Raw genomic sequence first — 54,839 nt, forward strand, 5'->3', positions numbered from 1 at the left:
GGTCGCCGCGCTGCGCGGCCGCCTGCACAACGCCACGACGTGGCTCGGCCGGGTGTGGTCGGCGCACGCGCGCGGCGGGCCCGCGGTGCGGCGGTGGTTGACCGACGAGCCGCTGGGCTCCCCGGTCCCGCCGACGAACCAGCGGCTGTCGCTGCGCAAGCAGTTCCGCGTTGCGCTGGCCACGGCGTTCCTCGGCGCGTCGGTGGCGGCCGGTGCGTACGTGCTGACCGCGCCGCTGGCGGACCCGTTCTTCGGGCTGATCCCGCCGGACATCTTCAGCAGGCTGCCCCCGTACTCCGAGCAGCCGCTCGACGGCGGTCCGGACGGCGAGTTCACGCCGCAGGTCGGGACGGCACCGGGCGCTCCGGTCATCGCGAGGCTGCCGGTGCCGCCCGCACCCGAGCCGACACCAGCACCGGATGCGGGGTCGAGCGACCCGGTGGCGCGGTCGGGCCCGCAGAGCGGTGAACCGGGTGGCACCTCGCCGCACCCGCCCGCGCTGGCCCCGGAGCCCCCGACGGCCCTGCCGCCCGGCCCGGGCACCCCACCGCCGGGAACCCCACCGCCAGGCACCGCGCCGACGACGACCGCGGTCCCACCAACGACGACCGCGGAACCACCAACGACGGACCCACCGACCACCACGGTCCCGCCGACCACGACCACCACGGTCCCCCCGACGACCACGCAACCGCCCACGACGACGGAGCCGGCACCGACCACCACGGAGCCGACCGGGACCACTCCGACGACCCCACCGTCGACCCAACCCACCACGACGGTCCCACCGACCGCGACTTCCTAGCCGCGCGGCGAGCGGTCGGGGCTGGAGCGCAAGCTCGCCGACCTGGGTCGAGTGATCAGGCCAGGTTGTCCGCGCAGGCGCTCAGCAGCGCCGCCAGCTCCTGCGCCTTCTCAGGCGCGAGGCTGGAGGTCATGCGGGCGTCGACGTCGAGCACGATGCCGTCCGCCTCGTCGAGCAGGGCCCGACCGCGGTCGGTGAGGGTGACGGGCTTGGCGCGACCGGCGGTCGGGTGGTCCGCGACGCTGGCCAGACCGGCCGCTTGGAGGCCGTTCAGCACGTCGCGCAGGGATTGGCGCGTGACGAAGGTGCGGCGGGCGAGCTCGGCAGCCGGGGCCCCGGGCGCGTCGGCCAGGGCGCGCAGCACCGCGTACTGGGACATCGACAGGCCGAGCGGGCGGAGGCGCTCCTCGCAGGCCCGGTGGAATGACTGCTGCACCTGCTTGACCAGGTAGCCGACCCGCTGGCGGACGTCCTCTTGACTCATGACAGGAACCTTACACATAATCGGCTTTGTAAGGAACCTGACAAAGGAGTTCGCCGTGGCCACCATCTCGACCGACGCCCCGATCGCGACGCTGATCAACGTCTTCACCGTCCAGCCCGATCGCCAGCGCGCCCTCGCCGACCTGCTCGCGCGCGCCACCGAGGAGGTCATGCAGCACCTGCCCGGCTTCGTCTCGGCCAACATCCACGCCAGCACCGACGGCGGCAAGGTGGTCAACTACGCGCAGTGGCGCTCCGTGGACGACTTCCACGCCATGCTCGACAACCCCGAAGCCCAGGTGCACATGCGGCAGGCGGCCGAACTCGCCGAGCGGTACGAACCGCACCTGTACGCAGTGGAGTCAACCCACCAGCGGTGAGCTCAGTACTGGACCTGCGTCGCGGACACCGCGCACGGGTCGCACCAGAACCCGAAGAGGAGCGGCTCGAACCCCATGGCGCCGAACGGGGTCGGGCCGCTGTCGATCGCGACCAGGAACGGCATTGAGTTGCCACAGCCCGGGCAGATCGGGTGCAACTCCGGCGACGGCCACTGCGGCAGCCCGCCCACCTGGTGCCGGGACCTCCCGGCGACCGCCGGCAGGCTTGGACCGAACTGGTTCGGCTGCGCTTCGAGCACCAGCGAGCACTCACCGGGGATGATGCGGCGGTCACCACCACCCGGCCCCTGCGGTCCGAAGTAGACCTCGACGCCGGTCGGGGAGGAACGGCGCCATCGGCGAAGCAGCACCACGGCCCGGCGAGGCGTCGCGAAGGCACTCCTGCAGCACCTCCTCGCCCTGCCCCAGCACCGCGAGTACCTGCTGGAGGTGGTGGCCGACACCAACGAACCCACCCTGCGGCTGTACGAGAAGCTCGGATTCCGCGAGTACCAGCGCAAGGAGGTGCGCCACACCCGCTGGATCAACCACTACGTCTCGCTGCGGCTCGCGCAGAGCTGAGCGCTCAGATCAGGAGCGGGAGCAGCGCGTGGCGGCGGCGGACCACCGCGCCGTAGCGGGAGTCCAGGCGCAGCCACGCGTCGGTGGCGCTGACCCGGACGACCTCGGACTCCTGCGGCCTGGAGACCAGGAAACCCATGCCGGACAGCACGAACAGGCAGCGCAGCGGCACCTTCACCTCGAAGCCCGCACCGGAGACCGTGAAGACCTCCTGGTCCAGCAGCGACGCGGGCGGGGTGCCCTTCGGGCCCACGTTCTCCTTGGCCACGTCGATGCCGCGCTCGGCCACCTCGCCGACGACCTTCGCCGGGAGGTCGTCCACCCGCTGCCACCCCGAGGTCGGCGGCAGCTCCGAACGCCACAGCAGGTCGCGCGGCGGGCCCGGGTCCATCACCGGGCCACCCGCCACCGTCAACGTCGCCAGCAGCTCGCTGCCGGACACCGTCAGGTCCGCCGGATCCACCTCTGCCGCAACGGACCTGGTGCACAGCGCGTCGAACGGCGTCGCCGCCCAGACGTCCACCCGCCCGGTGCCCGCGCGGTTGCGCAACCGCACCAGCACCTGCCCGTCCAGGCGCACCGCTCGGGCCACGAACGCGCCCAAGTCCTCGCGTTCGACGGCATCGGGCATCCGCAGCTCAGGCACGGGCGTTCTCCGGCTTCACCGAGTCCAGCTGCCACTCGGACAGGAAGCTGCGCTCCTCCGCGGTCAACCGCCGCGGCCGCCCGGCCCGCAGGTCGTAGGGCACCATCAGGGTTTCCGCGGTGGCCACCGCTTCCTGCGCGTAGGCGGTGTAGTCGACGATGAACGACGCCGCCTTCAGCTCCCGCACAGACATCTGCACCTGCAGCGACTTCGATGCGTAGACCAGCGGGCTGTGGTAGTCGATCACGACCCGCGCCACCACCATGCCCTCGGCCATGCCGAGCAGGCCCTGCCGCTCGGCCTCGGTGAACAGCAGCTCGGCGCGCGCCTCCTCCAGCAGCGTGATCGTCCGGGCGTGGTTGACGTGCCCGAACGCGTCCATGTCGGACCAGCGCAGGGCCACCTCTGCTACGAACGCGCCCACTGGGGGAGCTCCCTTCCTGGCGTTCGGGTGGCCCGCGCCGCACGCGCGGGCCACCCGGCAACTCATCGGACCATGCTGCGCAGCTGACGCGCGGCCACCGAAAGCGTGGCCAGGTCGAGTCGACCCGAGCTCTTGATCTGCTCGAGCGCCGAATTGGCCCGCGCCAGCCGCGACTCGTTGGCCGACTCCCAGTGCGCGATCTTCTGCTCCGAGTCGTCCTCCGGGTCGCTGATCCGCAGCACGTCGATGGTGATCGCGCGCAGCGATGCGTAGAGATCATCCCGCAACGCCAACCGGGCCAGCGAGTGCCACCGGTTCCCGCGCTCCAACTCGTTGACCGCCAGCAGCATCCGCTCCACGTCGAGGTGCTCGGCGAGCGTGTAGTACAGGTCCGCGCTCTCCCGCGGACTACGCTCGGCGCTCACCCCGGCATCGCGCTCGGCCAGCTCGGCGACCTCCCGGATGTCCAGCAGCGCGAAGGAGTCCAGCAGGGTGCCGACGCGCTCGGCCAGTTCCACCGGCACCCCGGCCGCCGTCCACCGGTCGATCATCTCGGTGGCGCCCTCGGCCGCCCGGCCGCGCAGCAGCCCGCGCACCGACCCGGACAGCTCCTCGACCACCGGCCGGAACCGGGCGATCTCGGCGCCGATGGCCAACGGCTGCGGCCGGTTGTTCAGCATCCAGCGCGCCGCCCGGTCCAGCAGGCGGCGGCTCTCGAGCACCAGCTCGTCGGCCACCGAACTGGGCACCGAACCACCCAGGTCGTCGATCTGCTGCCACAGCGAGTGCAGGTCGTAGACGTTGGTGACCACCGCGAACGCCCGCACCGCGTCGGTGGTCGAGGCGCTGATCTCCTCGGCCAGCCGGTAGGCGAAGGAGATCCCGCCGCCGTCGACCATCTCGTTGACCAGCAGGGTCGTGATGATCTCGCGGCGCAGCGGGTGCGCGGCGATCGCGTCGCCGTAGCTCTCCTGCAGCGGCTTCGGGAAGTACTCCGGCAACCGGCTGCTGAACGCCTCGGTGTCCGGTAGCCCGCTGGCCAGCACGTCCCGCTTCAGCGACAGCTTGACGTGCGCCATCAGCGTGGCCAGCTCCGGCGAGCTGAGGCCCTCGCCGTTCTTCTCCCGCTCGCGGAACTCCTTGGCGGTGGGCAGCGCCTCCAGCTTGCGGTCCAGCCCGGCGTTCTTCTCCAGCGCGGTCACCTGGCGGGCGTGCACCGACACCATCGGCCCGGCGTGCGCCCGCGAGATGCCCAGCACCGCGTTCTGCCGGTGGTTGTCGGTGAGCACCAGCTCGCCGACCTCGTCGGTCATGTCCGCCAGCAGCTCGTTGCGCTGCTCGCCGGTCAACCTGCCGTCGACCACCAGGTGGTCCAGCAGGATCTTGATGTTGACCTCGTGGTCGGAGCAGTCCACCCCGGCGGAGTTGTCCAGCGCGTCGGTGTTGACCTTGCCGCCCGCGCGGGCGAACTCGATCCGGCCCAGCTGGGTCAGGCCCAGGTTGCCGCCCTCGCCGACGACCTTGACCCGCAGGTCCGCGCCGTTGACCCGGACCGCGTCGTTGGCCTTGTCCCCGACGTCGGCGTGCGACTCGCTGCTGGCCTTGACGTAGGTGCCGATGCCGCCGTTCCACAGCAGGTCGGCCGGGGCCAGCAGGACCTTCTTGATCAGCTCGGCCGGGGCCAGCTGCTGCACCGACTCGTCGATGCCCAGCGCCTGCCGGATCTGCGGGTTCAGCGGGATCGACTTCAGCGAGCGCGACCACACACCGCCGCCCGCGCTGATCTTGCTGCGGTCGTAGTCGTCCCAGGTCGACCGCGGCAGCTCGAACAACCGGCGGCGCTCGGCGAAGGACACCGCGGGGTCCGGGTCGGGGTCGATGAACACGTGCATGTGGTTGAACGCGGCGACCAGCTTGATGTGCTCGGACAGCAGCATCCCGTTGCCGAACACGTCACCGGCCATGTCGCCGATGCCGACCACGGTGAAGTCCTGGTTCTGGGTGTCCACGTCCAGCTCGCGGAAGTGCCGCTTGACGCTCTCCCACGCGCCCCGCGCGGTGATGCCCATCGCCTTGTGGTCGTAGCCGACCGAACCGCCCGAGGCGAACGCGTCGCCCAGCCAGAAGCCGTAGGACTTGGCCACGTCGTTGGCGATGTCGGAGAACGTCGCGGTGCCCTTGTCCGCGGCCACCACCAGGTAGGTGTCGTCGCCGTCGTGACGCACCACGTCGCGCGGCGGGGCAACCTCGCCGCCGACCAGGTTGTCGGTCAGGTCCAGCAGGCCGGAAATGAACATCCGGTAGCAGGCGACGCCCTCGTCCAGGGACGCCTTGCGGTCGGCGGCCGGGTCCCCGGTGGGCGTCGGCGGCCGCTTGACCACGAAGCCGCCCTTCGCGCCGACCGGCACGATCACCGCGTTCTTCACCGCCTGCGCCTTGACCAGGCCCAGGATCTCGGTGCGGAAGTCCTCCCGGCGGTCCGACCAGCGCAGCCCGCCGCGGGCCACCGAGCCGTACCGCAGGTGCACGCCCTCCACCCACGGCGAGTACACGAAGATCTCGAACTGCGGGCGCGGCTCGGGCAGCCCCGGGATCTCCTTGGGTTCCAGCTTGAACGCCAGGTAGGGGCGTTCCCAGCCGGGGTCGGCGGCGAAGTAGTTGGTGCGCAGCGTGGCCCGGATCAGACTCAGGTAGTTGCGCAGGATCCGGTCCGCGTCGAGGCTGGTCACCTCGTCGATCAGCTTGGTGACCTCGTCCACCAGGTCCGCCTCGCGGGCTTGGCGGTCCGCGTCGTCCAGCGCCGGGTCGAAGCGCGCCTCGAACAGCCGGACCAGCGTCGTCGTGGTGGTGCGGTGCGCCAGGATCGCGTCCTCGATGTAGTCCTGGCTGTAGGCGATGCCGACCTGCCGCAGGTACTTGGCGTAGGCGCGCAGCACCGACGCCTGGCGCCAGTTCAGCCCGGCGCGCAGCACCAGCGCGTTGAACCGGTCCACCTCGGCGGCCCCGAGCCAGGCCGCGCGGAAGGCGTCCTCGAAGCGCTCGCGCAGCGTGTCCAGCAGCCGGGTGTCGACCGAGTCCAGCACCTCCGAGTCCAGCCGCAGGCCGAAGTCGTAGATCCAGTGCGGCTGGTCGGCGCCGTCCAGCGAGATCTCGTACGGGCGCTCGTCGACGACCTCGACGCCCATGCTCTGCAGCACCGGCAGCACCCGGGACAGGGTCACCCGGCCGCCCACGTAGATCTTGAACCGGCGCTGCCCGCCACTGGCGTCGCGCGGCGCGTAGAACGACATCTGCAGGTCGTTCGGACCGGACAGGGACTCCAGTCGCCGCAGGTCAGCAAGGCCCTCGGCGGCGGTGAAGTCCTCCTTGTAGGCCTCCGGGAAGCTGTTCGCGTAGCGGTGGCCCAGCTGGCTCATGGCCTCCGACAGGCTGCGGGTCGCCAACCCGTCGCGGCTGCGGCCGGACTGCTCGGCGTCGACCTCCTCCACCATCCGGTCGTCCCAGGTGTGGATGGCCTCCTCCAGGCGCCGCTGGATGCGGCCCAGGTCCGGCTCGACCTGGTTCTCCGGGTCGGTGTGCACCACGAAGGCGACCCGCGCCAGGGCCGACTCGCCGACCCGCGTGCTGTACTCCAGGCCAGTGCCGCCCAGCTCGGCCAGCAGCACCTCCTGCATGGCCAGCCGCGAGCTCGTCGTGTAGCGGTCCCGCGGCAGGTACACCAGCACCGAGTAGAAGCGGCCGTAGGGGTCGCGGCGCAGGAACGGCTTGAGCTTGCGGCGCTCGGCCAGCGCCAGCACGCCGGTGATGGTTTCCTGCAGCGTGTCCGAGTCGGTGGAGAACAGCTCGGTGCGCGGGTAGTTCTGGATCTCCTCCAGCATCCGCTGACCGGAGTAGGACTCCATCGGGAACCCGGCGTGGTGGATGACCTCGCGCACCCGGCGTTCGATGAACGGGATGTCCAGCACGTCCTCGTGCAGCGCCGTGGTGGTGAACAGGCCCAGGAAGCGGTGCTCACCGGTCACCGCGCCGGACTCGTCGAAGGTCTTGACGCCGACGTAGAACGGGTGCACCGGTCGGTGCACTGTGGACGGTTCACTGGCCTGGGTGAGCACCAGCAGCTCCGGCGACAGCGCGCTGGCGCGGCCGTCCGGCCAGGTGGCGAGGCTGCGGGCCGCGACGCTGTCGCCGCGCAGCACGCCGAGACCGGAGGCCAGCACGGCCTGCAGCGCCGGGTCGGCGCCGTCCTCGGCGACCAGCTCGTAGTGCCGGTACCCGAGGAAGGTGAAGTGCCCGTCGGCCAACCAGCGCAGCAGGCCGGCGCCGTCGTGGACGTCGGCGGCGGGCAGCGGCGGCGGGTTCTGCTCCAGCTCGTCGGCCAGCGCGCGGGCGGTGGCGTGCATCCGCTCGGTGTCCTCGACGACCTCGCGAACGTCGTTGAGGACCCCGGTCAGGCCGTGCTCAAGGACCTCCAGCCGCTCCGCGTCGGCGACCCGGTCGACCTCGACGTACATCCAGCTCTCGGCCAGCGAGTCGGCGGGCGGCGCGGCCGGGTCGGCGCCGGGCAGCACCTCCAGCAGCTCACCGGCGACGTCGCGGCGCACCGCGATGATCGGGTGGATGATGCGCTGCACCTCGGCACCGTCGCGGCCGAGTTCGGCGATCACCGAGTCGACCAGGTACGGCGAGTCGTCGGTGACGATCTGCACCACGGTGGCCGGGCTCTCCCAGCCGTGGTCGTCGCGGGTTGGGTTGAAGACCTGCACCAGGGGTCGACCGGCGACCCGCGTCGCGGCCAGCCGGTGGTGCGACCGCAGGGCGCCGATCAGGTCGGCCGGGTCGTCGGCGACGAGCTCCTCAGCGGGGACGTGCCGGTAGTAGGCGCGCAGCAGCTCGGCGAGTTCGGGTGCGTTCTCCGCCGCCCGGTCCAGCAGGCGGCTCTTGACGAGTTCGGGGTTCTCGGATCGCTCCCCAGCCGAATCCTCCCCATCGGTCTGCGGTCGTCCGGTCTTCAACTGTCCGGGATTCGAGGTCATCTTCAGGCAGCTCCACGCTTGACGGCACCTCTTTGTGCCCACAGGTTCCACCATAAGACTGCCACTCCCGGCGACGGCCGGAGGGCGGTCCGGTGGTCAGCTGCGTGAAGAACCGCACAATGATCGATTACCTGCACGTTTCAGAACAGCGGATCCGTCGCCGCAGCATCGAAACCCGGGCGCCGGTGCCGCGCCACCGCACCGGGCCCGCGATCGTCCGATGTGGACGAGGTGGCGCGCTGGGGACGGCGCGGCGGCTCGGTGATTCCGGACACATGCGCCTCGCTGTGCCGACCGGGGCGGGTCGTCCCGGCCTCCACCTCACCGCGGCGACCGGTCTCGTAGGCCAGCAGCGCCTCGGTGAGCAGTTCAGCGAGGCCCACCTTCTCCGGCACCTCCGGGTCAGTGACCGGCGCGGGATCCGGAACCGGGAGGTTCGGTTGGGTGTCCTGGTCGGGGAGTTCCACCTGCGGTGGGTCCGGGGTCGGCGGGGTGGCCGCCGCGGTCTGGTCCGGCTGACGGTGCCGGGCGACCGCCTCCGCCGCTTCGGACTCCGGCTCGGGCTCGTCCGGGTCGGCGCGGCGGCGGGCCCGGCGGCGACCGCTGCGGGGCTGCTCGGGCAGCCGGAGGCTCGCCTGGATCTCGGCCAGCGACCGGCCGCGCGACCGCCGACCGCCGATCTCCTCCTCGGCCTGGGCCGCGGCGCTGCTCCCGGTCGGTTCACCGCGCTGGTGGTCCGGGGCTTCGGTGCTGTCCGGACCCGGTGCGCCGTGCCGCGGCGCGGGGCGCTCCTCGGAGCTCCGCGTCTCCGGCTCGATCACCGGCAGGATCGTGGTGGCGTCCGCTTCGACCGGCGGGGCCGGGAGGCCCAGCGGTTCCGGGTCGGCCGCGCTGTCCAGCTCCGATCCGGCCTCCCAGCCGAGCAGCGGATCCGACGCGGCGGGCAGGTCGGGGAGGGTGTCCGCTTCGCCAGGCGGCTGGTCCCGGAGCTCCGGGGGCCACCAGTCGGACCGGTCGGTGCGCTCCCCCGCCGGTTCCGGATCGACGAGGTCCGCCACCGCACCGGACACCTGGTGCGTGCTGGTCAGCAGGCCGTCCAGCAGCGCGGAGTCGAACACCACCGTCGGCTCGTCCGGCGTTTGCGAGTTCCTCGCGGCCTCCCGCTGGCGGCGCTCTTCGCGCAGCTCAGCCGCCCGGCTGGTGAGCGACTCCATCAGCCGGCGCGCCGCGTCGGCCGCTTCGTCCGACTCCGGCCGGGGCTTGGGCAGCTCCGGCTCCGAGGCGGCGGTGTCCGGCTCGACCACGCTCGGCGCACCCGCATCCCCAGCCCCGCTGACCTCGGGGAAGTCGAACTCGGGGAACTGCACCCCGGCCGACTCGGCTTCGGGCACCTGGTCCACGGCGGGCTGGATGTCGGATAAGTGAGCTTCGGGGGGCTGGATGTCGTGACGTGCGTCCACGGAGCGGACGTCGGGAGAGCCAGCCTCCGCAGGCCGGGCTTCAGCTTCCGCGGAGGGGGCTTCGGAAGGGCCAGCCGCTGAGGGGTGGACTTCAGAGCGGGTCTCGGGGGAGGGGGCTTCGGGCGAGCCAGCCCCTGCGTGCTGGAATTCGAGGGCGCGACCACCGTCCCCCCGGGCATCAGCGGTAGCGCTCTCGTCGAACCACCGACCCCCTTGGCCTTCGCCGTCGGAATTCGCGGACTGGGCCTCGGAGCTCCCCCTTCGCCGCTTCCCCACCCCGGACTCACCGGGGGGCTGAGCGTCTACCCCAGCAAACTCAACCGGCCCATAGCTTGGAAATCCAGCTTCAACCCGCTCAGCACTGGGGAACGGGTTCTGGGCCTCGCCAGCCGCAACTGGCATGACAATCGAAGACCGGCCTTCACCCTCGCCAGCCACAACCCGCTCGGCACCCGCGGAGCGCTCCTCGGCCCCGCTGGCCTCAGCCGCCCGGGCCTCGGAGTACTGGGCTCGTCGCCGCCGGGTCCCCCCAGGTCGTTGGTGCTCGCCCACGGCGTCTGGCACCCGGTGCGCGGGCTGCGGGCCGGGCGGAGGGACGTCCGGCGAGCCCAAGTCGGGCGTCGCCGACTGCGCCCCCCGCGACTGCCGGGGGACGTGCACGCACTCCGTGCGCGCCGGGTAGTCGGCCAACAGCCGGACCCGCGCCTGGTGCACGGCGGCGCGCCACCGCCGGTCGGCCGCGTACGCGCCGCGCAGGGAGCGCAGGGCCTCGGCGAACTCCGACCCGCGTTCGTGCACCTGGGACAGGGTGTTGAGCGCTTCGGCCAGCAGGCCGTCGAGCTTGTGCCGCTCGGAGATGGCGGCCGTGTCTCCCAGCACCCGCAGCGCCGCCGAGTGGTCACCGTTGGGCAGGTGCACCCGCGTGGCCAGCGCCAGCCCCAACCAGCCGACCGGTCCCGCCGCGGCAGCTCGCACCGGCTCGGCCAGCACCCGCTCAGCGGCCTCGACGGCCTGGGGTCGGTGACCGAGCTCCAGCAGCGACTGCACCCGCTCCAGCACCAGCCGGGTCCGGACCTCACCGCTGTCGGCCGCCGGATCACCGAGCTCGCGGAGCAGCTCCAGCCCCGCGTCGGCGACCGCCGTCGCCTCGGCGAACTCGCCCAGCCGACGGTGGTGCCCGGCGCGAGCAGCGCAGACGCGGGCCCGGAGCATCCGGGCGGTGTCCCGGTTGCCCTCCCCCGCGTCGTACAGCCGCTCCGCCTCGTCCAACGCCTCGGTCCGCGCACCGTCCTGCTCGCGCACCGGCATCGAGGCCGCCAGCGCCAGCAGCGCGTGCGCCCGCAACGACGGGTCGATCCGCTCCTGCTCCAGCACCGACCGCAGAATACGGGCGGCGACCTCCGGGCTGCCTGCGGCGCAGGCGCACCACGCCAGCTCGACCCGCAGCTCGGCGGTCACCTCATCATCGCCCGCCGACTCCGCGTCGCGGACCGCGGCGAGGGCCCGGCCGGTGGCCGGGACACCTCGCCCCAACCGGTTCGAGGCGAACAGGGCGAGCGCTTCCGCGCGCAGCCGTGCCGCCTGGTCACCGGCGCTCCTGGCGAGCGCGACAGCGCGATCACTGAGCACCAACGCGAGCTCGGGGACCCTCCACCGCATCTGGTGCGCGGGTTCGAGGAGCCCTTGTGCCGAGCCTGGGTGTGGTGGTCCGGACACGCTCGCCAAGGCGCCTCCGTTCAGCCCCGGGTCAGTTTGCGGTGCGTCACTCGGTGCGGACGGGCCGCCTCCGCGCCCAGCCTATCGATTTTGTTCTGCTCGTAACCCTCGAAGTTGCCCTCGAACCAGAACCACTTCGCCGGGTTCTCGTCGTCGCCCTCCCAGGCGAGGATGTGGGTGGCGACGCGGTCCAGGAACCAGCGGTCGTGGGAGATGACCACGGCGCAGCCGGGGAACTGCTCGAGGGCGTTCTCCAGCGAGCTGAGGGTCTCCACGTCCAGGTCGTTGGTCGGCTCGTCCAGCAGGATCAGGTTGCCGCCCTTCTTGAGCGTCAACGCCAGGTTGAGCCGGTTGCGCTCACCACCGGAGAGCACGCCCGCCGGCTTCTGCTGGTCCGGGCCCTTGAAGCCGAACGCGCTCACGTACGCGCGCGACGGCATCTCGACCTGGCCGACCTGGATGTAGTCCAGCCCGTCGGAGACCACCTGCCACACGGTCTTCTCCGGGTCGATGTTCGCCCGGTTCTGGTCGACGTAGGACAGCTTGACCGTGTCGCCGATCTTGACCGTGCCCGAGTCCGGCTCCTCCAGACCCACGATGGTCTTGAACAGCGTCGTCTTACCGACACCGTTCGGACCGATCACGCCCACGATGCCGTTGCGCGGCAGGGTGAACGACAGGTCGTCGATGAGCAGCTCGTCGAAGCCCTTCTTGAGGTTCTCCACCTCGACCACGACGTTGCCCAGCCGCGGGCCCGGCGGGATCTGGATCTCCTCGAAGTCGAGCTTGCGGGTCTTCTCCGCCTCGGTGGCCATCTCCTCGTAGCGGTTCAACCGGGACCGCGACTTGGTCTGGCGGGCCTTGGCGTTGGACCGGACCCAGTCCAGCTCGTCCTTGAGGCGCTTCTGCAGCTTGGCGTCCCGCTTGCCCTGGACCGCCAGCCGCTCGGCCTTCTTCTCCAGGTACGTCGAGTAGTTGCCCTCGTACGGGAAGGTCCGACCGCGGTCCAGCTCCAGGATCCAACCGGCGACGTTGTCCAGGAAGTACCGGTCGTGGGTCACGGCGAGCACGGCGCCCTGGTAGTTGGCGAGGAACTGCTCCAGCCACAGCACGCTCTCGGCGTCCAGGTGGTTGGTCGGCTCGTCGAGCAGCAGCAGGTCCGGCTTGCTCAGCAGCAGCTTGCACAGGGCGACCCGGCGACGCTCACCACCGGAGAGGTTCGTGACCTCCGCGTCCGGCGGCGGGCACCGCAGCGCGTCCATCGCCTGCTCCAGCTGGGAGTCCAGTTCCCACGCGTCGGCGTGGTCCAGGTCCTCCTGGAGCCTGCCCATCTCCTCCATCAGCTCGTCGGAGTAGTCGGTCGCGAGCTGCTCGGCGATCTCGTTGAAGCGGTTGAGCTTCTGCTTGATCTCCCCGACGCCCTCCTCGACGTTGCCGAGGACCGTCTTCTCCTCGTTGAGCGGAGGTTCCTGCTGCATGATGCCGACCGTGTAGCCCGGCGACAGGAACGCTTCGCCGTTGTTCGGCTGGTCGAGTCCCGCCATGATGCGCAGCACGGTCGACTTGCCAGCCCCGTTCGGCCCCACGACGCCGATCTTGGCGCCCGGGTAGAACTGGATCGTCGCGTTGTCGAGGATGACCTTGTCACCATGCGTCTTGCGCACGTTTTTCATGGTGTAAATGAACTCGGCCATACCCCGAATCGTAGTTGCGCCCCGTGTCGGCCCGCGCACGCGGTCCCCAAGCGGTCCCAGGTCGATCTCCCCGCCCGCCGCAGCGGCGGGCACCACCTCCTCCCGGTTGGCGTTCGTCCTGGCCAGTGACGGTCAGCCGCCGCGTGGCGGCGCGCCGACAGGTTCCAGCGACGGGCGCAGCGCCCGCACGTCAGCCCGAGGTGGTGGCTCCGCGCGCGCCAAGTCCAGGCCGACCGCGCTCGCCTCCAGCTCGACGGCGGTGCGCCACTGCCCACCCGACTCGTACTCGCGGGTGCGCAACCGACCGGTGGCCACCACCGGATCGCCCTTGGCCAGCGCCTCGACCATCCCGTCGGCGAGCCGCCGCCAGCAGTTCACCGTGGTCAGGAAGCGGTCGCCGTCGACCCACTGGGCGGCCGCCTGGTCGAACCGGCGCGAGGTGGCGGCCAGCCGGAAGCTGGCCACCTGGTTGCCGCCCGTGGTCTCGCGCACCACCGGTTCGGTCATGAGGTTGCCGACCACGGTCACGTGGGTCTCGTACATCTCCGCCGCCCTCCGTTCCGCGCAGCGCTCGGCGCTGCCGCCTCGGAAATCCGCGGCCGGTCTTCCGGCCACCTCTCGAAGGTTGCCCGAAGATCGCCACGCAGCGCGACCGAATTACCACCCTCCGTGCCGGAAATGGCCGATCGGCCAGGTCAGCTGCTCCGCTGGTCGTCCTTCTCGGCGAGGCGCTTGAGCATTTCGTTGTAGGCGTTCAGCTCCGCGTCGCCGTCCGCATCGGCCTTCCGGTCAATCCTGCGCGCAGCGCGGTTGTCCGCCCGCGACCACTGGACCAGCAGCGCGAGCATCACCACCACCAGCGGGACCTCGCCGGACGCCCAGGCCAGCCCGCCGCCGAGCCGCTGGTCGGCGAGCAGGTCGGTCATCCACCCCAGGTCGAGCCCGCGGTAGAAGTCCCCGCCGATCACGGTGGAGGACATCATCAGCGCGATCCCGAAGAAGGCGTGGAACGGCATGGAGGCGAAGACCAGCCCGACCTTGCCCATCGGTGGCAGCGCCCGCGGCGCCGGGTCCACGCCGATCACCGGCCAGTAGAAGATGTAGCCGACCAGCAGGAAGTGCGCGTTCATCGCCAGGTGCGCCCAGTGCTGCGTCAGCGCGACGTCGAACAGGCCGGTGAAGTACAGGGCGTAGAAGGAGCCCACGAACAGCACCAGCGCGACGATCGGGTTGGTCAGCACCCGCGTGACCGGCGAGTGCACGAAGGCCAGCAGCCACTCCCGCGGCCCCGGCGGCTGACCCTTGCCCGCGGGCTTGAACACGCGCAGCGCCAGCGACGTCGGACCGGCCAGCACCAGGAACACCGGCGCCAGCATGGACAGCAGCATGTGCTGGCCCATGTGCACGCTGAACACCGCGGGCGCGTACTTGCCGATGCCGGACGAGGTCGCCACCAGCAGCGTCGCGCAGCCGCACAACCAGGCGATGGTCCGCCCGACCGGCCAGCTGTCGCCGCGCTTGCGCAACCGGCGCACGCCCACCAGGTACAGCGCGGCCAGGGCCAGCGCGAGCGTGCCGTAGACCAGGTCGAACCGGCCGTCGAACAGCAGTCGGAACGCGGTCGGCGGCTCCGGCAACGGGTAGCCGATCAGCAGCTCAGCCCGGTCGGGGATGTCGCGGGACACCCCGTCCGGCGGCGGGGTGCGCCCGAGCGCGACGGCGATGCCGATCGTGGCGAACATGACCAGCGCCTCGACCGCGCCGAAGCGCAGCAGCGCGGCCACCCCGGTGCGCTCCTCGATGCGCTGCACCGCGCTGCGCCGCTGGACGAAGCCGAACACGCCGAGCACCACCAGCGCGCCGATCTTGAGCAGCATCAGCAGGCCGTAGGTGGTGGTGAACAGCTGTGCCGGAGTCATTCGCACGAACGCGTTGATCACCCCGGACAGCGCCATCGCCACCCAGGCCACCAGCGCGATCAGCGAGAACCGCCGCGCGACCAGCGGCAGGTGCGCGCCCCGGCGGGCGGCGTGCGCCACCAGCGCTACCAGGCCGCCGACCCACAGGGCCGCACCGAAGAGGTGGAACAGCAGGCTGTTGGTGGCGACGTCGTGCGCACCACCGGTGGCCGAGTGGCCGGTGGCGACCACCGGGAACAGGGCCAGCAGGCCCAGGCCGAAGGTGACCACCGTCCAGCCCCACGACAGCACGGCCCGGCAGGCCAGCACGACCACGAACGCGACGACTGCGGTGATCAGCCACGCCTTGGCCTGCTCCAGCGCGTCCACCAGCCCGAACAGGACCTGGGTGTCGAGCACGTCGCTCACCGGCCGCCCGGTGGCGTCCGCGGCGAGGAACGGCACCACCAGGACCGCGCCCACGCACCAGACGGCGGCCGCCCAGCCAGCCGTGCGGACCGCGGCGTAGCCGTCCGCGGCCAGCGCTCCCGAGCGCTGCGCGGGGATGCAGAACGCGGCGAACAGCAGCGACCCGATGCACACGACCGCACCGGACTCGGCGATCACCCGCACCACCGGCAACCCGTACTGGGTGAGCGGCCCCGGATCAGGCAGGCCCAGCAGCGCGTAAGAAGCTCCCGCGGAGAGTGCGGTGAGCGCTGCGGCGACGATGGCCGCCAGCACTGCGGCGGTGACGATCAGCACGCCCACCGAGCTGGACGGGCCGCGCCGTTCCGGTTCGGGTTCCACGGCGGTTTCGGATGGCACAAACCGAGCGTAACCGCCGAATTGAATCGTTCCGCCGCAGGATGCCGGGTCGACCGGTGATCTCACAGCGGCCCGAGCGCTACGGTTACGCCGTGACCGCTGTCCGTGGCTATGCGCTCATACCGCCGGTGCTGCTCCTGTGCGCCACCACCGCCTGTGCCCCGCCGGTGCCCGGCGAGCCGGTTCCGGCCGCCGGTTTCCGCGACGAACCGACGACGAGCGCCACCAGGCCGGGCGACCTCACCTCCCCGCTCCCCACCTCGTCCAGCGGCACGGACCCGTGCACCCTGCTCGCCGCTGAGGACCTGGCAGCGCTCGGTGGTTCCACGGGCACGCCCCACCCGAACCAGCCGATGCCGGGCGTGTGCACCCACCCGCTGACCAGCGGCCCGGAGAACGCCGCGGCGGCGGGCTACTACGACCCGCTCCGGGCGGTCACCGAGCGCCAGCCGGGCGGGGTGGCGGTCGAGGTGGAGGGCCGGTCGGCGTGGCTGTACTGCGAGCTGGTCGACGCGCACCAGACGTGCACGGCGGCCACCGAGCTGGGGCCGGACCGCACCCTGCTGACCATGCTGACCCTGCGGGACGCCTCCGCGGCGGACACCACCGACCACTTGTTCGGCTTGACCACCGCGGCGTTGCGCCACCTCCCACCGCCCTGACCTGCGGTGATGTCCGCCGTTACGGTTCCGGTTGTCGATCAGCTTGCCGTTCGGTACCGGCTCGGCAACGGTGCGGCGTCGATGCCACGGGGCCGACCGCCTACCGCTACCCTGCATGCTTGCAGCTCAGCGGTGCATGCCCCCATAGCTCAGCCGGATAGAGCAAAGGACTTCTAATCCTTAGGTCGCAGGTTCGAGTCCTGCTGGGGGCGCGAGCAGGCAAAACGAAGGGATTCAGTCCGGTACAGCGAGTGGAGGCCAAGGGATTCGACGCGTAGCGTCGCCCCTTGTGTCTCCTTCTGCTGCCTCCAAACGTGTCACCGTCCCCGAACTCGACGACCTGCGGGAGCTGCTGCCGGACTGGCGTCGGCACCTCCGGTCCATCAACAGGGCGTCGAGCACCATCACGTCGTACCTGACCGTCGGCGAAGAGTTCGTTGACTTCCTGGTCACGCAGGGCATGCCGACATCAGCCAGCGTGATCACGCGCGAGCACGTCGAGCACTACATCGTGCACCTCCAGGAGCGCCCGAACAGGCGCACCGGCAAGCCCTTATCCGCAGCCCAAGTTGCAAAGCACTACCGCAGCTTGCAGCAGCTGTTCCGGTGGCTCGACGAGATCGAAGGCGAGATCACCGTCAACCCGTTCACCAAGATGAAGGCACCGCATGTGCCTGAACAGCCGGTGCCAGTGCTCACCGACGACGAGCTGCGGGCCCTGTTGGGGACGTGCAAGGGCCGCAGCTTCGAAGACCGACGAGACACCGCGCTCATCCGGTTCCTCACGGACTCCGGGCCTCGTGTCGGGGAAATCGCCCCGCTGGAACTTGGGAACCTTGACTTCGACACCGACGTGGCTGACGTGCTCGGCAAGGGGGGCCGGTGGCGAGCCATCCCGTTCGGCAACAAGACCGGGGAAGCAATGCGCCGCTACATTCGCGCCCGCGCACGGCATCCGAAGGCCAGCACGACCGACCGGGTTTGGATCGGGAGGTCTGGCGCGCTGACGGAATCCGGCATCGCGCAGATCATCCGGCGCCGCGGCGAACAGGCCGGGATCATGGGCCTGCACCCGCACATGTTCCGGCACACCTTCGCTCACGTGTTCCTCGCCGACGGCGGCCAGGAGCAAGACCTCATGCGGCTTGCGGGCTGGCGCTCCCGCGAAATGGTCGGCCGATACGGGGCGTCTGCGGCAGATCAGCGGGCACGGGAAGCACACCGCAGAGCTGCGCTGGGTGATCGCGTGTAGACGGATACGGACACGGCTGCGAACAGACAGGACGCGAGCTATCTTGCGCGCCGCGATGGAATACAGCGCCGAACACCGGCGGCCCGTCTCTGCGGGCCGCCGTTCCGTCGGCCGTGACAGAACAGGCGCGAATGATGCCCGAAACTCACCAGCAACGCGCCTTGCGCGCTCGCATCGCAGCTCATCGATCATGGGCGAACACCGCCGATCGTTCGGCGCGGACCGCCGCGGCGCGCAAGGCCGCGCACGACAGGTTCGAGCGTGAGGTTGATCCAGATGGTGCCCTATCGGACTCTGAGCGTGCCCGCCGGGCAGAGCATGCCCGCAAGGCGTATTTCCTTGAGCTCTCCCGGAAAGCCGCTGCGGCGCGGTCAGCCGCCGCAGGAAAGCGTCGATCGGCTGCCGCGGATAGCTGATGGATGACTGCTAGTTCGCGGTGGCAACGTCAAGAGCCTTGGCCAGTGCTCCGATGCAGGCGAGCGCGGCCGACGGCGTGAGCTCGAACGGGTCCCCTGCCCCCTCGCGGGTGATCGTGATGGTGCGGTGCCCCCCGATGCTTTCGACGGCGAATTGCAGAGTGTCGCCGCTCTCCCCCGACACGACTGCGATGCTGTGGCGATCCCAGGTGTTGCGTGACAACGCGTACTCCATCCGCTGTCGGCGATGTGTCCCCCTTGCGCAGTTAGCATCGTTCGCAGCTCGCAGTTTCGCTACTGTGTTCGACAGATTTCCTGTAGACGGTTCACCTTTACCGATTCAGACGGTCGGCCCTGCTCGTTCTTTCGAGTGATCCGGCGCGCGCCTACGTGACATCACTCCGGACTGCCACTACTCCGCTTGACGCGCCTGGCCATTTCCGCAATCAGCTCGTCATCACTGAGCTCGGTTGGGCTCGGGTGGAGCTCCACCCCGGCACCGGCCTCTTCTGGGGTGATCACGCCGGACTCGGCCAGTAGCTCAAGCAGCGGAACCCGGAGCGCCGCGGCTGCGGCGCGGGCGTTCTTGATGTTCGGCGGGTAGCCCTTCTTCCACCGGAAGATGACCGACTGAGACAGGCCAGCCGCGGCGGCTAGGTCTTTCACCTCCCAGCCCCGCTGGCCAAGTTGTCGGTCGATGTAGAGGGGCCATCCTGCGGGCGTCTCTTCCATGCATCGCAGTCTAGTCGCATGCATGAGACTGAAGGTCACGCGTTGAGCAAGATCGGCGGAACGGCGTAACGCGCCACCTGGACCCACCTCCGAGTAGGCCAAAAGCAACTCGTGCCACTGTTGCAACGCGTTGGACTGATGGGCTAGATTCGCATCCATGCAAGCAACTCCAACGAATTGGACGACCGCGTGACCCCCCAGCCCACCGCCAGAGGCGCAGCCATCCGGAACCGGGCCGCCGCGCACGGCATTGACATCAGCCACCGCGACGGCGCCGACCAGCTCGCCGCACGCCTCGGCGTGCACACCGCCACCGTGTACCGGGCCCTCAACGGCACCACCATGCCGGGCGGGCGGTTCGCCGCCGGGTACGCCGCAGCGTTCGGGGCCGACGCGCTCGCCGACCTCTACCCCGCTGCCGAGCGTGCGGCATGACCCGCGCCGAGTGCATCGCCACCGCCGGGCGCGTCTTCCGTGAAGCGCTCGCCGAGATGGCCGCGTTGCCGCCCCGGCAGGCCGCCGAGCTCGCCTACTACCCCGGCAGCCCGTCCGTCGACGAACTCGAACGGCGCATCACCGACCTGCGCCGGGCCCCGTTGCAGCAGGCCGCGTGAACGACGAAACCCCCGCCGCGCCAAGGCGCAACGGGGGCTCTCGCAGGACGAACAAACCCACCACAGGAGTGAACGTGCCGGAAGAGTACAGCGGCATCACCGAATTCGCTTCGCGGTACGCGGCTACCCGAGTCGCGACCACGCGGGATGTCCCGAATGGACAGTGCGAATGGTGCCAGATGCACGGCGCGGTGTGCGCCGTGCTGATCACGTGGTGCCCGCGCCCCGACGTGCTCTCGGACGGCGTGGCCGAGTGCTGCGCCGCGTGCGCCGAATCGCGCATCCAGCGGGCGGTCGATGACGCGATCGACGGATCGCTGGTGCAGGTCGAGCTCTACGACGGCGCCGCCGCATGACCGTGATCGCGTTCGTGCCTTCCCGAACCTGCCAGCTGTGCGGCGGGCACCAGGAGCTCGACGTGCAGCCGCTCGACGGCCGCGCCTCGGCCCGGACGCCCTGCCCGCTGTGCACCTCCCCTGCCCCGCTTCACCACTTCCTCACACCGCGAAAGGACGTTCGAGCATGAGCAAGCCCAGCCCCCGCAAGGGCATCGTGCGGGTGGACTACCCGAACTACCACCGCTACCGGATCGACGGCCGGTGGGCCGTCGGCGTCACCACCGCTCTGAAGGGCATCCCGAAGGACGACGCGTTGAAACGCTGGTCCGCCCGAGTGGTCGCCGAGCACGCGGTGGCGAACATCTACGACCTCAAGCGGATGATCGACAGGGACGGCAACGGCCCCGCGATCAGCTATCTGAAGGAGCTGCCGAACCAGCGCCGCGACGAAGCCAAGGTGCGCGGCACCGAGGTTCACGCGCTGGCCGAGCGCTACATCAAGGGCGACGAGATCCAGGTGCCCGAACACCTCGAACCGTACGTGCGCGGGTACGCCGCCTACATCGAGGACTGGAACCCGACAACCGTCCACGAAGAGCTGACCGTGGCCAGCCGGACGCACCTCTACGCGGGCACGCTCGACTCGATCCAGGACATTCCTGGTCTCGGCCGCGTGCTGGTGGACTACAAGACCAGCGGCGGGGTCTACGGCGAGTACGCGTTGCAGTGCGCCGCCTACCGCCACGCCGAGGTCTACCTCGACGCCGACGGCGACGAACAGCCGATGATCCCGGTCGACGCGGTGTTCATCCTGCACATCCAGCCCGACGACTACGCGCTGATCCCCGTGCAGGCCGACGACGCGGCGTTCGCCGCCTACCTCACCGCGCAGGCCAACTACGTCACCAACGTGCAGTCCCGCAAGCTCGAAAAGCTGCTCGGCGCCCCGCTGGCGCGGCCGGTGGGTGATGCGGCGTGAACGTCCACGAAGCCATCACCGCCGTCATGGAAGACGTACGCGCCATCGAGAAGGGCGACCGCAACGACTTCCACAACTTCGCCTTCCGGGGCATCGACCGCGTGCTGAACCGGGTCGGTCCGGCGCTGCGCGTCCACGGCCTGGTGGTGACTCCGGAACTGCGGTCGCTGGACTCCCGCGACATCACCACCTCGAAGGGCAAGAAAGAGCGCGAGGTCACCGTGACGGTGGCCTACCACTTCCGGGGCCCGGAGGGCGACGTACTCGACCCCCCGGTGGTCGTGCCCGGTGAAGCCTCGGACTCCGGCGACAAGGCCGTGGCCAAGGCCATGAGCGTCGCTCAGCGCACCGCCTACATCCAGGCGTTCAACATCCCCACCGGCGAGACCGACCCCGACCAGCACAACATCACCCGCGCCGTCGATCCGCTCGTGAAGGTCAAGACCGAGATCTGGGCCGAGGCCGAGAAACGCGGCTGGATCACCGGCGACGGCTACCAGAAGCTCGCCGAGGACTTCACCGCGTGGAGCAACGGCAGCGACATCACCGAGGCCGACGAGAAGCCTCTGCGCGACTACCTCGCGCACATCCGTCCGAAGCGCACCATGCGCCGCAGCAACGGAGGGCAGCAGTCATGACCGGGCAGCTCGCGCTCGGCCTCGCCGACCGGCACCAGGGGCAGGCCGCCGCACTCGCGGCGGCCACCGCCGGACACCGCGACTACCGGCACCGGCTCGAAACCGTGCTCGCCGAGTTCGTCGCCGCCCGCGCGCCGTTCACCGCCGACGACCTCCGCCAGGCCGCCGGGGAACCCGACGGCGACCGGCCGAACGTCTTGCCGTCGGTGATCGGGGTCGCCGCTGCGCAGCGGGTGATCGTGCCCGCTGGGGAGTACCGCAGCTGCCGCCGGGAACGCCGGGCGTCCCGCAACCGCGTGTGGATCGCCTGCCCGCCGGACGGGGGTGCGGTGTGACCGTGTCGTACGAATCGCTGACGCCGGTGCAGATCGAGCAGAAGTTGCGGCAGTGCGTCACCGACCTCACCAAGGCCGAGCAGGCGTTGCGTACGGCTCGTGACGACGAGACGCAGGCCGAAGTCGACTACCGCTCGGCCTACCGGCAGGCCATGCTCTCGCCGGACCGGCCGAAGGTCACCCGTGGCGGCTACACCACCAGCGAACGGGACGCGTGGGTAGACGAGCAGTGCGCCGAGCAGTGGCAGGTGTACCGGATCGCCCAGACCCAGCGGGAAGCCGCGCAAGACCACCTCCGCACTGTGCGGGACATCGCGACCGCGGTGCAGTCGCTCGGCGCGCTGGTGCGGACCGCCTACGCCGTGGCCGGGTCCTCATGAGCCCGGCCCCGACCGCCCGAACCCGCACCGTCGTCACGCACCGCGCCGAGCGGCACGGCTGGCCGCTGTGCGAGCGCTGCGGGGTCGCCCTCGGCACCAACGTGCACCATCGACGGCCCCGCGGCGCGGGCGGCAGCAAGGACCCGGCCACCAACACCCCGTCGAACTTGCTGCTGCTGTGCGGGTCCGGCACGACCGGGTGCCACGGCTGGGTCGAGTCGAACCGGGCCGCCGCCTACCGGCACGGGTGGCTGCTGCGTTCCTGGCAGGTCCCGCTCGACGTCCCGGTGCGCATCCACGACCGCGGCCTGGTCCTGCTCGACGACCACGGCGGGATGACCTCAGCGCCGGAATCGCCGAGCAGCGCCGCCTGAACCACCAGAACCGTCCAGGCCGGGCCCGAACACGTCCCCGGCCGTCCGATTCCCCGAAAGGTCCGCCCGTGGCCCCCAAGCCCACCGATCGCCGCGAGTTCGTGCGCCTGTCCGTCGACCTGCCCACGCACCCCAAGCTCGCCGAGCTCGAAGACCTGCCCGCCGCCGGATGGCTCTACGTCGTCGGACTCTGCTATGCCGGGCAGCACCTCACCGACGGCGAGATCCCCGTCGCGGTCGTCTGCCGCATGGCCGGGGTCGGCCGCGACGTCGCCGACGCGCTGCTGGCCGCCGGGTTGTGGCACCCCACCAACCACACCTGCGGACGCTGCCCGCAGCCGTCCACGACCGGCCGCGTGGTGGTGCACGACTACCTCGCGCACCAGCGCAGCCACGACGACGCCAACGCCACCCGCGAGGCTGCCCGCAAGGCGGCGAACGCCCGGTGGTCCAAGCGCCGGGCCGCCCGCGACCAGGACGCCGACACCGTCGATGCGCAACGCAATGCGGATCGCATGCGCGATGCATCCGCGCCGCAGTGCGACTCCACCGAACCGCACGACGCAGAGCACCGTGGCGCCGAGGTGGAGACCGAAGCAACGCCGTCTTCCGGTGCAGGCGCGTCACCAAAACCGCAGGTCGATGCGGACCGCAATGCGGATCGCATGCGCACCGCATCCCGTTCGCAATGCGATTTCGATGCAGAGGGAGAGGTAGAGGGAGAGGAAGATAAAGACGCACCTAACGGTGCGTCTGCTCGCGCGGGCGCGCGAGCGCGGCGGACGCGCACGCGAGGAACCACCACCCTCGCCCAGCTCGCCGACTCCGCAGTGAAGCCGACCGCCCGGACGCTGGTCGACAGCTGGCGCAACTCCCAGCCCGAACAGGCCCGGCACCGGCCGCAGATGATCTACCAGCTGTCCAAAGTGGTCGACGGCCTGCTGCGTGACGGCGCCGAGCCCGCGCTCATCCGGGCCGCGCTCGATGAGTGGGACGCCCGAACCGACGTCCGCAGCCCCAAAATCCTCCCGAACCTCTATGACGACGCGGTGAAGCGCGCCAGGGGCACCCGTTCCGGGCGCCAGGATGGCCGCTCCGCGCGCGGAGAGAAGATGCGCGCCTACCTCAACCCGGACGGCAATCACGACCCGCACAGGGCTGCGCAGGCCGTTGCCGCGATCGGCGACCCCATCAACCCCGATTTCGACGCCATTTTCGGCGCCTCCACCACCTTGAGGGAGCTCACCGCATGAACACCGACGAAGTGCGCGCATGCATGGCCGTCGCCGCAGCGATCGACCCGACCATGCCCGCCGCCGACGACGACGTGGTGGCGGTGTGGGCCGCCATGCTCGACGACGTGCCCGGCAAGATCGGCGCGAGCGCCGTGCACTGGTACTACCGGTCCGATGCCTACCGCGACCACAAGCGCACGATCACCCCGGCCGACATCTTCGGGTACTACAAGCGGCAGGCAAACGACTGGCGCGAGAAGCAGAAAGCCAAGGAGATCATCGCCGCCGAGCGTGCGATTGAAGCGGCGCCGCGCGAGCTGCCGTCGATTCACGGGCTGTTCGCGAGGTTCCAGGCGGAGAAGCGTGGCCAGGACCCGGACATGGCCGAGGCCGACGCGAGCGCGCGCCGGTTCGTCATGACGGTGACCTGCCCGTACTGCAAGGCGCAGCCTGGCCAGCAGTGCACGACCATCACGGGCCGCGTCTTGGCGCGAGAGCTGGCGCACCCGAAACGGATCGAGGTCGCGCACGCGCACATCTAGTTGTATTCATGAGAGCGACTCCATATCATGCAAGCAACTCGCAGCCCGTCGAGAACCACCACAGACCGAAGGACCACAGTGGACACGATCCGCGTCACGCTGCCCGTCCCAGCGCCCGGCGAGACCGTCGAGCACTCCCAAGACGGCTACGTGATCCTCATCGAGAACACCAACACCATCACCGAGCCCGTCGGGCCCGAGGTCGGCGAAATCGTCGGCTACACCGTCGTCGAGACCGACAACACCGGCAACCACGTGCACGCCGCCGCCGTCGAGCAGCGCCCCCAGCGCACCCGCGTCCGCAACACCACGTTGTGCGACCGCTCCGGCACCCCGCTGACGATCGTCACGTGCTCGCAGTGCCGGGCCCGCCTCGAAAAGGCCGGGGCGCTCTGAGCCATGACCGCCACCATCACCCCCGCGACCACGTTCCGGTGCAAGCGCGGCCACCTGCTGACCGACGAAAACGTCTACTGGGTTCGCGGCACCCACGGGCAGACCCGCCGGTGCCGCACCTGTAGGCGACTGGCCAACAAGCGCTACGCCGCCCGACGGGACGCCCAGCCCGGCGTCACCACGATGCCCGACCGGCCCACCGCCACCAGCATCGGCGACATCAGCTGGCACGCCGACGCCGCGTGCTCCGGCGCCAACCTCGCGCTGTTCTTCCCCAACGACGGCGAAACCGGCATCCCCGACCGGGCCCGCAACGCCGCCGAAACCCACTGCGCGAACTGCCCCGTACGGGACCGCTGCGACACCGACGCAACCGCACTACGCGAGTACGGGCTGTGGGGCGGCAAGTGGCGGGCGCGCGACAGCCGCACCCGCCAGTACCGCATCACCGACCTGGTGAACGGCGAACCTTCCGACGAGTGGGTCGATGACGTCACCGTTGAGCGCGCCGTCAACGGCCACGCCGTCGGCCGCAAGCTCACCGCGGCCGAGCGCGCCGCCGTCGCCCGCGAGCTCGCCGACCGCGGCTACGGCTCCACCCACATCGCCGACGCCCTCGGTGTCAGCGGCACCACTGCAACCCGACTGCTCAAGGACACCACCACATGACCGCCACCCGGACCGCGCCGCCCGGGCTCGCCCTCGACACGCCGCCCTGCTCGATGTGTGGGGAAAGCACCGACGCGACCCCCGATCGCACCTTCGACTGCCGGACCTGCGGTTGTTCGTGGAGCATCGACGACCCCGAGCAGCACGGCGAATGGTTCGAGCCCGATGCACCGCAGTGCCCCGACACCATCCAGCCCCGCGGCGAAATCGTCCGCTGCCTGCTGCACGCCGGACATGGCGGCAAGTGGCACTACGCCGACGGCTACAGCTGGACGGGGGCGAGCGCATGATTCGCTCCACCGTCCACACCGCCCGCAAATCCCACTGGTGCGATACCTGCGATCGACGAGCGATCCGCCCCGGCCAGCGCTACCACAAAGCCGCCGCGTCCCCCGGAATCGACCTGATCAACGAAACGCAGCACTGGCAGACCTTCCGCGAATGCGCCGACTGCGCCGACCGCTACGGCCGCGGCCACCTCATCGCCGCGCCATGACCACCCGCTGACCAAGCACGAACGAGAGGTACCCGATGGCACTACCCGACCTGCACGGCGTCGGCCGACTGACCGACGACCCCGAACTGCGATTCGCCCCGTCCGGCGCCGCGGTCTGCACCATGACGTTGGCGTTCAACGCGCGCCGGAAGGACCAGACCGGCGAATGGGTCGACGGCGACTCGTTTTTCATCCGCGCCACCGCGTTCCGGGACATGGCCGAGCACATCGCCGAATCCCTCACCAAGGGCGCCGAGGTGATCGTGACGGGACGCCTCAAGACCGACCAGTGGGAAGACAAGAACAGCGGCCAGAAGCGCAGCGCGCCGTCGCTGCTGATCGACTCCATCGGCCCGAACCTGCGTGGCGCGACTGCGAACGTCACCAAGGCCAACCGCGCCACCGCAGGCCAGCCCGGCGATCCGTGGGGTGCCGTGCCGCAGCGCTCTAGCAACGAACCCCCGTTCTGATCGGAGAGGCGCGTGCAGGACTACGACGACGATCCGGATTTCGACAGCCTCGACGAGGACGAGTTCGAGTTCGTCGAGGAGTTCGGGAGCCCGCCCCCGGACGAACCTGACCTCGACGATTTCGACGACGAGTCCGCCGGTCAGGGGAAAGAAGAACCCGACTGTTTCGACTGCAACGACGCCGGATGCCGCAGCTGCGACCCGACACCCTTCCAACAGCGCGTCGACAACATCCGCGCGAAGCTCGCCCCCCTCTTCCACCGCGTCTACTGCCGGTTCGTCCGCCGTGACCAGCTCGACGACGAACCTCCGTTCTGAACCGAGAGGATCGAAGAAGCGCATGCACGCCGTGCACATCCTGTCCCCCGACAGCATCGCCGGACGCGCCCAGCGCGACCGCATCACCGCGGCACTCGAAACCGCCGACCAGGCGTGGAGCGACGACACCGCGACCGACGACGCCACCTACTTCGAGCACCTGGCCGCCGCCGCGCTCGCCGAGATGGGAACCAAGCTGTGAACGACCCCTACGCCCTGCTCAACGACCTCGACAGCGGCGTTGCCGTCGACGCACTGCGCGACGTGCTCGGGCTGACCCCGCCGCCGATGCACCCCGGCGACGACCCCGAGCTGCACGCGATCCTCACCGATGGCTGGACGACGTGCTTGGAAACCGTGCGCCGCACCATCGCCGACAAGCTCGGCGGTGCCCGATGACCACCCGCAGTCGTAATCGCCGATCCGCCAAAGCCGCCGGGTCCCGTTTCGAGCGGCAGGTAGCCGACTACCTCGCCACCCACGTCGATGACCGGATCGACCGCCGCCCGAAGACCGGCGCGCGCGATCGCGGCGACATCGGCGGCCTGCGCACCCTCGGCGGGTTCGGCGGCCGGGTCGTCGCCGAGTGCAAGAACACCACCCGCCTCGACCTCGCCGGTTGGGCCGCCGAAGCCGAGACCGAGCGCGGCAACGACGACGCCGTGGCCGCCGTCATCGTCCACAAGCGACACGGCGTTTCCGACGTCGGCCAGCAGTGGGTGACCTGCACCCTCGACGACCTGGTGGCCCTGCTCTCCGGCCACCGCCCCAACCCTGCCCCGGAGGTGACCGCGTGACCTTCCCGCCCCAGCTCGACCGCCGCCGCCTCGCCGCCGGGGTCGCCAAGCCCAACACCCCGGCCGAACGCCGCGCCGCCGCGCTCCACGTCGCCAGCAGCGCGCACGACGCCGTCGACTGCGCCCAGCTGCTGGACATGCTCGGACTCTCGGTGGCCGACGCCCGCACGGAGGTGTCCGCGTGACCGCCGCCCGCAGCTGAACCGACTGCCCGGCCAGCAGCACACCCGCTGGCCGGGCCCTCCCGGAGGTGACACCGTGCACGACAACACCGCACCCTGCACCATCGACCGCTGCAGCCACGCCGCCGACCACGGCCGCTACTGCTGCAGCCAGTGCGCCGAGCAGCTGCGCCACTGGCTCCGCGAGATCGAGGACTACGACGCCGCCACCACGGCCACGCCCGGCCGCGGCGGCGATGGTGGCCGACGATCCCCCGGCTACGGCTCCCGCCCACCCGCACGACTCGACGTGATCGCCGCCCGCGACCCCCGCTCGGTGCCGCACCAGCTCGGCCCCGACGACACCGACGGAGATGTGCGCTCGATCCTCGGCACCCTCCACAGCCTCGCCAGCTGGATCGCCGAAGAAGCCGACGACCTGCGCCCCACCCACATCCCCACCATCGCCACCGAAACTCGCTACCTGCGAGGCCGGATCGACTGGTGCACCAGCCAGCAGTGGATCGACGAACTCGCCGACGACCTCCACCAGCTGCACACCCAAGCCCGCCGCCTAGCCGGAGAATCACCGAAGCCGCTCGCACCCTGCCCGGACTGCTGCGGTCCGCTGTGGCCGGTCGGCAACACCAACGTGCTCGCGGTCCGGTGCAGCGACTGCGGCAGCTCCTACGACGGGCTCGGCCTGCTGCTACTCGGCCAGCAGGCCGCGTTCGAGAGGGCCGGGGCAGCATGATCGGGCGACCTCACGGCGCACCCGCCGTGTCGCGCTGGAACAGCACCACCAGGAGCAGCATGATCCGGGCCATGATCACCCCCGACCTTGACCAGCTGCGCGCCAGCATGGAAACCGCGAAGGCCGCCGAGGCGCGGTTCTGGGACCGCATGACCGAACTCGGCATCCCCGACGGCCAAGCCTGGGACGCCCTCCGCGTCGCCCTAGCCGAGATCCAGGACGGCGCCGACCACACCGACCCCTGGGCCGTCGCCGCCAACCGAATCGCTACCAACCTGCAGTGGAGTCCGACACCATGAACCGACGCCCGCCGATCGTCCGGTACCGCGACGGCCGCGCCCTGGTTGACCGAGCCAGCCTCGCGCGCCTGTCCGGCCGCTCGGTGCACACCATCCGCGGCGCCTGTCCCGTCGCCGACCGCGACCGCGGCACCGGCCGCCCGCTCTACGACGCCCAGCAGTGCGCCCAGATCCTTGCAGCCATCCCCACCAGAAAAAGTGGCATCTGCCGACATTTGACAGCCTCTGCCACCACTGCTTAGATCACCCTTCAGCGGGGAGAAGTGTGCCCGCAGTCCTTCGCCTCAGATCGGCCAAGTTCTCGCTCAACGAAACTCGTCGAGCCGCCCAATAAGCCGCGTTTTAGTCCCCACGCAACCTGAGGCCGCCGTAGCCGCTGACCAGCAACGTTGCCCTGCTGGCCAACCAATCCGTGTCGAGCACCCGGATATGGGGCGACGTACCTAGTCAAGGGATGAACGAGTATTGTTGCAGTCGTAGCCGCCATGTACACGTAATCAAGTGACCATGATGGTTACCCGACGGGACGGCGGCCGGGGGCCAACCAACCGCCGTCCCCAGGGAGGGGCTGATGGGCTACGGATACATTCCGTGGCCCATCAGCAGCATCCCATGCGCAAGCGTTGCGATCGCGAAGATCAGCAAGCGCATCGTGTTGTGCAGTTCAGCACAGCAACACTGCTTCCGCCTCATGCGGTTCACCTCCTTTCTGCTTCGGAGGTGCGCGCACAGGTTACCGAGCTGCCGCGCGTAGCCGATCACCGGGTCTATTGTGAGCACCCGCAATGACCAGCAGTTTTTGCTGGTTTACTGGTTTTCGAGCCGTCGAACAAGGCGCCAACCCAGATCTGTAGACGCGTGCAGCCAGCCAGGGAGGTGACCGATGGTCGCCTCCTCGATCACCGACTCGGACCAGGCTCGCGTGCGCGAAGCTGCACGAGCAGGGCAAGATCCGCAACGGCATCGCGAAATGCTGGGTCGCTCGCCCTCGACCGTGCGCCACGAATGATCCGGGTGCGTTTCCCGGCCGCCACTCGCGCACCATCCGCGAGCTTCGGACCTGCGACTCTCAGCTCGTAAGAATGTTTCCGAAGTGGTCCCGAACCGCCGAAGCGGACCGGGACCGCCTCATGCCCCGCGCTTGCGCTTGACCTCGGAAAGGGTTCCGTCGAGATCGCGACGCCACCGGCGGTCGTTGCCGTCGGTGAACTCGATCACTCGGGGAACCCACGACCGTGCTCGTCCCGGCCGGTCTAGCGCGTCCAAGATCGCGCTCCTCAACAGGCTCTCCGCATCGGTCCCGAGCAGCGTGCGAGCATCGATCGGCTGTTGCGCGGGCGGCCAGCAGCCGCGCTCGGCGGGTTCGCTCTGGCCGTCAAATTCGACGGAAACCGCCCAGATCGGCAAGCCGCTGGTGTTGACGTACTTCGGAATACCATCCTCGTCCCAGACTGCAACTTTGGCCGCGTGCTGCTCACGATCGCGCTGCCGCGCCATCCGATACTGCCGCCCCGCGAACCACGCAGAACAGGCAGCGATGAAAGCCGCCAGGACGGGAACCACGTTCCGAGTGTCGTTGAACCACTCGATCACCCGGGCATCGCCGCCAACGAGCCCTCGAACTTCGCCTGCTGGTCCTCTGGTGTTCGGGCCGCGGCATACTGCAATACCACTGCGCCATGTCGGAACGCGTTTTCGCCAAACCGGTCTGCGATCTTGGTAGCGGCAGCCTCGTCCGGGAAGACCATGATGGTGACCGCATCCGTTGTGATCATCTGGGTGCACCCGAACCGTTCACAGTTCCCGCTCGTGTTGTCCCGCGGGTTCGGCACCATCAGGCCGTCACGCTGGAACTGCTCGACCACCTGCTGTGCCGTCGGCGCCTCGCTCGCCGAGCCGCTTCCGCACGCCGACACACCCGCCAGGCACGCGCCCACCAGAGCAGCGGACCACCACCGCATCATCGGTTCCTCTCGATCAACCGGGTAGCCGAATGCCACCCGTGATCGTTCATCGTCGATCGACCTCGATCAGGTACCCAGCAAACGGGTGAACCCATGCCAACTGCACCACCCACCCGATGCAACGCAGACGGCTGCACCGAGCTCACCACCACCGGCCGATGCGAGGCACACCAGCGCAAGCCGTGGCAGCAGCGCAGCCGACACCAGCCCCGCGGCCGACTCGCCCGCCGCGACCGCGTGTTCAAGGCCGAGCACCTACGCCTCGAACCCCAGTGCCGCAGCTGCGGGCAGGCCGCCGAGCAGGTCGACCACATCCGGCCCCTAAGTCAGGGCGGCGCGATGTTCGACCACGCCAACGCACAGTCGCTGTGCGCCAGCTGCCACGACCACAAGACCCGCGCTGAGAACGCCGCTCGCAACCGATCAGCAGCCCGGCGCGCTGGTGGGTAGGGGTCTTCAGATCACAGCGCCCGCCTGGCTGGCAGGGCGCCGCCGGAGTCGCGCGTCTCGTGTCTCAAAATCCGCCAACGGGGCGTGCGAGCGCGGTCAGGCTGGACGCCGGTGCTCCCTACGAGCTGCTCCGGCACTGGCGGCCCGCAATCGGTGTGGTGGCCGTCGCTGCGGCAGCGACTTCCCTGTCTTGGAGGCCAATAGCTGATCTACGACAGCTGGGCATGGGCGTCGGTCGTTGAGAGTTCAGTGCCGACTCGTAGAGTAAGTCAGGTGACGCTGACCAATCCCGTTCCAACCGCGAGCTACGGCGAGGTCTTCACTCGCCGCTGGGTAGTCGACGTGCTGCTCGACCTCACCGGTTACACCTCGGACCGAGACCTTGGCGCTCTGCGCTTGCTAGAGCCGTCTTGCGGGTCTGGGGCGTTTCTTGGGCCAGCGGTTGAGCGGTTGATCGAGTCGGCCCAAGCACATGGTCGGGACTTTGCGTCGCTCGGTGAAGCCGTGAGGGCTTACGACCTCCAACCGGGGCATGTCGGCCTGGCACGCGAGCTCTGCAAGAACCTACTCACGACGGCCGGTGCCTCTGGAGCGGTTGCCGCGACATTGGCGGAGCAGTGGGTTCAACACGCCGACTTCTTGTTGGAAAGGGAGGTGGAGGACCGGCAGGTAGACGTGGTGATCGGTAATCCGCCGTACATTCGCTATGATGACCTTTCTGAGGCTGCGGCAGCAAACTACCGTCGTGCCTGGCGGACCATGCGCGGCCGAGGTGATATATATGTCGGCTTTTTCGAGAGATCACTCCGTATGCTCGCGCCAGGAGGCAAGATCGGTTTCATTTGCGCCGACCGGTGGATGCGAAACCAGTACGGCTCCGCGCTCCGTGAGCTTGTAGCGAGCCGATACGCCGTTGAGCACGTCTGGACGATGCATGATGTTAATGCCTTTGAGACGCAGGTTTCGGCGTACCCGGCCATTACTGTCCTGGCGAACAAACCGCAGGGCTCCGTCGTGGTCGCCGACACCACGGTCGGGTTCGGTGAGGCTTCGGCTCAAGCGCTCGCGAAATGGTCCCGCGACGAATCTCTGGTGGGTTTCGCCGACACTGCGGTGAAAGCACATCGGTTGCCGCACTGGTTCGATGGATGTGAACTCTGGCCAACTGGGTCGCCAGCCAGATTGGCGCTGATTGAGTATCTCAACGACATGTTCTTCCCGCTTCATGATCCAGGGGGCACTGGGACGAAGGTGTCGATCGGTGTCGCTACCGGCGCTGACAAGGTGTACGTGACCAAGGATCCGGACGTGGCTGAGCCCGACCGAATCCTTCCGCTGGCGATGCGTCATGATCTAACGTCCGGAACATTTGAGTGGCAGGGCAACTATCTGATTAATCCGTGGGATGATGATGGATCTCTAGTCTCGCTCGGCGACTATCCGCGCATGTCGGCGTATCTGTCGCAGTATCCGGAACTGCGCGCGCGGCACGTTGCGAAGAAAGCTCCCTTGGCTTGGTACCGGACGATTGACAAGGTGAATGCCGATCTTGTTCCGAGGCCGAAGCTGCTACTCCAGGATATGAAGTCACACATACACCCTGTCCTGGAACCGGGTGGCTACTATCCGCACCACAATCTGTATTACGTCGTTTCTGACAAGTGGGATATGGAGGTCCTCGGCGGTCTCCTTCTGTCGCGGGTAGCCCAGGCGTTCATCGAGGCGTACTGCGTCCGAATGCGTGGCGGAACTCTGCGATTTCAAGCCCAGTACTTGAAGCGTCTTCGAGTGCCTGACCCGTTGGTGCTCGAACGCGATAAGGCTACGTGGAACGCACTGCGCGTTGCCTTCCGTGCCCGGGATGTTGCGGGTGCAACCGACGCTGCAGCGAGGGCGTACGGTATCAATCTGGCTGATTTTGACCTCGCGCCGACGAAGGATGCGGCAGAGTGACCGCTGTGACAGCCACCTTCAACGACTACGACGCAGCGGTGCGTGCCTTCTGGGCAGGTCGAGACCTGCAATCGCAGAAGCAAATCGATTCCGGCAAGGTCGACGCCGGAACCCGAGGATCTGTTACAGGCGGCGGGCACTTGAACGCCATGCACGATCTGATTGCGGGGCAGTTCAGTCCGCTCCTCACGCTTGGTGCCGAAATACGTAAGAGCGGTATTATCCCGCTTCCTGGCCACTACCGGCGGGCGAAGAACTGGGACATTGTGGTCACCTACCAAGGAATTCTCGTCGCCGCGATTGAATGCAAGTCGCAAGTAGGATCGTTCGGGAACAACTTTAATAACCGTACTGAGGAAGCGATCGGCAATGCGGTTGACCTTTGGAGGGCCTACGAGGCTGGGCTCGTGGGCAAGGTGAAGCCGTGGCTTGGATTTGTGTTCGTGATCGAGCACTCGCCCGGCTCCACAACAGCTGTCAGAGACCAGGGCAAGCCGCTTTACCGTACTGACCCAACTTTTGACGACTCCTCCTACACGGAACGCTATAGAATCCTATTTCAGCGCTTGGTTCGCGAGCGTCTCTATGATGCGACATGCCTTATTAGTACCGCGAAAGGCGAAGGCATCCACGACGAACCGTTGCTTGAAGTGTCCACGAAGAACCTCACGGCGGCGATCGCCGGACGGGTTGAGTACATCAAAGGACTCCAACCCAGCACGTTGCAGCAGGAGGGCTCGGGCCCGTCGCAGCTGTCACTTCACCCCGACTTGACCAGTGGAAACGGGAGTGGTAGCAGAGCGGCAACGGAGGAGTGACCACCATGCATGGCGGAAGGCTGAAACAGGAGGCGGGCGAATGCCTTGAACCTGTTTCAGCCTCGCCTTCTTTCTGGAATGCTGAGTCGCCGCCAACTCCCTAGAACAAGTAGGCCGAGGTGCGTGGCCAATACGCCGGGAAAGACGATTAAGGAATTGCCGAAGTAGTCCCGCGTGCGGGCTAGCATAGGGTTTGAAGCAGGGAGGCACCTGTGGGTAGGACTATGCAGCCTGCGGCGTTGAAGTTGCTCAATGGGCGAGGGAACGGAACGGACTCAGGTGGCCGGAAGGTTGCGACGGGGCCAGCATTCCGGCGGATCGCCCCGGAGGCACCTGAGTGGCTGTCGGCTGAGGCCGCGGCCGAGTGGGATCGCGTGGTGCCTGGTCTGCAGCGGCTCGACATCCTTAAGGAAGAGGATCGGGCGGTCCTGGTCGCCTACTGCGAAACGTGGGCCCGGTTCGTAGCGGCGACCCGGAACGTGCAGGAGAACGGGTTGACGGTGACGAACCGGTCGACCCGCAAGGATGGCACTGAGTCGGAGTGGACGACGACGAACCCAGCGGTGGGGATCGCGAAAGCGGCTGGAACAGAACTGCGTGCGTTCGCGGCGCACTTCGGGTTGACCCCGTCGACCGAGGCCGCCCTGTCCAAGGGGGGTTCGGGTGGCGAGGAAGAGGACAACCCGTTCTGAGCCTGAGTTGCCCGACGATGCCGAGCTGGAGCGGTTGAAGCTTTCGCCGGAAGTCGCCTGGTTTCTGCTCTCGCGCGGCATCCCGCTGCCGGACTGCCCGCCGCTGGTCAAGACGCCCGAGCCTCGCGATGTGGCGGGCGCGGTGTTCGACGCCGAGCGCGTCGACCGCGTGCTGCGGTCGTTCGGCGCGCTGGTGCACACGCAGGGCCAGTGGGCGGGGCGGTCGCTGCGGCCGGATCCGTGGCAGATCGCCTACGTGCTGGCGCCGGTGTTCGGGTGGGTGCGCTACGACGAGGCCGCCGGTGGGTACGTGCGGATCGTCAACCAGCTGTACGTCGACGTGCCCAGGAAGAACGGCAAGTCGACGCTCTCGGGTGGGATCGCGATCTACATGGCGTGCGCGGACGGGGAGCCCGGCGCGCAGGTGGTCACCGCGGCGAGCTCGGAGCGGCAGGCCGGGTTCGTGTTTGGCCCGATCAAGACGCTGGCGGAGAAGTCCCCGGCGCTCAAGGGTCGGGTGCGGGCGCACCAGAAGAGGGTCGTGCACCCGAAGTCTGGTAGCTACATCGAGGTCGTCAGCAGCGCGGCGGACGCCCAGCACGGTGCGAACCTGCACTGCGGGATCGTCGACGAGCTGCACGTGCACAAGACCCCGGACTTGGTCGAGACGATCGAGACCGGCACCGGCTCGCGCACGCAGCCGTTGATCGTCATCATCACCACCGCGGACTCGGGGCGGCGAGGCACGATCTACGACCGCAAACGGCGCCGGGTCGAGCAGCTGGCCGCCGGGGTGCTGTCCGACCCGACCACCTACGGGGTGGTGTGGGCCGCCGAGCCCGCCGACGACCCGTTCGCCGAATCGACGTGGCGCAAGGCCAACCCCGGTTTCGGGGTGTCGCCGACCAGGGCGTACTTGGCGCGGGCCGCGGCCGAGGCGCAGCAGTCCCCGGCCGATCTGGCGAAGTTCCTGCGCCTGCACTGCGGGCTGCGCACCAAGCAGGAAACCCGGTTCCTCACGATGGAGTCCTGGGACCGCAACGCCTCGCTCGTCGACGAAACCAAGCTGTCCGGGCGGGAGGCGTACGGCGGGCTCGACCTCGCCTCGACGAGCGACTTGTGCGCGCTGTGCTGGCTGTTCCCCGACGACGTCCGCGGCGGTTACGACGCGCTGCTGCGGTTGTGGACGCCGGAGGCGAATCTGCCTGCGCTGGACAAGCGCACCGCGGGGGAAGCGTCGGTGTGGGCCCGTCAGGGGATGTTGACGGTGACGCCGGGCAACGTGGCCGACTACGACTGGATCAGGTTGCAGATCGAGCGCGACGTGGACGCCTTCGACGTCCGGTCGATCGGGTTCGACCCGTGGAACGCCACCCAGTTGACCAACGACCTGACCGAGGCCGGGGCGCCGCTGGTGAAGGTCCGCCAGGGGTTCGTGACCCTGTCGCCGCCGCTGAAGGAGCTTCAGCGGTTGCTGCTGGCCGGGACCGAGGAACGGCCGCTGCTGCGGCACGGCGGGAATCCGGCGTGGCGGTGGCAGGTCGACAACCTCGCGGTCGCGACTGATCCGGCCGGGAACGTCAAGCCGGACAAGGCCAACAGCGGCGACAAGATCGACGGCGTGGCCGCGCTGGTCAACGCCCTGTCCGAGGCCATGACCCGCAAGCCCCTTCAACGCTCCGCGTACGAGGACGACGACGCCGAGCTGATCATCATCTGAACAGGAGGCCGTGATGCGCGAGTACCGACGGCACCTCGGCCGCCGCGTGCTGCTGCACCTCGATGGCGCGACCCTCGACGGCGTCCTGGTGCGCGCCGACCGCGACACCCTCACCCTGCGCGAAGCCCGGATGCTCTCGGCGCTGGAGCCGTCCGACATGGACGGCGAGCTCATCGTGGAGCGCGTCCGCCTGGTGTGGATGCAGGTGGTGTGACGTGGTGGTGTTCAGCTCCGGCGGCGCGCTGGCCGGAACCACGTTTTCGTCGCTGTCGGTCCCGTGGCAGGTCGACGGCACCGTGATCGTCCCCGATCCCGGCATCCCGCTGGTCGAGGCGGCCAGCGACGCCCCCGGCGTGTGGCGTACGCAGCCGTCGGTGCGCAAGGTCGTGGACTTCATCGCCCGCAATGTCGCGAGCGTGCCGTTGCACGTGTTCGAGCGGCGCAGCGTCAACGACCGGCCCCGTGTCACCGACCATCCGCTGGCCTGGCTGCTGGCCGAACCCGCGCCGGGTGTGACGCCGTTTCGGTTCTGGCACGGCATTCTCGTCGACTTCCTGCTGCATGACCGGTGGTGCGCCCAGCTGCTCCCGAACGCCGACACTAACTCGGGGTACGAGCTGCGGCGCATCCCCGCGTCCCGCATGCGGCTGCTCGACGACGGCTGGGGCCGCGTAGCCGCGGTGCACATCGTCGACCCCGACGGCCAGGCCGCCGAGCACGACCCGGCCGGATTCGTGTTCGATCACGGCTGGGGCGGGGCCAACGGGGTGCCGCCGATCGAGACCCTGCACACGATCCTCGCCGAGTCCGCCGAAGCCGTGGCCTACCGGCGCGGGGTCTGGAAGAACGGCGCGCGGGTGCCGATGGTGATCGAGCGCCCCGCGGATGCACCCGCGTGGTCGGAGTCCTCGCGAAACCGGTTCGTGGAGATGTGGCGCCGGTTCACCCGCGGTGGCGGGCAGGAGGGCGGCACGCCACTGCTGGAAGACGGCATGACCGTCAAGGAAGTCAGCGCCTTCACCCCGCGCGACGCCCAGGACATCGAAGGCCGCCGCCTCACCGACGCCGAAGTGGCCAGCGCCTACCACATCGCCCCGGAGCTGGTCGGTGCGCGTGAGGGCACCTACTCGAACATCGAGGCGTACCGGCAGATGCTCTACCGCGACAACCTCGGGCCCTGGCTGACGCAGATCGAGCAGACCTGCAACGCGCTGCTCGTCCCGCAGCTCGACCGCGCCGGGCAGCTCTACGTCGAGGCCAACGTGGAAGCGAAGTTGCGCGGCAGCTTCGAGGAACAGGCCCGGATCTTGCAGGCGTCCACCGGCGGGCCGTGGTTGACCCGCAACGAGGCCCGCGCCCGCGCGAACCTGCCCGCGCTGGAAGGCGCCGACGAGCTGGTGGTGCCGCTCAACGTCACCGAGGGCGGGTTGGCGTCCCCGCAGGACACCGCGCCCGACGAAGCCATGAGGGAGTCGTGATGCCGCAGACCAAGGATTTCGGCGCGCGTGTGAAGGCCGCCGGGGACGCCGACGGGCTCGCCGAGGGCGAGTTCACCGCCCTGGTATCGGTGTTCGGCAACGTCGACAGCGTGGGCGATGTGGTGGTACCGGGAGCGTTCGCCGATTCGCTGGCGGAGTGGGCCGCCAAGGGCGACCCGCTGCCGGTGATCTGGGCGCACGACTGGTCCGACCCGTACAGCCACATCGGCCACGTCACCCAGGCCGAGGAAACCGCCGACGGCCTGGTGGTCACCGGGCAACTGGACCTCGACAACCCCAAGGCCCTGCAGGTCTACCGGCTGCTCAAGGGCCGCCGGGTCACGCAGTTCTCGTTCGCCTACGACATCGAGGACGCGGCACCGGCCGAGCGGGACGGCCGCGAGGTCTACGAGCTGCGCAAGCTGCGGGTGCACGAGGTCGGGCCGTGCCTGATCGGCGCGAACCAGGAAACCCAGCTGCTCGCCGCCAAGGCCCGCCGCCTCGCAGAGGGCGCGAAGGCCGGGCGGGTTCTCTCGGCGAAGAACTACGAGGCGCTGCGCGCCGCCTACGAGCAGATCGGCGAAGTCCTCGCCGCCGCCGAACCCACCGACGAGAAGACCGCCGCACCGACCGGTGCGGACATCCCCGACCAGGACACCGGCCAGCCCGAGCCCGCCGCCGCCAGCGACCCGAACGGGGCGCCCGCGAAGTCGGCCAGCCCGCGGCCCGCCCAGGTGGCCGCTTGGTCTCAACTGCACGAACTACTGACGGGAGTTCCCGATGCCGACGCTGCGTGAGCAGTACCAGGCGACCCTGGCGCGCGCGGCCGAGCTGGCCAAGAGCGCGACCGACGAGGGCCGCGAGTTCACCGACGACGAGGTGGCCGAGGTCGCCGAGCTCAAGGCCAAGGCCGACGAACTCGGCGCGAAGGTCAAGGCCGCCGACGAGGCGCAGGCCGCCGCCGCCGAGCTGGCGGGCAAGTCCGCCACTGCCACCGCGGTCACCTCGACCCGCGACCGCGACGAGCAGACCGACGCCGCCACGTTCGGCGAAGCGTTCGTCAAGTCCGCCGCCTACCAGGAGTTCCGTAAGGAGCACCCGGCCGGGGTGGGACAGGGCACGCCGGTCAACATCGGCCGCGTCAAGGTCGGCACGGCCGCGGACTGGTTCGCCCGCCGCAAGGCCACCCTCGACACCACCGTTGCCCGCATTCAGCCGGTGCGGATGCCGATGGTCGACATGATCGACCGCGACCGGCTGACGCTGCTGGACCTGATCGACCGCGGCCAGACGTCGGGGAACTTCGAGTACGTCCAGGTCACGTCGGTGACGCGCAACGCGGCGATCGTGGGTGAGGGAGGGCTCAAGCCGATCAGCGACATGGCGACGCAGCTGGCCGACGCCAAGGTCTACACCTACGCCGACGGCTACGACGTCACCAACCAGCTGCTCGCCGACGCCCCCGCGTTCGCCTCGTACATGAACAACGAACTGCGCTACAGCCTCGACTCGGTCGTCGAGGACAAGCTGCTCAACGGCAGCGGCGCGAACGGCGAACCGCGTGGCCTGCTCAACACCACCGGCGTGCAGGAACAGACCTACACCCCCGGCACCGACGCCAAGGAACTCGTGCGGGCCATCCGCAAGGGCATCACCAAGGTCACCCGGCTGCAGGGCGGCCAGGTCACCGCGGTGCTGATGAACCCGGAGGACGACGAGGCGCTGGATCTCATGGAAGACGGCAACCAGCGCTTCTACGGGCAGGGCCCGTTCGGCTCCGGCCCGGCCACGATCTGGGGCCGCCCGCGCGCGATCTCCGAACGGGTTCCGCAGGGCACGGTGATCCTCGGCGACTTCAAGCAGGTGGCGCTGCTGGACCGCGAGGGACTGAGCGTGCTGGCGTTCAACCAGCACAAGGACTACGCGCAGCGCAACATGACCTACGTCCGCGCCGAGCTGCGCGCCGCGCAGGTCATCTGGAAGCCGAACAGGTTGGTCGTCGTCAAGACCGTCGCTGCTGGCGCCTGATGGACGCCGAGCACCGCATGGTGACGGTGAACGGCATCCGCTACCGGCTCGAGGACGCCCAGCGCCTCGGCCTGGTCGCGGATGCCGCCGCCGACACCGTCACCGCGGAACCCGAGGCGAACACCAAGACCCGCGAGAAGCCCGTGCGCCACAAGGCACGCCGACCGGCAAGGGGTGCGCATGGCGGAAACGACACCGCTGGCTGATGCTGCTGCCCTCGCTCGGCTCACCGGGTTGCCCGCCGAGGACCCCGGACTGCTCGACGCCCTCAACCGGGCATCCGAGCGGTTCCGGGGCGCGGTCGGGCACCCGGTCACCGCCGTGGAACGCGACGAGATCGTGGTGGACGGCGACGGGTCGCGGTCACTGCTGCTGCCCGCCGTCCCCGTCACCGCCGTGCACCAGGTGGAGGTCGACGGCAAGCCGGTCACCGGCTACCAGTGGTCGCGCACCGGGTCGCTGCGCGCGGCCGGGTGCTGGCCGGACCGGCTCGGCGCTGTCCGGGTCGTCTACGACCACGGCTACCTGCCCGGTGAGATCCCCGGCGACATCTCCGATGTCGTGCTGGAGCAAGCGCAGATGATCCTCGACCAGGCGCCCGGCGTGGCCTCGCTGTCCACCGGTGGCGTCTCGGTGTCCTACCACCGTGTCGGGATCACCGAGGCGTGGTCGGCAGCGGTGGAGCGGCACCGGATCGGGCGGGGTGATGCGGCGTGATCTACGGCGAGACGATCACCGTCCTGCGTGCCCCGGTCGTGATCGACCGGTACGGCAACGAGGTGCGCGACTGGCCCAACGCCACCCGCACCACGGTTTCCGGGGTGTCGGTGCAGCCGCGGTCGGCCACCGAATCCGGCTCGGACGAGGCGCGGGAGATGGTCACCACCGGGTGGCGCATCTACACCCGCGCCGGGGTCGACCTCGACGTGGAGCCCACCGACCGCATCGAGTGGGCTGGCCGCACGCTGGAGGTCATTGGCGAGATCGCGCGGTGGCCGCACCCGGTCCGGCCGACCGCGGTGCACCACGTCGAGCTCGACGTGCAGCGCTGGAGCGGCTGATGGCGCGCGCTCAGATCCGCATCACCGACCGGGAGTGGCGGCGCATCGTCGCCCTGCCCAGCGTCCGCGCCGCACTGCGTCAGCGCGCGCAGTCCATCGCCGGGCGGGCCCGCGGCATCGCCGCCACCGAAACCCCCGGCGCCTCGATCACCACCGAGGAAGGCACCCGACCTCAAGGCCGTACCTACGCCCGCGTCGCCAGCGACGACCCCGAAGGCGAGTACGGCACCCAGACCCGCGAGCGCCGCCGCGTGCTCGGCCGCGCCGCCAACACCAAGGAGTAGCCGATGCGCGTTCAGATCGCGTTCGACGCCGACCTGCGCAAGGTCGGCACCATCATCGACGTTCCCGAGGACCAGGCCGCCACGATGATCCGCGAAGGCCGCGCCCGCCCGGCGCCGACCGGGCCGAAGCCCGGCGCGACCCCGCCGAAGCCGGGCCGGGCGGCGAGCGAGACGTGATCGACCCCGAGGCGCTGGTGGTCGACTGGCTACGCGAGCGGCTGCCCGGCGTCCGGGTCCTGGTCGACCTCCCCGCGCGATTCGACGAAGCGCTGCCGGTGGTGCAGGTGACCTGCATCGGCGGCGCCGCCTGGTGGCAGCCCTGGAACCCCGGTTCCGTCCCGCTAGCCCGGCAGGCGCGCATCGACGTCGACGTGTTCACCACCAGCCGCGAGCAGGCCGCCGACCTCGCGCTGCGCGCGTCCAACGAGCTTTTCGCGCTGCGCGGCCACGGCAACCAGTGGGGCCACGTCGCCGCCGTACTGCAGGAGTCCGGACCCGCGTGGCGACCGGACTACAACCCGAACATCCGCCGGTTCGGAATCACCGACATGCTCACCATCCGGCCCGCGTAGACCACCCGCCCAACCCGCGAACCCCGCCGTACGAGGCGTTTTCGCATGTCCACTTTGGAGTTTTTTTATGGCGCTCAACGCAGAGTTGGCACGGCTGGGCGTGACCGGCGCGCTCTACACCGGCCCCGTCGGCACCACCGCCCCGACCGACATGGGCGCATGGGCGTCCGGCATGGTCGACCTCGGCTACATCTCCGACGACGGCATCACCGAGTCCACCGACGAGGACAAGCAGGAGTTCACCCCCTGGCAGTCCTCGACCCCGATCCGTACCGAGATCACCCGCTCCACCAAGACCTTCCAAGCCACGCTCTGGGAGTCGAACTTCAACACGATCAGCCTGTACTACCGGGTCGGCCTGGAGGACATGACCCAGACCGGCACCGGCGCGGACGCCATCGTGTCGTTCGCGGAGAAGGGCAAGCCCAAGCGGGACCTGCGCGCGTTCGGCATCGACGTCATCGACGGCACCTACCACCGGCGCATCTTCCTGCCCTACGCCGAAGTCACCGAGCGCGGCGAGATCACCTACAAGTCCGACACGCTCATCGGCTACCAGGTCACCATCACCGCCTACCCCGGCACCGACGAAATCTCGGTGCTGCGGCTGTTCAAGGAGGGCTGGACCCTCCCCACGCCACCGCCGGAGCAGCCCGCCGCCTGACCGACGCCCCCTGACGGGGCCGCCGCGGCGCCCTGGTGAGCACGCCCGGCGGCCCCCATCTTGCTCACCATCAGCTCACCAGGAAGAGAGAACTCGTGACCGGCATCGATATGGACGCCTTGCTGGCGCAGCGCGAGGAGGCCACCGGCAGCCCCGACACGTTCGCCTTCACGTTCAAGGGCGAGCAGTGGGAGGCCAAGTGCCCGATCATGGCCGACGACGAGTGGAAGGACGAGCTCCGGGAGCTGTCCCACGACATCGACGTCGCTGAGCACTACCTCGGCGTCGAGCAGTACCAGCGGTTCACCGCCACCGGTGGCCGGGCTGGTGTCGTGCTGCTGGCGGTGCGCGAGTACATGCGCACCCAACAGGACCAGGACGGCCAGGGCCGCCCTACTCAGCGGTCGACCTCCTCGGCCCGGCGCCGGAAGCGGTAGAGGCCGACCTGCTCGCCACCTACGGGCGAGACGTCATCGCCGAGTTCTGGCGCGGCGAGATCACGCTGCGCCAGCTCCGCGTCCTCATCGAGCACCTGCCCCCCGACGGCGCGTTCGCGCGGGCGCGCGGTGACGGGTGGACCGACCTTGAGCACCTGGTGGCCAACGTGCACGACGCCATCGGCTGGTCGGCCTACTCGATTGTCGGCGCGCTCGGTGCGAAACCGAAGAAACCCAAGCCGCAGCGCCGTCCGGGCGATGAGTTCGCCGACCAGCTCGGCGACCGTGGCGGCCATTCCACCGAGGACGTCGTGGCCTACCTCGACAGCCTCAAACCCACAGCAGCGTAAAGGGGGTTCGTCGTGGCCGACGGCTCGGTGGTGTGGATCGACGTCCTGCCCAGCATGCGCAACTTCGGAGCCAGCCTCGCCAAGGAAGCGGCCGGGGCCGGAACCCGAGCCGGGCGGCAGGTCGGCGCCGAGCTGGACAAGGCCGCGGGCGAGGCCGGGCGCCGGGCAGGCGAGTCGATGGGCGTCGGGCTGGAGGCCGCCAAGGCGCGCGTCGACAAGCTCGCCGACTCCCTGAAGGCCGCCCGCGGTAAGGAAGCCGACGCCGCCGGGCGCGTCCGGGTCGCCGAGCAGCGCCTTGCCGAGGTCCGGGCGAACGGCAACGCCAAGGCCAGCCAGATCGCCGCCGCCGAGGAACGCCTCGAAACCGCGAAACGCGGTCTGTCGACCGCCTCGGACCGGGCCGCGGCGGCGCAGAAGCGGTTCGAGCGTGCGCAGGCCGACGCCCAGGACGCCATCGACTCCGTCTCGCTGTCGCTCGGGCGGGCTAAGGATTCCGTCGGCAAGTTCGGGGCCTCGCTGGGCAGCATGGCCCGCACCGTCGGCGGGTTCGCCGCCGGAGTGCTGGCCATCGGCGGCGCCGCCGACACCGCCGCCCGCGCACTGGAGTCCGCACAGCTGGGCGACAAGCTCGCCGCCCAGCTCGGCACCACCCCTGAGATGTCCGCCAGCTACGGCCGCATCGCCGGATCGCTCTACGCCCAGGCATACGGCGACTCGATGGGGCAGGTCAACGACGCCATCCGCGGCGTCGTGCAATCTGGGCTCGTGCTGGAGAAGGCCAGCACCGCGCAAATTGAGACCATCACGGCCAAGGTGCTCAATCTCGCCACCGCCTTCGACCAAGACCTGGGTGAGGCGACGCAAGCCGTCGGGCAGCTGCTGAAAACCGGGCTCGTCCCCGACGCCACGGCCGCGCTCGACATCGTCACCCGCGGGTTCCAGCAGGGCGCCGACCGCTCCCGCGACTTCCTCGACACCCTGACCGAGTACTCGGTGCAGTTCGCCAAGCTCGGGCTCGACGCCCAGACCGCGACCGGGCTGCTGGTGCAGGGCATGCAGGCCGGTGCCCGCAACAGCGACTTGGTCGCGGACGCGATCAAGGAATTCGCGATCCGAGCCGTGGACGGTAGCGCGACCACCGTCGAGGGATTCGAGGCCATCGGCCTGTCCGCCGACGAGATGGCCGCCCGCATCGCCCGCGGCGGACCCGAAGCCACGGCCGCGCTCGACCTGGTGATGGACCGCCTACGCAGCATGACGGACCCCGTGGCACAAGCTCAGACCGCAGTGAACCTCTTCGGCACGCAGGCCGAGGATCTGCAATCCGCTCTGTTCGCGCTGGACCCATCGAGCGCCGTGGGTGCGCTCGGCGAGGTCGGCGGGGCAGCCGATGCGATGGGCACAACGCTGCGTGACAACGCGCAGACCCGGTTGACGGAGTTCGGGCGGGCCCTGCAAACCAGGCTCGTCGACATCCTCGGCGGCCACGTGATCCCCGCCATCGAGAGATTCGTGGGATGGGTCCGGGACAACTCCACGTGGTTGGCTCCGGTGGTCATCGGCGTGGGGTCGTTCGCCGGGGCGGTCGCGTTGGTCAACGGCGCGATGACCCTGTGGGCGGCACGCACCGCGCTGGTCACCGGCGCGCAGTGGGCGCTCAACGCCGCCATGAACGCCAACCCGCTCGGCCTGATCATCGGCGCGGTGGTCGCGCTCGGTGCCGTGCTCGTCTACGCCTGGAACAACTCCGAGACGTTCCGCAACATCGTGCTCGGCGTCTGGGAAGCGATTTCCAATGCTGCCCTGTGGGCGTGGAACAACATCCTGCGGCCGGTGTTCGACGCGATCGCCGTGGGCTGGCAACTGCTGCTCGACGGCATCTCGTGGGCGTGGGAGAACGTCCTCCGCCCGGTGTGGGATGCCCTCTCCGCCGCAGCGAACTGGTTGTGGGCCAACGTGCTCTCGCCGGTGTTTTCCTCCATCCGCCGGAACTGGGAAATGGCGCTACTGGGCATGCGGACCATGTGGGACACCGTGCTCAAACCGGCGTGGGATGCGATTTCGGCCGCCGCGAGCTGGTTGTGGACCAATGCGCTGCGCCCGGTGTTCAACCTCATCGGTACCGGGTGGCGCGGCCTCATCGACGGCATGCGGTGGGTGTGGGATCACATCCTCAAGCCCGTGTTCGACGCGATCGGCTGGGCACTTGATCTCGTGGGCCAGGCGTTCGACCGAACTGCGAACTGGATCCGCGATGCATGGGACAAGATCAAGGAGTACACCAAGGCCCCGATCCAGTTCGTGATCGACGTCGTCTACAACAACGGCATCCGCCCCGTGTGGAACGGCATCGCCGGAGTGTTCGGGCTCGACAAGCTCGACGAAGTCCGTCTTGCCGGTGGTGGTGTGCTGCCCGGCTACGCGCCCGGCGTCGATTCGGTGCCCGCGTTGCTCTCGCCCGGCGAGTCCGTGCTGACCCCCGAGGCCACGCGGTTCCTCGGCCCGGACATCATCCTGGCGCTCAACCGGGAGTTGTCCGGCCGCCCGCCGGGCTCGACCGGTGGGCACGGCGTCGGCCGCTTCGCCGGGGGCGGCATCGTCGACGGGCTCGCCGCGATCGCTGGATGGATCCCCGGCATCGGCGGCGCGATCACCACGCTGCGCGACTTCCTCAACGGCGACGCCGCTGGAGCTCGCGGGATGTGGCGAGACCTGGTCACGGGCATACCTCGCAAAGCGGTCGAGTCGATCACCGAGTGGTTCAAGTCCGACAGCGGCGGCTACGGCGCGGTGCCGGTAGCCAACGTCGGCGCCGGGGTCCAGCGATGGGCTCCGCTGGTGTTGCAGGCGCTCGCGATGCTCGGGCAGCCCGCCGACTACTTGGGCATCACGCTGCGGCGGATGAACCAGGAATCGGGCGGGAACCCGAACGCGATCAACCGGTGGGACGTTAACGCCCAGCGCGGCACCCCGAGCGTGGGATTGATGCAGGTTATCGGGCCCACCTTCGCCCGCTACCGCGACCCGCGCGCGGCAGCGAACATCTACGACCCGCTCGCCAACATTCTTGCCAGCATGCGCTACGCGCTCGCGCGCTACGGCAGCCTGCCCGCGGCCTACAACCGCGCAGGCGGTTACGACTCGGGTGGCTATCTGCCGCCGGGCGATTCGCTGGTGTGGAACCGCACCGGCCACCCCGAGCCAGTGCTTACCGCGGAGCAGTGGGACACCGTGCGCCGGTACCTGCCCACCGACGGCGAGGGCGGGGCGCGGCCGATCGAGATCAAGGTCTACCCGCGCGCCGACCAGTCCGAACAGTCCATTGCCACCGCGGTTCGCCGCGAGCTGGCCATGAACCTCCGGATGGGGTGATCGGCGTGGTGTTGGGGCGGATGCTCAATCAGGCGTTCCCGCAGCGGGTCCGGTGGGTGCTCGGCGGCCTGGTGCTCGGCGACATCGACGCCGAGGGCCGCGAATGGCTCGTCACCAACGACACCGGATGGTTCGACGGGCCCGCGCCGCGGACCGACCGCACCGCCCGCAGCGGTGACGGATCGTTTCGCGGCCGGGCCCACCGTGATGAACGGATCATCACCCTGGAAGGCGTCTGCGCCTGCCCGTCCGTGGAGTCCCGACGGGCGGCGCAGCGCCTCATCACCGGGATCTGCCCGGACGGCGGCAGGCTCTACGAGCTGGTGGGCATCGAGGACGGCCACCGCCTGGCCGCCGACGTCGAACCCGACTCCGCACCCACTACGGCACCGATCAGCGACACCGCGTTCCGCTGGTCGGTGCAGTTCGCCGCGCCGGACCCGCGCCTGTATGGGCCGTGGGAATCCACCTCGACCGGCATGGCCATGCCCGGCGACGGTGGAGTGGACGCCTCCCCACTCGGAGTCGACGCCTCCGAACCCGGAGTGCACGCCGGGGAGATGGCCAACACTGGCGTCGCCCGGATCACCAACGGCGGCAACGCCCCCACCTCACCGCTGCTGACGATCCGGGGCCCGATTGTGCGGCCCGTGGTGCGCAACGTCGACACCGGGACCAGCCTGGCCTACTCCGGCACTCTCGGCCCCGCCGAGTTCCTGCTCATCAACACCGGCCCGTTCACTGCCCGCGGCTACCCCGGATACCAACCCCTGCTCGGCGGCACCGCAAACCGTCGCTCGCTGCTGACCCGCGATGGCCCCTGGCCCGAGATCCCGCCCGGCGAGTCCGCCGGGTTCGAGCTCACCGCCGACGCGATCAACTTCGATGCGCTGCTGATCGTCGAGCATCGCCAAGCCTGGTACTGAAGGAGATTCCCGCATGCCCAGTGTCGTCGAGGGGCTGTCGCCCTGGTTCGTCAACAAGCGGCTCGACCCGCGCGACATGCGCGCCGGGCTCGCCGCCGCGTTCGCCGGCGGTTTCGACACCGAGCCCGGCAACCTCACTCGTGAGGGCGGGGTACTCGCCGGGGGTGGTGGGTCCAACGGTCAGCTTGGCGTCGTCGCGCTCGACCAGCCTGGCATGGCCGTGCGGGTCATCGCCGGACAGTGCGTGATCCCCGTGGCGGGGGAGCTCGGCTACGTCGGCACGCTGCCGACCACCAGCACGCTGGACATCGACCCGGCCGACCAGACCAACCCCCGCATCGACCTGGTGGTGGGGCGCGTCGTCGACTCCGCGGAGGACACCGGCGCTCGCACGTTCACCGTCGAGGTGGTCAAGGGCGTGGCCTCGGCGTCCCCCACCGAGCCGTCGGTGTCGGGGCTCGATTGCATCGTGCTGACCGCGGTACGGGTGAAGGCCGGGGCAACCGCGATTGCCCCGGCCGACCTGACCGACCGGCGCCGCTTCACCCGCGCGCCGGGCGGCATTCGGCTGTCCTACAACGACGGCAACCGACCCGGCGGTAGCGCGGGCGACTTCCGCTACGACCTCAACGAGCGCGAGCTGTCGGTGTGGACCGGCACCGAGTGGTCGGTGGCCGCCAGCGCCGCGGGATGGAAGTCGTGGAACGCCGCGCTCAAGGCCGAGGGCGACGGCTCGACGGTCCATCTCGGCAGCGGTGGAAGCGTCAACGCGAAATACCAGGTCATCGGCAAGATGATGACCATTCGCATGCTGTTCCGCTGGGGGTCGTCCGGCTACTACGCCGCGCCCGGCAACATCTACACCGAGCTCCCGCCAGGGTTCACCAACGGCGCCATCCACCAGAAGATCAGCTGCTCGCTGTGGGTTCCGGGTGGCCCCTCGAACAACCGCGGCGACTACCTCGGGCAGGCACTCGTGTGGGAAAACTCCCGCCGCATCTCCCCGATGTTCCCCGCGTCCCCGGCCGACTGCCGCCAGACCTACTACCGCATCACCTCGGCCGTTGGCTCCGCCGGTTCCGGCATCCCGCAGATTCCCGGCGGCTATCCCGAGGGCGGCAACCTCGCGCTCTGGGGCGTCATCGAACTCCCGTAGGAGGTGCCTGCCGTGGTCGACTACCGGCAGCGCGACACCGCGCCGCGGTTCGAGGTGCTGGTGTTCCACACCCGGACCGGGCAGGTGCTCGCCGAGCTGGACTACTCGGCGCTGTCGTTCGACGAGCAGCTGAACAAGGGCGGTTCGGCGACGATCACGTGCCCGCTGGATTCCGCGACCGGCCGCGATACGTGGGATGACCGTTCCCCGGCGTACGTGCTGCGCGGCATCATCAGCGGCCCGTGGCGGTTCTCGATCGCGATCGTGTGGGGCAACACCGTGGCGTGGGCGGGGCCCCTGATCTCCCCGAAACCGGCGCTGTCCGGAGTCGAGCTGAAGTGCTCCACGCTGTGGGCGTTGTTCGGGCGGCGGCGCCTGATGACCTACTCCGCAGTCGACCCCGCCGCACCCTCGGCCACCGTCGCCTTCCGCAACCGCTCGCTACCGGGCATCGCGCAGGGCATCGTCGAGCACGCCACCGCCGAATACGGCCGCGAACTCCCCCTCGACCTCCTACCGGTCACCGTCGAGGGCGAGCACGAACGCACCTACCCCGGATACGACTACAAGCCCGCCGACGAAGCTCTGCGGCAGCTCTCCGAGGTCATCAACGGGCCCGATATCGACTTCCGGCCAGTGCTGGTGCGCACCGCAACCGGGGAGGCGATCCGCTGGCAGGTCCGCATCGGGCAACCCGAGCTCGGCGACCGCGCCGCGCCGCTGGTGTGGGACTACGGCACCGGGCTGGTCGACCTCGATTTCGACATCGACGCCTCCCAGCAGTGCAGCTACGTCGCGGTGCCCGGTGACGGCCAGGAGCACGCCAAGGCCTTCGGCGTCGCCTACTCCAACGAGCTGGTCGACGCCGGGTGGCCCGCGCTGGAAGACGCCAACAGCAGCCACAGCTCGTCGACCAACCGAGACCAGCTCAACGACTACGCCGCCGCGCACCTGGCCGCCTACGGCCGCCCCCTCATCGCCCGCAGCGCCGTTGTGAACCCGGAGGTGTATCCGGGGCTCGACGTGTGGCGGCTCGGCGACTGGGCGCGGTTCAACCTGCACGGGCACCCGTTCGCCGAAGACGGCGACCACCTCGCCCGCATCACCGGATCGTCCTATGCGGACGGCCGGATCACCCTGGAACTGACCGGCACCCTCGCGGAGGTCTAAGCCGTGCCGACCATCCCCCGCCCCGGTGGCGACCCGCTCGACGAGATCCGCAAGCTAAAACAGCGCGTCGCCGAGCTCGAACGCCGCTCCAACACTCAGCTCATCACCAAGGACGCCAACGGCTCCACGCTGGTGGCGCCGGACCGGATCACCGGCCGTGGACTCGCCCGCCCCTACATCCCCACCCCGATGATCCCGGCGTTCCTGCCGGACTGGCCCGGCACCCAGCAGCCGGAGTTCAGCGGCAAGTGGGTGCAGTCCATCTACCACCAGCACCCCAGGATCGTCATCGCCGTCTACGCCGGATCGGAAACCCCAGGCACAGGCGGCGAGATCCGAGTGCTTATCGGTGGGCGCATCGTGTCCCAGCCCGCTCCGGTGACCGCCACCGGCGACAGCATCTACCAAGCCAACGCCCTGCTGTTCGGGCCCGCGCTGTGGCCTGGCGAGCACATGACACCCACCACCGTCGAGATCCAGGTACGCCGCACCACCGGCACCGGATGGGTCCGGTTGTGGCCCGCGGTCTGGGGAACGGAGGCATGATGACCGACCCCGTCGAGCACGCCCAAGCGCCCCAGCCGATGGCCGGGTGGTGGGGCGGCCTGCCGATCCCTCCCGGCGTCGGCGACAACACCGGCTGGGCACCTCCGGCCCAGTGGGACCCAGACATCGGCGGCTTGGTCGACCAAGACGGAAACCCGGTCATCCCGACCGATCCGCCACCGGAAACCTACCCGCCCGACGTCATAGTCGTCCCCCCGCCGCAGACCAACCCCGAGCCCAGCCTGCCACCGGACACCGCCGACCCGACCCCCGACGGGAACGACGCGCAGCCCTAGGCCCTGATCACGAGGGAGGGCGCGTGGACATTGGCGCGCTGGTGACTGCGGCGGGGCCGCAGGCCGGGGTCGGCGGCGTCCTGGTCGTGCTGCTGGTGTGGGTGATGCGCAACGCCGCCAGCGACCGCGGCGACTACCGGACCGCGCTCGCCGATGCCGAGCAGCGCCACGCCGCCGAGCTGGCCCGCGTCAACGCCGCGCGCGACGACGAAGTGGCCGAGCTCCGCGACCAGATCGACGAGCTACGGGCCCGCGTGGACCTGCTCGCCGCCCAACTCGATGACGAACGGCGCCGCCGGTGGGAAGCCGAGGACGCTGCTGCAAAGGCTCGGCGGGGGGCTACATGAGACGTCCGCAGTGGATGACGTGGGCCCGTGCCCGCGCCCTGGTGCTCGCCGCAGTCGTGGTGTGGGCCGCGTGGCTAACCTGGTCGCTGGCCGACCAGTCGCGCACCGCCAAGCAGGAAACCGGCCGCGCCGACAGCACGCAGCAGCGCCTCGACCAGCTCGCCGCCGACATCGCCGAAGCCTGCCGCCAAAGCCCCGACGCCGCAGCCCGTATCGGCGCCGCGTGCGTCTCGGCCGAGCAGGTGCAGCGCGAACCCCGCGTCCCGACCAACGGGCAGGACGGAGCCGACGGCCGCGGCATCACCGCCACCTCGATCCGCGCTGGACGGCTGGTCGTGTCCTACTCCGACGGCACCACGGCCGACGTCGGCCCGGTGGCCGGTCAACCCGGAGCGACCGGCGCGCAGGGCCGCGGCATCGTCGCCAGCGTCGTCGACGACGGCGCCCTGGCCCTCATCTACTCCGACGGCACCCGCGAGGCGGTCGGCAGGATCGTCGGACGCCCCGGCGACGATGGTGCCGACGGGCGCGGCATCGCTGAGGTCACCGCCGACGGCGGGCGTCTGGTCGTCACCTACACCGACGGCACCCGTGAGGACGCCGGACCGCTCCCGCCCGGACCGCAAGGCGAACCCGGAGCGCAGGGCGACCGCGGCGAGCCCGGCCCGGACTGCCCCGCTGGCTATGAGCTACGGCCGGTGCTCTACCTCGCCGCTGGCGGCGGCACCGCCCCCGGCATGGGCTGCGTGGCCACCGACGCCAGCACCACACCGCCGACCGAAACCCCCGATACCCCAGAGACTTCCGAGAAACCGAGGTGATCGCATGGCACAGCCGCTCGTGTGGCTGGCCGACGTGCTGCGCGCGGCCAGGCTGCGCGTGGTGGAAACCGACGGCTGGCGTGACCGCGCCGCCCGCGGCACCCCGCCCCGCCCGGTCGGGGTGCTCAACCACCACACCGCCACCCCCGCGTCCTACGCGCGGCCCGCGCCGACGGTTCGGATGTGCATCACCGGCCGCCCCGACCTCGACGGGCCGCTGTGCCACGCCGTGATCGCCTTCGACGGCACCGTGCACATGATCGCCGCCGGACGCGCCAACCACGCCGGACGCGCGAAGGCCTCCGGCCCGAACCCCGGCGGCGACGGCAACACCCTGTACGTCGGGTTCGAATGGGACTACGCGGGCACCACCCCGCCCTCGCCGCAGCAGTACGAGTCCGCGGTGCGCGCCAACGCCGCCGTCCTGCGCCACCTCGGCCGCACCGCCGAGTCCGCCCGCGCCCACGCCGAAACCAGCGTCACCGGCAAGTGGGACCCCGGCCACGCACCAGGCCGAACGATCGACATGGCGAAGTTCCGCGGCGACGTCGCGCGCGCCATGACCGGAACCCCGATTCAGGAGGTAGACGACTTGACCCCCGAACAGGACGCGATCCTGCGCCGCATCGAACACGAACTGCTCGGCCCCCGCGGAGAGGGCGGCCGCATCCAGGGCTGGGGCACCGAGATCGGGCCGCGCACCCTGGTCGCCATGCTCGTCGACCTGGTCAACGCGCTACTCGCCCCGAAGCCATCGCGGGCACCGGGCGCCGAGCACCTCCGCGTGCCACTGCCCGACGCCGTGCGCGACACCAACGGCTTGGTCTACGGAGTGCTGCCGCAGCTGCTCGGCCAGCTGACGGCCGCGATCAACGCCGCGAGCGGCACCGACCCGGCTGCGGTCGCCGCCGCACTCCGCCCGGTGTTGGTCGAGCTGGTCGGCCCGGTCGTCGACGAAGCCGTGCGCGCCGCCGTTGGAGCAGACAACCGTGAGCAGGCCGAGGCGATCGTCACCGAGCTGGCGCAGCGCCTCGCCGGACGGGAGGCCGCAGCATGAGCGACCAGCTCACCGCCTGGCTGCGCACTATCGTGCCCGCCGCCTGGTCCGCGGTCATCGCCGCACTCGTCACCGCTGGCGCCCCGGCGTGGCTGGTCGACGGGCTCGGCGACGCCGGGCCCACGCTCGTCGTGCCGCTCGTGCTCGGCGTCGTCTATACGCTGCTGCGGGCCGTCGAGCCGCGCATGCCAGCGTGGCTCACGCGCATCCTGCTCGGCTCCAGTAAAGCGCCTGCATACCAGTAATACTGGGTCCGCTAAACTTCGCACTGTTATCTGAGTAACATTACTCAGATAACAGTGCGCCACCCAACAAAATGGCGATAATTTACCCAACTAAAGTTGGTTGCCAGGTGAAACCATGCGGAACCAAAACGGCACCACTTTAGTCCTTTCGGGTGACAATCGGCCATTCCTCCTGAACCTGATCCGCCCTCCGAGCTAACATTCACACCATGAGATCAGCTCGCAAAATTGTCGTCACTCTCGCCGCATCGGTCATGTCACTCTCCGCCTATCAGGCCGTTGCCGCAGCAGATGAGACTAGCGTCGAGCCGCGCACTGCTGGTGAGATTGCCGAATGCCTGGTGAATCCAGCGATTCCCAATGCAGCCATCGTTGACAGGGTTCCGGTAAGCAGGCCCGATACCCCACAAAGAGAGTTTCAGCTCGAATGTGGACCCATGGAAATCGCAGGGGCACGCCACATTCATGCAGGTCATCCAATTAACAACGCAGTCACTTTCCAACGCTGCTACTCCGCCGCCCTGGTATTCGGCGAAAAGATCCCGCAGCAATACTCATCGCTTTACCGCTATACACCTGCAGGCGGGCCGACGGTCGAGGTTGCCACTGATGACTTCGACCCATTCGTCCTGAGTGCATGGACCAAGGGGCCCAACAGTGCCGACTGGGACGGGTGCTCAGCGGCCATCCCGTGACGAACTTGCGTGGCGCACCCTCCACATCCACGGGGGTGCGCCATACTCAACGGCATGAGCGCAAACACGGCCACCTACCCGGCCCCGGATGCTGACCAAGTCCGTGCACTCTGGGACCAAGTCCAATTTACAGAAGTTGACCGCACAGTCGCCCATGCTGAACCAGTTTTGAACTGGCTGCAGCACGATCGCCCGAAAGGCGGGGCGCACCTTCAGGGCTTCAAAATTCACGGATCCAGCGAGTTTGAGTGGTTTGCGCGAGATCATCTCCCCGGAAATATCGCGTACATACTTCCTCACCCGGATCTACGTACGTTGCTGCCCGATTCGTTCGGGATTACCGATCCGCTCAGCTACAAAAGTTCGCGCCGCCTGCGAGGCTGGCATTATGGGGCGTCGCTGGAACTCGCACCCCAGTGGGCCCGAGCCATGTATTCAGGCGGTTTTCAAACCGATCTATCCAACCTTTCCAACGAGGAGCAAGATTCTCGCGCCCACCGAGCTCTGGAGAACGCGAGCAACCTCTACTCTGAGTTGTTTGGAAACCGTTACAGCACGATCTCTTTCGCGACGAGCCCAGATCCTTGGTGTGCGTGGTTTCCAGGCCTCTTCAACATCACATGGGCAGTCCATGATCGACTGGAACAGGTATTGTGGCTGCTTGCGGTCACCGACATGGATTGATGAGTGCAACGACGGACGTGCCCCCGCGTTCCCAGATTCCGGGAACGCGGGGGCACGTCCGTCGTTTTGGGCACTGGTCAAGCGGCCAGGCTCCACCGGTGCTCGCCGGCGGGTTCGTCGATCCATACCCGCTGCTCGCCTGCCTCGACGGTCAGGCCGAGGCGTGACCACCCCGGTTCCCCCGCCGATCGCCATAGCTGGTGGGCTTCCTCGACCGCCGACCACAGCGACGTCGGCCCAGCCTCGA

At 69.5% G+C, this 54,839-nt stretch carries 71 protein-coding genes, 1 tRNA gene and 2 pseudogenes (1 of these 74 running past the window's edge); 58 read left to right on the forward strand and 16 right to left on the reverse strand.

What is annotated here, in order from left to right:
- A pseudogene (locus ABT324_RS24030) lies at positions 1-805 on the forward strand (hypothetical protein); the annotation flags it as partial.
- 55 nt (positions 806-860) lie between these two features.
- Here the strand turns inward: ABT324_RS24030 and ABT324_RS24035 are convergent.
- Positions 861-1,289: a MarR family winged helix-turn-helix transcriptional regulator gene (locus ABT324_RS24035; protein WP_351181761.1), complete on the reverse strand. Its 429-nt coding sequence runs from the start codon at positions 1,287-1,289 to the stop codon at positions 861-863.
- A gap of 55 nt (positions 1,290-1,344) precedes the next feature.
- Here ABT324_RS24035 and ABT324_RS24040 point away from each other — a divergent pair, with 55 nt between their 5' ends.
- On the forward strand, positions 1,345-1,668 hold the full coding sequence (locus ABT324_RS24040) for an antibiotic biosynthesis monooxygenase family protein (protein WP_351181764.1): 324 nt from the start codon (positions 1,345-1,347) through the stop codon (positions 1,666-1,668).
- Between the two features lie 2 nt (positions 1,669-1,670).
- On the opposite strand, the gene ABT324_RS24045 is transcribed toward ABT324_RS24040, so the two are convergent.
- Complete coding sequence (locus ABT324_RS24045) at positions 1,671-2,039, reverse strand: hypothetical protein (RefSeq protein WP_351181767.1); 369 nt, start codon at positions 2,037-2,039, stop codon at positions 1,671-1,673.
- 16 nt (positions 2,040-2,055) lie between these two features.
- On the opposite strand from ABT324_RS24045, the pseudogene ABT324_RS24050 reads away from it, so the two are divergent.
- Positions 2,056-2,250: pseudogene (locus tag ABT324_RS24050) on the forward strand (GNAT family N-acetyltransferase); the annotation flags it as partial.
- A gap of 4 nt (positions 2,251-2,254) precedes the next feature.
- Here the strand turns inward: ABT324_RS24050 and ABT324_RS24055 are convergent.
- From ABT324_RS24055 to ABT324_RS24085, 7 genes are all read right to left on the reverse strand, one after another.
- Entirely contained in the window at positions 2,255-2,896 is a 642-nt protein-coding gene (locus tag ABT324_RS24055; protein ID WP_351181770.1) for a DUF8185 domain-containing protein, read from the reverse strand.
- Entirely contained in the window at positions 2,889-3,320 is a 432-nt protein-coding gene (locus tag ABT324_RS24060; RefSeq protein WP_351181772.1) for an acyl-CoA thioesterase, read from the reverse strand. Before ABT324_RS24060 ends, ABT324_RS24055 begins: the two co-directional genes overlap by 8 nt.
- A 62-nt stretch (positions 3,321-3,382) precedes the next feature.
- Positions 3,383-8,353 carry an NAD-glutamate dehydrogenase gene (locus tag ABT324_RS24065; protein WP_351181775.1) on the reverse strand — a complete coding sequence of 1,657 codons (4,971 nt, stop codon included), beginning with the start codon at positions 8,351-8,353 and terminating at the stop codon, positions 3,383-3,385.
- A 140-nt stretch (positions 8,354-8,493) separates the two neighbouring features.
- Positions 8,494-11,442 carry a hypothetical protein gene (locus ABT324_RS24070; protein ID WP_351181778.1) on the reverse strand — a complete coding sequence of 983 codons (2,949 nt, stop codon included), beginning with the start codon at positions 11,440-11,442 and terminating at the stop codon, positions 8,494-8,496.
- 107 nt (positions 11,443-11,549) lie between these two features.
- The gene (gene ettA / locus ABT324_RS24075; protein WP_351181781.1) at positions 11,550-13,223 is read right to left on the reverse strand and encodes an energy-dependent translational throttle protein EttA; all 1,674 of its coding nucleotides are present in this window, start codon (positions 13,221-13,223) and stop codon (positions 11,550-11,552) included.
- 132 nt (positions 13,224-13,355) lie between these two features.
- Positions 13,356-13,766 (reverse strand): single-stranded DNA-binding protein, encoded by a 411-nt coding sequence (gene ssb / locus ABT324_RS24080; protein ID WP_351181784.1) that lies wholly within the window; start codon positions 13,764-13,766, stop codon positions 13,356-13,358.
- A gap of 152 nt (positions 13,767-13,918) precedes the next feature.
- Positions 13,919-15,949 (reverse strand): bifunctional copper resistance protein CopD/cytochrome c oxidase assembly protein, encoded by a 2,031-nt coding sequence (locus tag ABT324_RS24085; protein ID WP_502949788.1) that lies wholly within the window; start codon positions 15,947-15,949, stop codon positions 13,919-13,921.
- Between the two features lie 92 nt (positions 15,950-16,041).
- On the opposite strand from ABT324_RS24085, the gene ABT324_RS24090 reads away from it, so the two are divergent.
- The 3 genes from ABT324_RS24090 to ABT324_RS24100 all read left to right on the forward strand — a co-directional run bounded on the left by ABT324_RS24090 (position 16,042) and on the right by ABT324_RS24100 (position 17,863).
- Positions 16,042-16,611, forward strand: coding sequence for a DUF3558 family protein (locus ABT324_RS24090; protein ID WP_351181787.1), 570 nt, complete (start codon positions 16,042-16,044; stop codon positions 16,609-16,611).
- A 138-nt stretch (positions 16,612-16,749) separates the two neighbouring features.
- Positions 16,750-16,823 (forward strand) — tRNA-Arg (locus ABT324_RS24095).
- Between the two features lie 77 nt (positions 16,824-16,900).
- The gene (locus tag ABT324_RS24100; RefSeq protein WP_351181790.1) at positions 16,901-17,863 is read left to right on the forward strand and encodes a tyrosine-type recombinase/integrase; all 963 of its coding nucleotides are present in this window, start codon (positions 16,901-16,903) and stop codon (positions 17,861-17,863) included.
- Between the two features lie 426 nt (positions 17,864-18,289).
- Here ABT324_RS24100 and ABT324_RS24105 read toward each other — a convergent pair whose 3' ends face one another.
- On the reverse strand, positions 18,290-18,502 hold the full coding sequence (locus ABT324_RS24105) for a hypothetical protein (protein WP_351181793.1): 213 nt from the start codon (positions 18,500-18,502) through the stop codon (positions 18,290-18,292).
- Positions 18,503-18,675: 173 nt separating this feature from the next.
- Entirely contained in the window at positions 18,676-19,011 is a 336-nt protein-coding gene (locus ABT324_RS24110) for a helix-turn-helix domain-containing protein (RefSeq protein WP_351181796.1), read from the reverse strand.
- Between the two features lie 189 nt (positions 19,012-19,200).
- Between ABT324_RS24110 and ABT324_RS24115 the strand changes: the two genes are divergently transcribed.
- The 22 genes from ABT324_RS24115 to ABT324_RS24220 all read left to right on the forward strand — a co-directional run bounded on the left by ABT324_RS24115 (position 19,201) and on the right by ABT324_RS24220 (position 28,806).
- Complete coding sequence (locus ABT324_RS24115; RefSeq protein ID WP_351181799.1) at positions 19,201-19,446, forward strand: hypothetical protein; 246 nt, start codon at positions 19,201-19,203, stop codon at positions 19,444-19,446.
- Positions 19,443-19,625 carry a hypothetical protein gene (locus ABT324_RS24120; protein ID WP_351181802.1) on the forward strand — a complete coding sequence of 61 codons (183 nt, stop codon included), beginning with the start codon at positions 19,443-19,445 and terminating at the stop codon, positions 19,623-19,625. The genes ABT324_RS24115 and ABT324_RS24120 overlap by 4 nt, the downstream gene beginning before the upstream one ends.
- A gap of 74 nt (positions 19,626-19,699) precedes the next feature.
- On the forward strand, positions 19,700-19,981 hold the full coding sequence (locus ABT324_RS24125) for a hypothetical protein (protein WP_351181805.1): 282 nt from the start codon (positions 19,700-19,702) through the stop codon (positions 19,979-19,981).
- 166 nt (positions 19,982-20,147) lie between these two features.
- Positions 20,148-20,942: a hypothetical protein gene (locus tag ABT324_RS24130; RefSeq protein WP_351181808.1), complete on the forward strand. Its 795-nt coding sequence runs from the start codon at positions 20,148-20,150 to the stop codon at positions 20,940-20,942.
- The gene (locus tag ABT324_RS24135) at positions 20,939-21,580 is read left to right on the forward strand and encodes an ERF family protein (RefSeq protein ID WP_351181811.1); all 642 of its coding nucleotides are present in this window, start codon (positions 20,939-20,941) and stop codon (positions 21,578-21,580) included. The genes ABT324_RS24130 and ABT324_RS24135 overlap by 4 nt, the downstream gene beginning before the upstream one ends.
- Complete coding sequence (locus tag ABT324_RS24140; RefSeq protein ID WP_351181814.1) at positions 21,577-21,915, forward strand: hypothetical protein; 339 nt, start codon at positions 21,577-21,579, stop codon at positions 21,913-21,915. Before ABT324_RS24135 ends, ABT324_RS24140 begins: the two co-directional genes overlap by 4 nt.
- A 2-nt stretch (positions 21,916-21,917) precedes the next feature.
- Positions 21,918-22,295, forward strand: coding sequence for a hypothetical protein (locus ABT324_RS24145; RefSeq protein ID WP_351181817.1), 378 nt, complete (start codon positions 21,918-21,920; stop codon positions 22,293-22,295).
- A complete protein-coding gene (locus ABT324_RS24150; RefSeq protein WP_351181820.1) occupies positions 22,292-22,669 on the forward strand; it encodes an HNH endonuclease signature motif containing protein in 378 nt (125 codons plus the stop codon). Before ABT324_RS24145 ends, ABT324_RS24150 begins: the two co-directional genes overlap by 4 nt.
- A 68-nt stretch (positions 22,670-22,737) precedes the next feature.
- Positions 22,738-23,922, forward strand: coding sequence for a hypothetical protein (locus tag ABT324_RS24155; RefSeq protein ID WP_351181823.1), 1,185 nt, complete (start codon positions 22,738-22,740; stop codon positions 23,920-23,922).
- Positions 23,919-24,446, forward strand: a complete 528-nt coding sequence (locus tag ABT324_RS24160; RefSeq protein WP_351181826.1) for a zinc finger domain-containing protein — start codon at positions 23,919-23,921, stop codon at positions 24,444-24,446. Before ABT324_RS24155 ends, ABT324_RS24160 begins: the two co-directional genes overlap by 4 nt.
- A gap of 78 nt (positions 24,447-24,524) precedes the next feature.
- A complete protein-coding gene (locus ABT324_RS24165) occupies positions 24,525-24,842 on the forward strand; it encodes a hypothetical protein (RefSeq protein WP_351181829.1) in 318 nt (105 codons plus the stop codon).
- A gap of 3 nt (positions 24,843-24,845) precedes the next feature.
- The gene (locus ABT324_RS24170; RefSeq protein ID WP_351181832.1) at positions 24,846-25,511 is read left to right on the forward strand and encodes a WhiB family transcriptional regulator; all 666 of its coding nucleotides are present in this window, start codon (positions 24,846-24,848) and stop codon (positions 25,509-25,511) included.
- Positions 25,508-25,801 (forward strand): hypothetical protein, encoded by a 294-nt coding sequence (locus tag ABT324_RS24175; protein ID WP_351181835.1) that lies wholly within the window; start codon positions 25,508-25,510, stop codon positions 25,799-25,801. Before ABT324_RS24170 ends, ABT324_RS24175 begins: the two co-directional genes overlap by 4 nt.
- Positions 25,798-26,007, forward strand: a complete 210-nt coding sequence (locus ABT324_RS24180) for a hypothetical protein (RefSeq protein WP_351181838.1) — start codon at positions 25,798-25,800, stop codon at positions 26,005-26,007. The genes ABT324_RS24175 and ABT324_RS24180 overlap by 4 nt, the downstream gene beginning before the upstream one ends.
- 35 nt (positions 26,008-26,042) lie before the next feature.
- Positions 26,043-26,477: a single-stranded DNA-binding protein gene (ssb, locus tag ABT324_RS24185; RefSeq protein ID WP_351181841.1), complete on the forward strand. Its 435-nt coding sequence runs from the start codon at positions 26,043-26,045 to the stop codon at positions 26,475-26,477.
- Positions 26,478-26,489: 12 nt separating this feature from the next.
- Positions 26,490-26,795, forward strand: coding sequence for a hypothetical protein (locus ABT324_RS24190; RefSeq protein WP_351181844.1), 306 nt, complete (start codon positions 26,490-26,492; stop codon positions 26,793-26,795).
- A 22-nt stretch (positions 26,796-26,817) separates the two neighbouring features.
- Positions 26,818-26,997 carry a hypothetical protein gene (locus ABT324_RS24195; RefSeq protein ID WP_351181847.1) on the forward strand — a complete coding sequence of 60 codons (180 nt, stop codon included), beginning with the start codon at positions 26,818-26,820 and terminating at the stop codon, positions 26,995-26,997.
- A complete protein-coding gene (locus ABT324_RS24200) occupies positions 26,994-27,194 on the forward strand; it encodes a hypothetical protein (protein WP_351181850.1) in 201 nt (66 codons plus the stop codon). Before ABT324_RS24195 ends, ABT324_RS24200 begins: the two co-directional genes overlap by 4 nt.
- On the forward strand, positions 27,191-27,592 hold the full coding sequence (locus ABT324_RS24205) for a hypothetical protein (protein ID WP_351181853.1): 402 nt from the start codon (positions 27,191-27,193) through the stop codon (positions 27,590-27,592). Before ABT324_RS24200 ends, ABT324_RS24205 begins: the two co-directional genes overlap by 4 nt.
- On the forward strand, positions 27,589-27,777 hold the full coding sequence (locus tag ABT324_RS24210; protein WP_351181856.1) for a hypothetical protein: 189 nt from the start codon (positions 27,589-27,591) through the stop codon (positions 27,775-27,777). The genes ABT324_RS24205 and ABT324_RS24210 overlap by 4 nt, the downstream gene beginning before the upstream one ends.
- A gap of 73 nt (positions 27,778-27,850) precedes the next feature.
- The gene (locus ABT324_RS24215) at positions 27,851-28,507 is read left to right on the forward strand and encodes a hypothetical protein (protein WP_351181859.1); all 657 of its coding nucleotides are present in this window, start codon (positions 27,851-27,853) and stop codon (positions 28,505-28,507) included.
- A 71-nt stretch (positions 28,508-28,578) separates the two neighbouring features.
- Positions 28,579-28,806, forward strand: coding sequence for a hypothetical protein (locus ABT324_RS24220; protein WP_351181862.1), 228 nt, complete (start codon positions 28,579-28,581; stop codon positions 28,804-28,806).
- Between the two features lie 576 nt (positions 28,807-29,382).
- Here the strand turns inward: ABT324_RS24220 and ABT324_RS24225 are convergent.
- The 3 genes from ABT324_RS24225 to ABT324_RS24235 form a co-directional block, all read right to left on the reverse strand.
- Positions 29,383-29,568 (reverse strand): hypothetical protein, encoded by a 186-nt coding sequence (locus tag ABT324_RS24225; protein WP_351181865.1) that lies wholly within the window; start codon positions 29,566-29,568, stop codon positions 29,383-29,385.
- Between the two features lie 366 nt (positions 29,569-29,934).
- On the reverse strand, positions 29,935-30,399 hold the full coding sequence (locus ABT324_RS24230; RefSeq protein ID WP_351181868.1) for a hypothetical protein: 465 nt from the start codon (positions 30,397-30,399) through the stop codon (positions 29,935-29,937).
- Entirely contained in the window at positions 30,396-30,806 is a 411-nt protein-coding gene (locus ABT324_RS24235) for a hypothetical protein (protein ID WP_351181871.1), read from the reverse strand. Before ABT324_RS24235 ends, ABT324_RS24230 begins: the two co-directional genes overlap by 4 nt.
- A 57-nt stretch (positions 30,807-30,863) precedes the next feature.
- Here ABT324_RS24235 and ABT324_RS24240 point away from each other — a divergent pair, with 57 nt between their 5' ends.
- The 17 genes from ABT324_RS24240 (at position 30,864) to ABT324_RS24320 (ending at position 42,927) form a co-directional block, all read left to right on the forward strand.
- Positions 30,864-31,220, forward strand: coding sequence for an HNH endonuclease (locus ABT324_RS24240; protein ID WP_351181874.1), 357 nt, complete (start codon positions 30,864-30,866; stop codon positions 31,218-31,220).
- A 273-nt stretch (positions 31,221-31,493) separates the two neighbouring features.
- Positions 31,494-33,173: an Eco57I restriction-modification methylase domain-containing protein gene (locus tag ABT324_RS24245; protein ID WP_351181878.1), complete on the forward strand. Its 1,680-nt coding sequence runs from the start codon at positions 31,494-31,496 to the stop codon at positions 33,171-33,173.
- Positions 33,170-33,991, forward strand: a complete 822-nt coding sequence (locus ABT324_RS24250) for a PaeR7I family type II restriction endonuclease (RefSeq protein WP_351181881.1) — start codon at positions 33,170-33,172, stop codon at positions 33,989-33,991. Before ABT324_RS24245 ends, ABT324_RS24250 begins: the two co-directional genes overlap by 4 nt.
- A 239-nt stretch (positions 33,992-34,230) precedes the next feature.
- Positions 34,231-34,683, forward strand: coding sequence for a phage terminase small subunit P27 family (locus tag ABT324_RS24255; protein ID WP_351181884.1), 453 nt, complete (start codon positions 34,231-34,233; stop codon positions 34,681-34,683).
- Positions 34,684-34,690: 7 nt separating this feature from the next.
- A complete protein-coding gene (locus ABT324_RS24260) occupies positions 34,691-36,403 on the forward strand; it encodes a terminase large subunit (RefSeq protein ID WP_351181887.1) in 1,713 nt (570 codons plus the stop codon).
- Between the two features lie 13 nt (positions 36,404-36,416).
- Positions 36,417-36,617: a hypothetical protein gene (locus ABT324_RS24265; RefSeq protein WP_351181890.1), complete on the forward strand. Its 201-nt coding sequence runs from the start codon at positions 36,417-36,419 to the stop codon at positions 36,615-36,617.
- 1 nt (position 36,618) lies between these two features.
- Positions 36,619-37,881, forward strand: a complete 1,263-nt coding sequence (locus ABT324_RS24270; protein ID WP_351181893.1) for a phage portal protein — start codon at positions 36,619-36,621, stop codon at positions 37,879-37,881.
- Positions 37,881-38,678: an HK97 family phage prohead protease gene (locus tag ABT324_RS24275; protein WP_351181896.1), complete on the forward strand. Its 798-nt coding sequence runs from the start codon at positions 37,881-37,883 to the stop codon at positions 38,676-38,678. The genes ABT324_RS24270 and ABT324_RS24275 overlap by 1 nt, the downstream gene beginning before the upstream one ends.
- Positions 38,662-39,909 carry a phage major capsid protein gene (locus ABT324_RS24280; RefSeq protein ID WP_351181899.1) on the forward strand — a complete coding sequence of 416 codons (1,248 nt, stop codon included), beginning with the start codon at positions 38,662-38,664 and terminating at the stop codon, positions 39,907-39,909. The genes ABT324_RS24275 and ABT324_RS24280 overlap by 17 nt, the downstream gene beginning before the upstream one ends.
- Positions 39,909-40,115: a hypothetical protein gene (locus tag ABT324_RS24285; protein ID WP_351181902.1), complete on the forward strand. Its 207-nt coding sequence runs from the start codon at positions 39,909-39,911 to the stop codon at positions 40,113-40,115. Before ABT324_RS24280 ends, ABT324_RS24285 begins: the two co-directional genes overlap by 1 nt.
- Positions 40,090-40,626 carry a hypothetical protein gene (locus ABT324_RS24290; protein ID WP_351181905.1) on the forward strand — a complete coding sequence of 179 codons (537 nt, stop codon included), beginning with the start codon at positions 40,090-40,092 and terminating at the stop codon, positions 40,624-40,626. Before ABT324_RS24285 ends, ABT324_RS24290 begins: the two co-directional genes overlap by 26 nt.
- On the forward strand, positions 40,623-40,970 hold the full coding sequence (locus ABT324_RS24295; protein ID WP_351181908.1) for a head-tail adaptor protein: 348 nt from the start codon (positions 40,623-40,625) through the stop codon (positions 40,968-40,970). Before ABT324_RS24290 ends, ABT324_RS24295 begins: the two co-directional genes overlap by 4 nt.
- Positions 40,970-41,254 carry a hypothetical protein gene (locus ABT324_RS24300; RefSeq protein WP_351181911.1) on the forward strand — a complete coding sequence of 95 codons (285 nt, stop codon included), beginning with the start codon at positions 40,970-40,972 and terminating at the stop codon, positions 41,252-41,254. Before ABT324_RS24295 ends, ABT324_RS24300 begins: the two co-directional genes overlap by 1 nt.
- A gap of 3 nt (positions 41,255-41,257) precedes the next feature.
- The gene (locus ABT324_RS24305; RefSeq protein ID WP_351181914.1) at positions 41,258-41,431 is read left to right on the forward strand and encodes a hypothetical protein; all 174 of its coding nucleotides are present in this window, start codon (positions 41,258-41,260) and stop codon (positions 41,429-41,431) included.
- A complete protein-coding gene (locus tag ABT324_RS24310) occupies positions 41,428-41,826 on the forward strand; it encodes a hypothetical protein (RefSeq protein WP_351181917.1) in 399 nt (132 codons plus the stop codon). The genes ABT324_RS24305 and ABT324_RS24310 overlap by 4 nt, the downstream gene beginning before the upstream one ends.
- A 67-nt stretch (positions 41,827-41,893) precedes the next feature.
- Positions 41,894-42,490 carry a phage tail tube protein gene (locus tag ABT324_RS24315; protein ID WP_351181920.1) on the forward strand — a complete coding sequence of 199 codons (597 nt, stop codon included), beginning with the start codon at positions 41,894-41,896 and terminating at the stop codon, positions 42,488-42,490.
- Positions 42,491-42,585: 95 nt separating this feature from the next.
- A complete protein-coding gene (locus ABT324_RS24320; RefSeq protein WP_351181923.1) occupies positions 42,586-42,927 on the forward strand; it encodes a hypothetical protein in 342 nt (113 codons plus the stop codon).
- Here ABT324_RS24320 and ABT324_RS24325 read toward each other — a convergent pair.
- Positions 42,888-43,100: a hypothetical protein gene (locus ABT324_RS24325; protein ID WP_351181926.1), complete on the reverse strand. Its 213-nt coding sequence runs from the start codon at positions 43,098-43,100 to the stop codon at positions 42,888-42,890. The genes ABT324_RS24320 and ABT324_RS24325 overlap by 40 nt on opposite strands.
- On the opposite strand from ABT324_RS24325, the gene ABT324_RS24330 reads away from it, so the two are divergent.
- The 13 genes from ABT324_RS24330 (at position 43,095) to ABT324_RS24390 (ending at position 54,592) form a co-directional block, all read left to right on the forward strand.
- Positions 43,095-43,277: a hypothetical protein gene (locus ABT324_RS24330; RefSeq protein ID WP_351181929.1), complete on the forward strand. Its 183-nt coding sequence runs from the start codon at positions 43,095-43,097 to the stop codon at positions 43,275-43,277. The two genes, ABT324_RS24325 and ABT324_RS24330, sit on opposite strands and share 6 nt — an antisense overlap.
- A gap of 177 nt (positions 43,278-43,454) precedes the next feature.
- Complete coding sequence (locus ABT324_RS24335) at positions 43,455-46,649, forward strand: phage tail tape measure protein (protein WP_351181932.1); 3,195 nt, start codon at positions 43,455-43,457, stop codon at positions 46,647-46,649.
- Between the two features lie 20 nt (positions 46,650-46,669).
- Entirely contained in the window at positions 46,670-47,575 is a 906-nt protein-coding gene (locus tag ABT324_RS24340; RefSeq protein WP_351181935.1) for a phage tail family protein, read from the forward strand.
- A 13-nt stretch (positions 47,576-47,588) separates the two neighbouring features.
- Entirely contained in the window at positions 47,589-48,731 is a 1,143-nt protein-coding gene (locus ABT324_RS24345) for a hypothetical protein (RefSeq protein ID WP_351181938.1), read from the forward strand.
- Between the two features lie 12 nt (positions 48,732-48,743).
- Positions 48,744-49,901, forward strand: coding sequence for a hypothetical protein (locus tag ABT324_RS24350; RefSeq protein ID WP_351181941.1), 1,158 nt, complete (start codon positions 48,744-48,746; stop codon positions 49,899-49,901).
- 3 nt (positions 49,902-49,904) lie between these two features.
- The gene (locus ABT324_RS24355) at positions 49,905-50,447 is read left to right on the forward strand and encodes a hypothetical protein (protein ID WP_351181944.1); all 543 of its coding nucleotides are present in this window, start codon (positions 49,905-49,907) and stop codon (positions 50,445-50,447) included.
- The gene (locus ABT324_RS24360) at positions 50,447-50,743 is read left to right on the forward strand and encodes a hypothetical protein (protein ID WP_351181947.1); all 297 of its coding nucleotides are present in this window, start codon (positions 50,447-50,449) and stop codon (positions 50,741-50,743) included. Before ABT324_RS24355 ends, ABT324_RS24360 begins: the two co-directional genes overlap by 1 nt.
- 23 nt (positions 50,744-50,766) lie before the next feature.
- Positions 50,767-51,090 (forward strand): hypothetical protein, encoded by a 324-nt coding sequence (locus ABT324_RS24365; protein ID WP_351181950.1) that lies wholly within the window; start codon positions 50,767-50,769, stop codon positions 51,088-51,090.
- Complete coding sequence (locus ABT324_RS24370; protein WP_351181953.1) at positions 51,087-51,911, forward strand: collagen-like domain-containing protein; 825 nt, start codon at positions 51,087-51,089, stop codon at positions 51,909-51,911. Before ABT324_RS24365 ends, ABT324_RS24370 begins: the two co-directional genes overlap by 4 nt.
- A 4-nt stretch (positions 51,912-51,915) precedes the next feature.
- On the forward strand, positions 51,916-52,968 hold the full coding sequence (locus tag ABT324_RS24375) for a peptidoglycan recognition protein family protein (protein ID WP_351181956.1): 1,053 nt from the start codon (positions 51,916-51,918) through the stop codon (positions 52,966-52,968).
- Positions 52,965-53,213 (forward strand): hypothetical protein, encoded by a 249-nt coding sequence (locus tag ABT324_RS24380; RefSeq protein ID WP_351181959.1) that lies wholly within the window; start codon positions 52,965-52,967, stop codon positions 53,211-53,213. Before ABT324_RS24375 ends, ABT324_RS24380 begins: the two co-directional genes overlap by 4 nt.
- Positions 53,214-53,422: 209 nt before the next feature.
- The gene (locus ABT324_RS24385) at positions 53,423-53,908 is read left to right on the forward strand and encodes a hypothetical protein (protein ID WP_351181962.1); all 486 of its coding nucleotides are present in this window, start codon (positions 53,423-53,425) and stop codon (positions 53,906-53,908) included.
- Positions 53,909-53,962: 54 nt separating this feature from the next.
- A complete protein-coding gene (locus ABT324_RS24390) occupies positions 53,963-54,592 on the forward strand; it encodes a hypothetical protein (RefSeq protein WP_351181965.1) in 630 nt (209 codons plus the stop codon).
- A gap of 77 nt (positions 54,593-54,669) precedes the next feature.
- On the opposite strand, the gene ABT324_RS24395 is transcribed toward ABT324_RS24390, so the two are convergent.
- Positions 54,670-54,839, reverse strand: partial view of a methyltransferase domain-containing protein gene (locus ABT324_RS24395; RefSeq protein WP_351181968.1) — the 3' portion only. It continues 991 nt past the right edge of the window; the window shows 170 of its 1,161 coding nt (coding positions 992-1,161); its start codon lies beyond the right edge, outside the window; it ends in the stop codon at positions 54,670-54,672.

The sequence above is a fragment of the Saccharopolyspora sp. NPDC000359 genome (assembly GCF_040300525.1).
Lineage (GTDB): Bacteria > Actinomycetota > Actinomycetes > Mycobacteriales > Pseudonocardiaceae > Saccharopolyspora.

Bases quoted from the DNA above. Each gene is read 5' to 3' on its own strand.
- ABT324_RS24140 (WP_351181814.1), top strand. From the start codon at position 21,577: ATGACCGGGCAGCTCGCGCTCGGCCTCGCCGACCGGCACCAGGGGCAG.
- ssb (WP_351181784.1), bottom strand. From the start codon at position 13,766: ATGTACGAGACCCACGTGACCGTGGTCGGCAACCTCATGACCGAACCG.
- ABT324_RS24205 (WP_351181853.1), top strand. From the start codon at position 27,191: ATGACCACCCGCAGTCGTAATCGCCGATCCGCCAAAGCCGCCGGGTCC.
- ABT324_RS24300 (WP_351181911.1), top strand. From the start codon at position 40,970: ATGGCGCGCGCTCAGATCCGCATCACCGACCGGGAGTGGCGGCGCATC.
- ABT324_RS24345 (WP_351181938.1), top strand. From the start codon at position 47,589: ATGCCCAGTGTCGTCGAGGGGCTGTCGCCCTGGTTCGTCAACAAGCGG.
- ABT324_RS24175 (WP_351181835.1), top strand. From the start codon at position 25,508: ATGACCGCCACCCGGACCGCGCCGCCCGGGCTCGCCCTCGACACGCCG.
- ABT324_RS24305 (WP_351181914.1), top strand. From the start codon at position 41,258: ATGCGCGTTCAGATCGCGTTCGACGCCGACCTGCGCAAGGTCGGCACC.
- ABT324_RS24280 (WP_351181899.1), top strand. From the start codon at position 38,662: ATGCCGACGCTGCGTGAGCAGTACCAGGCGACCCTGGCGCGCGCGGCC.
- ABT324_RS24290 (WP_351181905.1), top strand. From the start codon at position 40,090: ATGGCGGAAACGACACCGCTGGCTGATGCTGCTGCCCTCGCTCGGCTC.
- ABT324_RS24275 (WP_351181896.1), top strand. From the start codon at position 37,881: ATGCCGCAGACCAAGGATTTCGGCGCGCGTGTGAAGGCCGCCGGGGAC.
- ABT324_RS24035 (WP_351181761.1), bottom strand. From the start codon at position 1,289: ATGAGTCAAGAGGACGTCCGCCAGCGGGTCGGCTACCTGGTCAAGCAG.
- ABT324_RS24385 (WP_351181962.1), top strand. From the start codon at position 53,423: ATGAGATCAGCTCGCAAAATTGTCGTCACTCTCGCCGCATCGGTCATG.
- ABT324_RS24065 (WP_351181775.1), bottom strand. From the start codon at position 8,353: ATGACCTCGAATCCCGGACAGTTGAAGACCGGACGACCGCAGACCGAT.
- ABT324_RS24360 (WP_351181947.1), top strand. From the start codon at position 50,447: ATGACCGACCCCGTCGAGCACGCCCAAGCGCCCCAGCCGATGGCCGGG.
- ABT324_RS24375 (WP_351181956.1), top strand. From the start codon at position 51,916: ATGGCACAGCCGCTCGTGTGGCTGGCCGACGTGCTGCGCGCGGCCAGG.
- ABT324_RS24240 (WP_351181874.1), top strand. From the start codon at position 30,864: ATGCCAACTGCACCACCCACCCGATGCAACGCAGACGGCTGCACCGAG.
- ABT324_RS24390 (WP_351181965.1), top strand. From the start codon at position 53,963: ATGAGCGCAAACACGGCCACCTACCCGGCCCCGGATGCTGACCAAGTC.
- ABT324_RS24370 (WP_351181953.1), top strand. From the start codon at position 51,087: ATGAGACGTCCGCAGTGGATGACGTGGGCCCGTGCCCGCGCCCTGGTG.
- ABT324_RS24380 (WP_351181959.1), top strand. From the start codon at position 52,965: ATGAGCGACCAGCTCACCGCCTGGCTGCGCACTATCGTGCCCGCCGCC.
- ettA (WP_351181781.1), bottom strand. From the start codon at position 13,223: ATGGCCGAGTTCATTTACACCATGAAAAACGTGCGCAAGACGCATGGT.
- ABT324_RS24315 (WP_351181920.1), top strand. From the start codon at position 41,894: ATGGCGCTCAACGCAGAGTTGGCACGGCTGGGCGTGACCGGCGCGCTC.
- ABT324_RS24265 (WP_351181890.1), top strand. From the start codon at position 36,417: ATGCGCGAGTACCGACGGCACCTCGGCCGCCGCGTGCTGCTGCACCTC.
- ABT324_RS24195 (WP_351181847.1), top strand. From the start codon at position 26,818: ATGCACGCCGTGCACATCCTGTCCCCCGACAGCATCGCCGGACGCGCC.
- ABT324_RS24150 (WP_351181820.1), top strand. From the start codon at position 22,292: ATGAGCCCGGCCCCGACCGCCCGAACCCGCACCGTCGTCACGCACCGC.
- ABT324_RS24340 (WP_351181935.1), top strand. From the start codon at position 46,670: ATGCTCAATCAGGCGTTCCCGCAGCGGGTCCGGTGGGTGCTCGGCGGC.
- ssb (WP_351181841.1), top strand. From the start codon at position 26,043: ATGGCACTACCCGACCTGCACGGCGTCGGCCGACTGACCGACGACCCC.
- ABT324_RS24335 (WP_351181932.1), top strand. From the start codon at position 43,455: ATGGGCGTCGGGCTGGAGGCCGCCAAGGCGCGCGTCGACAAGCTCGCC.
- ABT324_RS24180 (WP_351181838.1), top strand. From the start codon at position 25,798: ATGATTCGCTCCACCGTCCACACCGCCCGCAAATCCCACTGGTGCGAT.
- ABT324_RS24220 (WP_351181862.1), top strand. From the start codon at position 28,579: ATGATCACCCCCGACCTTGACCAGCTGCGCGCCAGCATGGAAACCGCG.
- ABT324_RS24285 (WP_351181902.1), top strand. From the start codon at position 39,909: ATGGACGCCGAGCACCGCATGGTGACGGTGAACGGCATCCGCTACCGG.
- ABT324_RS24120 (WP_351181802.1), top strand. From the start codon at position 19,443: ATGACCCGCGCCGAGTGCATCGCCACCGCCGGGCGCGTCTTCCGTGAA.
- ABT324_RS24130 (WP_351181808.1), top strand. From the start codon at position 20,148: ATGAGCAAGCCCAGCCCCCGCAAGGGCATCGTGCGGGTGGACTACCCG.
- ABT324_RS24170 (WP_351181832.1), top strand. From the start codon at position 24,846: ATGACCGCCACCATCACCCCCGCGACCACGTTCCGGTGCAAGCGCGGC.
- ABT324_RS24110 (WP_351181796.1), bottom strand. From the start codon at position 19,011: ATGGAAGAGACGCCCGCAGGATGGCCCCTCTACATCGACCGACAACTT.
- ABT324_RS24160 (WP_351181826.1), top strand. From the start codon at position 23,919: ATGAACACCGACGAAGTGCGCGCATGCATGGCCGTCGCCGCAGCGATC.